Below are 57,671 nucleotides of genomic sequence, written 5' to 3'. Positions count from 1 at the left end.
ATAAATCCCTGGTCGCCCTCACCATGTACAGTTGGTGTGAGTCTTACGAGCGATGCATTGCCCCCGCGGGCTACCACAGCAGCCACCGCCTCCTCCGTAGCAATACGGGGTACTACATCGGTACTAACCAGTGGCTGATCATTTTCTGTCGTCACCGTGCCCCTTGCGATCAGCGCTGTTCCTGAAGCTACCACGATCGGTCCTTTCACCACTTCACCCATCGCTTCTATTACAGTTCTGTCCAGCTCACAATACTTTTTGAAGTTGGCAAAGTCATGAATAAAACCTGTATGTATCACGGCATCTGCCTTTGCCGCACCCCTTCTGATACTTTCCAGGTCTTCCAGTTCCCCTCTATGTACCTCCACACCTGCTGCTTCCAGTTTCTGCGCAGCAGCATCCGTACGTGCCAAACCTATAGGATGATGTCCTGCCTTCAATAATTCCTTTACAATGGCTGAGCCTATAAAGCCCGTAGCACCGGTCATAAATACGCGCATAAAGTTTTAATTTTATACTACAAAATTGACACAGGAAGGGGGCTCAAAACAAGGTCATTTGACACAATTTTATTACTTTCAGGGTATGTTTGATCGTCTGGAAGCATTATTAACCGCTCAACATCCCCTTAGTACTGCAGAGTTCCAGGAAATATGTTCGCGGGCACAGGTCAGGAAGGTGCGCAGGAAACAATTGTTGCTGCAGGAGGGAGAAGTATGTATGTATAAAATGTTCGTAGCCGAAGGGCTGCTGAAGACATATTATATTAAAGATGACGGCTCTGAACATATTCTCCGCTTTTCGCCGGAGGGGAACTGGTGCACGGATGCCAGGAGTATGGCAGACCAGACAGCGTCTAAACTGAATATCGAGGTGATGGAGGATAGTGTCGTTTTATTATGGACGCATGATGTGCTGAGTAGCCTGGTGAAAAATATCCCAGGGTTACAGGCGTATACTAACTACCTGATTAGTCAAAGCCTGTATTCCAGTTATGAGAGGATCCTCAGTAATATCAGTGCAACTTCTGAAGAGAAATACCAGGAGTTTGTAAATAACTATCCCGATTTGATCAACAGAGTCCCCTTGCATATGATTGCTTCTTATTTGGGTGTATCGAGAGAGACGCTGAGCAGGATAAGACATGCACAGGTAAAGCCATCTCACTAAGCTGGCCTCCTCCATTTGTTATAATTGGACTATATAAGTCATCCAGTCATCCATTACATTTGTCCCATGAATTTCAGTATCAAACCCACCTTAGAGAACGAGCAGATCCTGCTTACACCTTTAGAAGCCGCCGACTACGATGCCTTGTATGCCGTAGCCTCCGACCCTGCCATCTGGGCACAACACCCACAGCATGACCGCTGGAAAGAAGAGGTATTCCGTGAATTTTTTGATGCTGCTATCAGGAGCCATAGTGCATTTAAAATCATCGATAAGGTTAGTGGGGAAATTGCTGGCTCAACCAGGTATTATGATTATGATGCGAGGGAAAATAGTATTTATATTGGCTATACCTTTTACGCTACCAAATACTGGGGAACCGGCTTTAATAAAGCAGTCAAGAAATTAATGCTGGACTATATCTTTCAATATGTGACAGCTGTAGGCTTCCATGTAGGAATGAATAATGTGCGCTCACAGATAGCGATAAGCCGCCTGGGAGCTGTCAAAGTCGGTGAAATGGAAATGGATTTGGCGTTTGGGGCTAACAGGCGGAATTTCGTGTATAGCTTAGCAAAAAATGATTACTCACTTTAAGGTAAAAGTAAGTTTCCAGAATTTGCGATCATCATCTGTCACCAATACATAATTGCTGTACACACAACCTATTGTTAAATAACGTACACCTAACTTGCCATTGATCCGTCCTTTTATATGCACCGCCCCATCCACTAATTCTCCAATCTGTATATACTGTTTTTGATCCGTACCGGGATTATTCGCACATACAAAATGAATTCCATCTTCCGAAAAGATGGGTGCACTTAGTAAAGTATCTATTCCACCTGTCATCCTGTTTATCAGGTAATAATCTTCATCATTTGGTGTCAGAAATTTTACCAGGGATAATTTAGTATCCTTAATATCGCCTACATATTCATAATTATATATTTCCCCCTCATTCTTAAATACCCTCGGCGATTTTCCTTCTACTGGAATTACCAGTTTGCCGCCTTTCAATTTAAACTGTCCGGGCTTAGTCAGGTATTTAATACCTTTGCAATGAGTATATTGCGAAGCCGGGATTTCAGCATAGTTATAGGAGATCTTCTGTGGAAGCTGCAGTAGCAGCAGGACTAACAATAATTTCATAGTGCTAAATGTAGTTTTTTTTTATTTCAAATGACTAACGATATTCAAATAGCATTTTACAATCACATCAGCGCCTACCTGGAACAACTAAAAGTAGACGACAACATCGTGGACGACATCCGCCAGGACATCTTCCTCAAAGCCCACGAATCTATTGATTCACTGAAAGATCACCAGAAAATCATCTCCTGGCTGAAAGTAATCACTTACAATACCGTCGTGGATCACTATAGAAAATCCAAACGCAAAGTACCTGTAATCGCCCCCAACGACTCCCTGAACGAAGGCAACGAGCACCTGATCAAATGCATCTCTTCACTGATCCAAACCCTGCCTGAAGAACAAAAGCACGTAATGGAAGCCATCGAAGTGAGCGGCATCCCGCAGGTAGAATATGCCCGGCTCCACCATCTTCCCCTCAGCACCGTGAAATCCCGCATCCAGCGAGCTCGGAAAAAAATCAGGGAAACCGTCATGAACAGCTGTTTCCTAAGAACTGATAAATACGGCAATGTGACCGATTATACCCCGCCAAAAGAAATCCTCTAAAAACTGCGTCTTTTTTCCAGGCACCCCGTCTATCTCTATAAAATCAATGAGAAAGATGATAATCGGTGCTTTATTAGTTTTATTTGTCGCCATCGCGGCCCTGTTCCTGTACACTTACAGGTGGAATATCGGGAATCCAAACAAATCTCACAGCCTGCAAATAGATGGCTATGAACGGACATTCATTTACCATGTTCCCAAACACCTTCGCCCCAATCCTAAACTCATCATCGTCTACCACGGTTCAAAACTCAAATCCTTCATGATGCAGATGATGACCGGGCATGAATTCGATCTCCTGGCCGATCAAAACCAGGATGCAATCATAGTGTATCCACAGGGATACATGGGCAACTGGAATGACGGCAGGATCCATGCCCCATATCCTGCAAAAAAGCTGAATATGGATGACGTAACTTTTACGAAGGAGATCATCCAATATTTCAAAGCACAATACCACATCGACCCTACACAAATCTATGCTGTTGGCTTCTCCAACGGAGGGCAAATGGCCTTCAGACTTGCAGCGACCGTCCCTGACCTGTTTGCAGCCTATGCTACCATAGGTTCTACCCTGCCAGCGCCGGAGAACAATCTCTTTGCACACAGTCCCCAGCAGCCTGTTTCCATCATCCTCGTCAATGGGCAGCAGGATGGCATCGTTCCTTTTAATGGTGGTGAAATCATCCTCAAAGGTGAAAGCTATGGTATGGCAGAAAGTGCACTTTCCACCGTAGCATACTGGCAGGCAGCCGCCAGGGCGACGGAGATCTCCACCTTACAATTCGGGCATACAGCCAGTCAAACGAATTACTACAACAAAGAAAATGGTAAAAAGGTAAGTTTTGTCAATATCAAAGATGGAGGACATAATGTACCAAACAAAAATTTCCGCATTTATATTCCATTATTGGGCCACATCAACAAAGATGTAGATGTACCAGCGGTGATTTGGGATTTCTTCTTCAAAGATCCCATATCTTTGTCCAGGGGAAAATAGACCCAACTTATGGCACAAGAAATAGAACGGAAATTCCTGCTCGACCTCACCCAATGGCAAGCTGTTGAAAAGCCTGCCGGCGAGCATTTCAGGCAAGGCTACTTAGTCACCGACCCGCAGAAAACCATCCGCGTCAGGTTGACGGATACCAGTGGCTATCTTACCATCAAAGGAATTTCCACAGGCGCTACCAGACTCGAATATGAATATGAGATTCCTGCCGGAGAAGCAAAGGAACTCTTAGACAATTTCGCTATCGCTGAACTATCGAAAATCAGGTACAAAATTACCTATCATAACAAAGTCTGGGAAGTAGACGAATTCTTAGGTGCCAATGAAGGTTTATTTGTTGCCGAAATAGAGTTACAAAGTGAAGATGAACAATTTGATCTGCCAACGTGGGTCACGAAAGAAGTAACCGGAGAGGAGAAATATTATAATTCAAATCTAACTACTCATCCCTACAAAAACTGGTAAGCCAACATGATTATCTCATTTGACCTTGATGATACCCTGATACCCGGGATCAGGCAATTCGAGACTGTAGAGCGTACATTCCTGCAAAAGCTGTGGAGGGTGGAAAAGCTGCGCGTAGGTACCATCGAATTGATGAAAGCCTGCCAGGCAAGAGGGCATAAGGTATATGTATATACTACCTCTAATCGCCCTCCACGCAGAATATGGTGGATGTTTTATTTATATGGTATCAAACTGGATAAAGTGATCAATCAGCAGGTGCATAACCAGGTTGTACGGATACCAGCCAAGCCTTCAAAATATCCACCGGCATTTAAGATCGATTTGCACATTGACGATTCAAAAGGCGTAGAGATGGAAGGAGAGACCTACAATTTCCGTACGGTGATTGTGCGCGAAGATAACCCGGACTGGGCTGTTGATATACTGGCTGCTTTAGGCTAAGCCATTCATCAGAAATTCTTATAGCTATTCAAATTAATAGAAAAAACAAACCGGGCCTTCTCTGTAGAATGAGCCCGGTTTTTGCTGCCATTATTACTTAAATTCCATCAATATGATCAGACCTATTCAACGCTGTGCGACTATAGTAGCATTTACCCTTGCGTCGTGTGGCTCACCTTCCGGCGAGCATGTCAATAACCCGGGCGACAGCACTGGTACAGGCACCGATAGCCTGCTCGCACCTGTGGAAACCAAGGCACCCAATTCAGATTATAAACCCGCCTTCAAAGGCCAGACCCGTATTGGTGGCGTGAAAACCAAAACACCCTATGAATTCAAAGTACTCACTACCGGACTCGAGAATCCCTGGGGCATCACCCAATTACCTGATGGCCGCTTCCTCATCACAGAGAAAAAAGGTGACCTGCGCATCGCTACCACCAGCGGTGAACTGAGCGCACCTATCACCGGTCTGCCAGCTGTCAACTCAGCAGGACAGGGAGGTCTCCTGGGCATTCGCGTAGACCCTGATTTCAGCAAAAACAGGATGGTCTACTGGGTATTTTCTGACCCACTGTCAGAAGGTAATCTCACTGCTGTAGCCAAAGGCAAGCTCTCTGCTGATGAAAAGACAATAGAAGGCGCTACCGTTATTTATAAAGCTACTCCTGCCTACAATGGCACCCTTCATTATGGCGGCAGAATCGTTTTTGACAAAGATGGCAACCTCTTCATCAGCACTGGTGAACGTTCTGACCTTCAGACCCGGCCACAGGCTCAACAGCTGAATTCAGCACTGGGCAAGGTATTACACATTACGAAAGATGGAAAGCCAGTAGAAGGTAATCCGTTCTCCGGCCAGGCTGATAAGCGCCCTGAAATCTGGAGCTATGGACACAGAAATGTGCAGGGCCTTGCATTCCATCCTGAAACAGGGGACCTGTGGGAGACTGAATTTGGCCCAAGAGGCGGGGATGAAGTGAATCGTATTGAAGCAGGCAAGAACTATGGCTGGGCAACGATCACCTATGGTATTGAATATTCCGGTGAAAAGGTAGGTGAAGGCATTCAGCAGAAAGCTGGACTGGAACAACCTGTTTATTATTATGACCCGGTGATCAGTCCAAGTGGTATTACGTTCTATTCAGGTACTGCGATTCCTGAGTGGAAGAACAACCTGTTTATCGGTGCACTGAGTGGTATGCACATTGCCCGCCTGGTAATCAAGGATAATAAAGTGGTGGGAGAAGAAAGATTACTGGCCGATGAGCAACAGCGGTTTAGAGATATTACAGAGGGTAAGGATGGCGCCTTGTATGCCATCACTGATGGAGGCAGATTGTATACGATCCACAAGAAATAATTGATCGCAACAATAGAGGATCCGGCACCCTCGAAAAATGATTTGATTTTTGCAAAAAACCGATTGATTCCTTTAAACATCGCCCTGTCATACGCTGTTACCTTTGTTATAAATAATCAAACAATGGCAAACAAAATAGCATTGATAACCGGCGGTAGCCGCGGCATAGGTCGCGACTCAGCATTAAAATTAGCTGGCAAAGGACTCGATATCATCATCACTTACAATACCCGTGTGGAAGATGCCCGGGCAGTAGTTGCACAAATCGAAGCAAGCGGACAAAAAGCCGCTGCTTTACAACTCAATACCGGTGTGATCAGCAGTTTTGAAGACTTCGCCACACAGCTCAAAAACACCTTAAGTACCCATTTCGGTACCGACCACTTCGATTATTTAGTCAACAATGCTGGTCAGGGTGGATACAGTGCCATCAGCGATGTCACCGAAGCCTTCTTCGACGACCTGCTCAATGTACACTTCAAAGGCGTGTACTTCTTAACACAAAAACTCATCCCCTTCCTGAACGATGGCGGTGGTATTGTGAATATCTCATCCGGTCTGACCCGCGTATCATTCCCCGGATCCTCTGTATACGCCTCTCTCAAGACTGCGGTTGAAACCTTCACCCGCTACCTGGCAAAAGAGCTTGGCAGCAAAGGCATCAGGGCCAATGTAGTTGCCCCGGGTGCGACCATGACGGATTTTGGTGGTGCACACTTAAGAAGTAATGCCGATTTACAAAAGAATGTAAGCAGCATCACCGCCCTGGGCAGAGTTGGCACAGCAGAGGATATTGGTGGCACAGTCGCCTTCCTCTGTACAGACGATGCCCGCTGGGTAAACGGACAAAGAATAGAAGTATCCGGAGGGATGTTTGTATAACATAAATGAGGTTGGATCAAAGTAAGTTCCGGAACTAAATCCGGCTCCCTGATGGAGATAAATTCCCATCAATTACTTTGATTCAACCTCATTTAATTGATTCGTATCTTTATAGTATGCTTAGCAATACCTCGCTCGAAGAATTTTACAAACGTAATGCAGCTACCTTTCCGGCAGGCATTACAAAGGATACAGGGCATTTCAATGTCTTTGATCCGCAGACACTCTTCAACAAAGATAATGACAATCGCACCATGCCCTACAGCCGCCGGACGTACTATAAGATCAGCTGGCTGAATGGCAAAAGCCGGGCAGAATATGCCGATAAGGTCATTGAAGTAGAAAAGAACGCCCTGCTCTTCGCCACTCCCAAAATCCCATATCACTGGATCCCTGCAGATAGCAATCAATTTGGTATGTTCTGCATCTTCACCGCCGATTTCCTCATGCCCCGAAAATCAGGTGTGGTGCTGGAAGAACTCCCTCTCTTCCAACCCGGACATGTACCCTTATTTCACTTGAATGATGAGGAAACAGCTGAAGTAGCTTACATCTTCAAAAAGATGCAGAAAGAACTCCATGCTGATTATAAATTTAAATTCGACCTGCTGCGGAACCTGGTGATGGAACTCATTCATTATGGCCAGAAACTGCAACCAATGACCGCATTGAATACCACACAAAATGCATCGCAGCGCATCTCCATGTTGTTCCTGGAATTGCTCGAAAGACAGTTCCCCCTGGAATCGCCGGAACAAAGATTAAGTCTGCGTACCCCAAAGGAATACGCAGACCGCCTGGCTGTACATGTCAACCACCTGAATAAAGTATTGAAAGAATCCACCGGTCGTACTACTTCAGAACTCATTAGTAAACGCCTGGTAGAAGAAGCAAAGATCCTGCTCAAACAAACTACCTGGAGTGTGGCGGATATCGCTTATGCACTGGGCTTTGACGAAGTATCACATTTCTCCAATTACTTCAAGAAGCAAACGGCTGCTGCGCCGCTTAGCTTCAGGACGTAATTTTAGACAACTCTTCTCCAAAGGAAAGTTTCAATTTTTTCATCTTAGCCACCACCTTCTCAAATCCTTTTTCATCACCGGCCTTGTACATCAGCAATGCCTGCGTTTCGTAAAAAGGATACAACACGCTCTTATCTTCTATGGCAGCGATAGTCTTCATACAGGTCTTAATATGCTGTAAGCCCTCCGCGATTTCCCCTTTCTCATAGCAGTGATACGCCAGGTTATTGTGCGCAGCACGCAATGCAGCACGGATAGGATTGTGCTCCTGCAGGTATTCCCACAAAGTGACTTTACCCAATTCTTCAATCATACGACGGCATACTGCAAAGGATGCTTCCTGCTCTCCGGCTTCATACAAAGCATATCTCTGGTGATCCCATACATATGCCCATAATCGCATTTCATTACTTTGCGCCGCTGTCAGCATGTTTTCGATTTGTTGTAGTAAACTGATGGCTGCTTCGTACTGCTTATCCTGCACTAACAAAGACGCTTCCATCATCTGCTTATCAAATGCTGCCTGGTTGAATTCATATACACCCGGCACTTCAGGCAACTGGAATTCCGCATAAGGGAATTTAATCCAATCCTCTGCTTCCAGGTCCTCCTTCTTCGCAATTTCCTGCGATTTTTTCCACAACTCCTTCGCCTGCTGTATATCTCCTTTCAGATGATATGCCCATCCCAGGTAATATACAGCCTCATGCTGATAGCTCTCCTTTACCGTTTCCAGCTTCTTTTCTGCCTGTTCATAGTCTCCCTGCAGGATCAATCCAAGTCCCAGGTTCACTGTTATAAATCCTTTGTCAAGCCTGTTGGCAAAACGCTTCTCTACAATCCCGAAGGTAGCCGCATAATGCTGATGAGGGATAAACCTGCTCAACCCTGTCTTCCTGGCCACTACTGCGGCACAAAATTCAGGATCCCGGAATTCAAGCGGTACATACTTAAAATTCTCTACATCTCTTGCCACTGCTATTCCACAGATCTTAAGGGTCCGCATCGCCAATGGCACCGCATCCAATTCATAATAATCACTCTCACTAAAGACCTTTTCACATAACTCCTGTGTCAGCATTTCTTTAGGCACATACGGCAAATCATACCCGTTTTTATTCAGCGCAGTCTCAACGATCTTTGGAGTGATGTATTGAGCTGGTACATTATACAAACGTTCATCAGCCTTCAGTGCATTGATGATAAAATCCTCGTCCCAGAAACATGCCCATACCTGGTCGAAAGTAGTGTAGTCAAACTGTTTCCCTGCCAGGTATTCATTGGTAATATCCTTTCGCTGTTCCCATGCAGCCGGCAGTTCTGCCAGGTACTTTTTATAATACGCATAACTATGCTTGTTGATCTGGCGCACATCTACCTGGTCAATTGTATTGTCCAGGATATGCTTCGCCATATCCTTCACGTCACTACTTGCCCCATAGCGCCAGCGATCCCTGTTATTTCTATCTACAATAAACGGCCATTCCCGTTCCTGGCCATACTTCGCCACCGCATATTCATACACTTCCTTACTCACCAGTTTTGCGGGTATATTATTGATCACTTCTATACCCAGGTCAATCGCCTGGATGATATATTCATAGGTATAGTACTTCCCGGGCAGGTCCTTATAATGCACATCACTCAGTCCGCCACCTGCTATCAGCGCAATATTCATCCGCTCATCCATGAATGCCTCAGGTATATACTTATAGTTGTATTGATTGAAAGCGACCTGCTTAAAACACATCTCATACGTCATCTTATCCTGGGGCAGAAATTGCAGGTCCACACCATACCTGTGTTTTGCAAAGACTTCCTCAGTTAAGAACTGCTCAGGTATGTCCTGGTAACGCAACGGAGACTCCCGGTCTACAGCCTGTAACACAATGTCCTGTGTGATTAATGAAGGATCCACCAATGACACGATATGACCGGTCTCATTTTTATTCTCCAACACTTTGGAGAGCATTTCGCTGGTACGGAATGCTGCAGGCACCTGAAGGAAAGTATCAAACGATGCGGCTTTACTATAAAAGGATTCATGCCAGTAGGCCTGGTCTTTCACTATTTTAGAAGGCCCTTCTGCATCCCAGTTCACCGTCACATTATCCCCATAAAAATAATGCAGGTTGGTCTGCTGCTCATAAGGCTGTGCCTTTTTACTATAGTAACTGGCTGTATCGTAATTCTTAAGTGCTTCTTTCTTATTACCCTGCAGGTGATGTACTAATCCCAGTAACCAGTGGTTGGAGAATACAGACCTGATCCCTACTGATTTTTGCAATACAGCTTTCGCATCTTCCAGTTTGCCTTGCAGCATATAGGCCTCACCTAATACGCGCAGCGGGAAGTAATCAGTATCCCGGGCCTGTGTAGCAATCGCAATCGCCTCCTCATAATTGCCCAGTCTTACTTCACACATAGCAGCCCATCCTATACAACCATAATCATAATGTAATTTATCAGGAGACAAAGGAATACCTTGTTTAAAATACACACTGGCCTGTGCATATGCCCTGGCAGCAAACAAGACTTCCCCCGCTTTGTAATAAGCTAAATAATAAGCTGGTGCTACCGCAATCGCTGCCTTGAAACGATGATACGCTTCTGATGCTGCGCCCTGACCACGTTCATTCATTCCCTGCTCTACCAACCGGATGCCTTCCTCCGTCACACCCTCCTTCCAGATAGGCTGCTTATTCTTCAGCGCCCTGTATAATTCACGGGTATTCAATCCCAGCACATCATAATGCTCCGACTCTACCACATAGCAGTACTCAGATCGAAACACCAATGCATAGTTATGCCAGGCGAGGAAGGTATTGTTTGTTTTATAATAGTCTAATGAATCCTGGTTATACAGTGCCGTAATAACAGTATCAGGGCTAAATTCAAAACATTCCAGATCATAAAACCAGGAGATGAAATGAGGGGCATTGATTTTTCTGAATGGCATCTTATGTACTACTTCATCATCCTCTCCCCAGGCCACAGCCATATAGCGAACAGTTTCAGTACCTTTCGTATATTGTAATGCCTGCAGTTTCAGGTATTCTGTTGTCACATTGCCTGTTACATAATAAGAGACATCCAATACCCCTGCCACTGTCAGGTCACCAATTACAAGCAGTAACCCACCTGCACTATCCAGATCCTTATCCACATGTAAATCACCCTCATGTACAAAGATCTCCCCGTAATCTTCAAAGTATTCTTCCTCTGAATCGTAGCCATAATATGAGTTGTCATCCCAGTCATCGAATAACTGGTCTACGCCTAAGAGGTCTAAGACTTCACTGTAAGACATTTCTTTCAATGCATGCCGGAAGACATCTGCTGATGCTTCCTCCTGTCCATCTGCTGATGCTTCCTCCTGTTCGTCTTCGGTCTCATTTTCTGCCACAATGCGCTCCGTCATCGTATACTTTGCCGTCGCCTTTGCTGCCAGCACCGGTACTAACAAACGCATAAACTCTTCCTCACTATACTCCTGGAACTCCTTCTCATAGTAAATCTGGTACACTCCTACGGGATTTTGTACCATTACCCACTTCTCATTCCCGCTGATGATCAATCCCAACACCATAGTGGCCTGCGACAGGAAATCCCGCTCCTCATCCAATGCATTAAAATGACACCTGTGAATTTGACAATAAACAGAAAGGAAACCATACAGGTGATTCGCATTTGGACCCTGCTGGTCATAAGCATACAGGGCACAAACAAAATCATCCTTATCAAAAAAGAAAGATCCTTTTTCCAGCCAATACGCCTGGAACTCCTCATCCATAGGGAATCCTACAGCGGCTTCCATCTCTTTGATGTGTGCAGCCGATACCGGGGTGATCTCTACTTTGTCAGGGAATTGGGCCTCCAGTAGTCTGGCTACGCCAATTATATCGTTGTACAACTCTTTGGGAGGCAGGTCTTCAATTACCGGGGTATAGCCTTTCTTTGTTTTCTCGGCTATCAGTTTCTCTGCTGCTTTAATACATTCTTCTACGGTAGGAAAGAGTTTTGTCTGTGCTTGTCCCTGTGTACCGTATTTTCCGAATATTACAGTGAGGCTTGTCAGGTTAATCTCAATGTTCCAGAATTTGTGCGACTTTTCGTCCTGGTAAATGAACTTCTTCTTCATGTAGTAATGGGGGCTTAGGTTTTACGCCGCCAAATTATATAAATAATTTTAATAACCTATACCCCCATTATACAATGATTAAAACTCATTTCTTAATTACCCTTCAATCATTGACTATCAATTACAAATACCTCCCTATGAAATAAGTCCTAAATTTTATATCTCAGCCCCCCGTAAAACATTCTTCCAATCACAGGTCCCCATACCATACTGGCATCAAAACCAGCACCAAATGGCTGACCCGCATTGATCACCGGATCTTTCTGGTAGAAATTAGTCAGGTTCTCCGCCCCGATATAAATATCCAGTTTCTTTGCAAAGGTCCTGCTCACCTGCGCATTCATGGTTACATAATGCTGTGAGTATGCCTCCGGACTTACTGCGGTAACCGGTATACGCTTTGGACCATTGTAATTCACGGTATAATCAAATTTCCAGGCCTTTACACCATAGGCCAGATTCGCAAATACACGATGCTTGGCTGTCAGCGGTCTTTGTTTCAGGATACCACTATAAGTAGTCTTTACATCGAAATAACGGTAGGCGACTCTTACATCCAGTTTTGGTAAAGGCTCTGCTGAAATCTCCGCCTGCATGCTGTTGGAATAAGACTTTCCATCCAGGTTATAGAACTTCACTTCTGTAGGATTCTCCAGGTCTACTACCACCTGGTTGTTGAAATCATTCCTGAAATAGTCTACACTCACCATCGCATCTCTGCCAAATAATTGCAGCTTCTGATCTACACTAATGCCTTTATTCCAGGCCACTTCAGGATTCAGGCCATAAGCTTTTCCACCTGTAGTACCCAGGATATTGATATTCCTGGCGCTGGCCATCACACTCATATTCTCCGCCAGTATGTTTGCTGTACGCTGACCTCTACCTGCACTCACTCGTATGGTTGTACCCGGAACAGGCTCATACCGTACATGGATGCGGGGAGTGAGGAAGAAACCAAAGAGACTGTTATGATCCCCACGCAATCCGGCTACTACATTGAAGTTTTCCACGGGTGAATAAGTGTATTCAAAGAAAGCACCGGGTACTACTTCAGTTCTCTTATACTTCAGCGTATTCAGGGATTCATTATAGTTATCATTCAGGAAACTGAACCCTGTTCTGAACTTGTGGGTAGTAGTACCAATGATGGACTGGTAAATCAGGTTTGCATATACACTCTTCTGGTCACCATCGTACTTTGTCAATCCAAAATAAGAGTTTTGGGTATGACTGATGCCGGCTAACTGCAAACCGATGCTCTTATAAGGCTTGCTGGGAAATGTATAACCAATCTTTGCAAATGCTTCATACCTGTCCGTATTAATGCCCAATCCATACAGGGAAGAACCTGATTTATAGTCAATCTGGCCTCCCTTCTTTTCATCCTTCAATACCTTCACACCAAAGATGGTCATGAACCCCTTTCCATTATCATATTTCCATCTGTTCACAGCACTAAACAGGTTCCCGGTGGGTACATCCCTAAATCCATCTTTGGTGAAATCCACTTTTTTGTTAGTCAGAAAGTCATCGTGCAACAGCAAGCCTACTGACCATTTAGCATTGATCTTCTGTGCCAGGTTCACGTTGACATCCGTCTTGCCAAAGTCGTTTACATATACATTGGCATATAATTGTTCACTGTTCTCAGGCTTCTTTAATTCCACGTTGATCTGGCCGGCAATGCTCTCATAACCATTTGCCACAGAACCAATCCCTTTCGTCAATTGAATAGATTCCACCCATGGGCCGGCGATAGAATTCAGGCCCAGGGGAGTAGCCAGTCCTCTCGGACCAGGCAGGTTTTCTACGGTCAACTGCGTATAATTACCACTCAGGCCTAATAACTGGATCTGTTTAGATCCGGTTATCGCATCATTATAAGATACATCCACTGATGGATTGGTTTCGAAGCTTTCACTCAGGTTACAGCAGGCAGCTTTCAGCAATTCCTTGCTGGTAATCACCTCAGTTCTGGCAGTAGCCAGGGAAGAGATCTGGGTAGTTTTCACCCTTGAGTTCACCGTGAATTCTTTCAATTGCTGCTCATTCACACGGTAGTGACAACATTCGGGCAGTGCGTTGTATGATTTGGCACTGGCTTTTTTGTCTTCCACATCATGACCTACCTTCAGGATGCGGTCTTCAATCGTATTCAGGTTTGTTTGAGCAGCATCATATTCCAGGTGCAGTGTTTTAGTGGCTACATCCCAATGGGCCATGCTCACACCTGTACCTTTAGCAGCCGTTTCAATCCTTTGCTGGCATTGCTCACAGGCACCGGCTACGTTGATAGTAGCCTGGTGACCGGAATTATTCATGGGCATGCTGGTTTGATCCCCGGCATTGTTCCCGGGCGCATCTTCCTCTACCCTGTATTTACAGCATCCGGGCAGTGCATTGTAAGCTTTCTTACCTGCTTTTTTACCATCCACATCATGCCCAACCTTCAGAATCCTGTCTTCAATTGTATTGAGATTCGTTTGGGTAGTATCAAATTGTAAATGCAGGGTTTTAGTCGCCACATCCCAATGAGCCATGCTCACACCAGTACCTTTGGCAGCGGTTTCAATTCTTCGCTGGCATTGGTCACATTCCCCGGATACAGGTATGGAAATATTCTTCTGAGCGGATACAATCACAGAATAGCATAATAGGGAACCTATTAGCATAATAAGCTTATACATAAAAATAATGTTGCGTAATAAATGGGAAAAAAGTCAACTTATAGCCTGTAGATGGCTAATGAATGGATTGTGGGGTATCAAACTCTATAAATACAATGCAGGATATATTTGGGGACATTATTATATAGTGGTGGCCCATTTCCATAATTAAAATGGAAAGGCTGTTCCAAAACCGGTTCAATACTCCAGTTGTTCAGCTGCAGATTTGCCAGCGTAAAAAAGAAGGTAGCCGGGATATTCACATGGGTAGCGGAGAAATGGCTATCCTCCACCTTCAGGGTCTTAAAGGCTGTTTCGCAACACCCCTTATGCTCCTTGTCCATGTCACAATGATGCGCTGTAGCACTTGCCAGTCCAAGGGACACCTCTTTCAGTTTACCACAACAATAAAACTGCTTTACACCCAGACCGACAAGGGTCAGGGAGTAAAGCAGTAATAAACATATTGCGGTTACCCTTTTCATGTATAAGCAAAGGTACAACTCCCGATGTATATAATTTTAGATAAGATTTATATTATTTCAGCAGAAGCCGCTAAGTCTTACATAATCAAAAAGTTAACTGCTGTATAATGGTCGGATCCTGGATCTCCTTGTCCCTTGCCAGCAATAATACCTTCGCCATCACCTCGGCTGACTTCGGGTCATCATCCGCAAATGGCAGGAACAACCTACCTCTTTGCTGTGAATGTACCGGCAGAATGGACAGGTACCTGCCCGGCATCATATGCACAATGGCGCTGCCCAGGTGTACGCTGTACTCACCGTATTGCCCCTTGATCTTTGCATGGTTGCCCACTACACTCACATTGTCCAGTTTGAATAAGCGGGTGGTCTCCTTCAGCAATACCGCCCTCATTTCGATGGTAGAGTGACTGGCCTCAGGGTCTACACCACCTACATGCGCCACACTTACTACCAGGTCAATATCACGCATCACCTCGCTGAAAATGCGGGGATCGATATCTTTGAAAGCGACATTCCTGTACGTCTTCAGGTCATGGAAGATCACCTGCTCCAGCACCGGACTTTCCACCTCCGCAGGGGAGAACCAGTTTGCCTCCGCATACATTTTCACCACAAAACCTTCCTGGTGGAATGCCTTCTGCAAACCTTCCTCATGGTCTACTTTCCAGCCCCTGGATTTCAGCAATGCCACCGTCTTCGCAGGCTGTACCTGATGCCCTGCATAACGGCGGGAGATGGATTGTTCTTCCAGTTCCTCTGCCAGCGGGGTATACAGTTCACGGAAAATCTGTTTGAAAGGCTGTTGTAAATGCTGTTCAAAGCAATAATGCTGGTAGTCGCCCCAGGTACCACTGGCGTACAGATCTGTACAGTGCGCAATGCGGATCTGATCGTCTGCAGCTATTTTTGTGATTTGCTTAGCAGGGGAGACTAATGTGTTGTCCTGCCAGAAACCATGTCCCTTCCTTGTTACAAACACCAGTTTTTCCAGGTGCTTTGCAATCACCGGATGTGTGAATAAGGTAGCCAGTTCCGCAGCTTCAAAAGCATCGCCTCTCACCATCGCTTCTTCCAGTGACTTGCGGGAACGTCGGAATTGTTCCTTCAGTGTCTTTTTGAATTCCTGTAGTTCCAGCACCTTTTTATCTTTCCTGAATTTAGCAGGTATGGCAGCCAGTTTTTTATCGCCTTTGAATGCCACTACATCTGCTTCACCGTCTTCTTCGATAATGAGGCCGATCAATACATCATCATATTGAACCTGGGTTTCCTTAGAGAGGATGCTTTGTACCTGTTTGGTTTCCATGGCCCAGCTCAGGCGTATGGGATCTGCATACCCTGCATTCCTGGCCAGGTTCTCCATCGCAATACGGATGGCAATACCTTCGCTGGTTTGCTTTTGTGCACCGAACTGCTTGCTTTCTTTTTTAAATTGCTGGATGTACTCATATCTGGCCAGGATGTCTTTTTGCGGGTTCGCCTTGCTCAATGGAATCAGGCCATACATACGCAGGTAATCCTGGTCTCTCTTTTCTTTCACCTTTTGGGTCACCTCCTTGATTTTAAGGTCACCGGTGATGACATCAGCATACAGGCGCGCCCTGCGATGACCATTGCCGTCACTGATATATTTAGCGGCGTTATACACTTTCTGCCAGCGGTCTTTACCAATTTCTTTATATGCCTGCCGGAACCATTCCTTATCCACCGCACCATCTTTAAAGTCCTGGAGTTCGATGGAAGTATATAATGCCACGGCGCTTTCAAGGTCAGCATTCTGCGCAGCATAGGCATCGGACTTGGTATGCACATGCAACCACCAGATAGCAGTATCCAGTCCTTTCCAGTTCAGGTAAGCACTTACCAGCTTTTGCCACTGTGGCGCATATACGGCCGCTTCTATAAGGCGTTCTTCTTTGGCACTGATTGCCTGCATAGTAACATCAAATTGCGCCTGCGTATCAGCAGGAGCAGGGTAACACCGCTTCAGCAAAGAAGAGAATAACTGTTGTTTATTCCTGGAATCGGCAGCATACATGTATCCTTTGTGCAAAGTATCTTTTCCCAAACCAGCCAGTATTTGTGCAAAACGGTGGATGCCTTCCAGTCTTTCGATATCAGCAACAAAAGAAGATACAGGGGTAGCGGAGTCACCACGTTTCAGTTCAATATCCAGCAGGTGCTCTCTTACCCGAAGATACATATCCTGCAGGAAGGGATACCGGGTAAAATAGTCACGTTGTACACTGGTCCTGCGGGAGGTAGATAAGTCCCGGATCACACTACGTGAGAGGAGGCCCCTGTACATTTCACTTTCAGGAATGATGCCCAGGCTAAATGCTTTGCAAAACAGCTCCAGTGGTGCCAGGTACACTGGAATATTCTCTTTCAAGCCGCTAAACTGCCGCCAGTGGTAGATTTGCCATACAGCAGCTACTAAATGATCAGGGATCTGGGACAGGTAGATCTTTTGCAGGAACCAGTTCAGGTGTTGTTCCGACTGCCAGCCATAGTTATAATTACCTGTAGCGAGGCGTTCTTCCGGTATGCGGGCAAATAACCGCGTAGTAGCACCAATCAGGTATGCAGTCCGCTCAGCATATGGGAAGATCAGGCGCAATGCACTGAAGGCATTCGCGATCAGGTGGAGTTTTCCAGTACGCACTTCCTTTGTGATCTCTGCGGGCAGATAATCATTCAACTTTGGAATAAAGTCGAATACAAAGGGCTCTGCATTATTAAACCCGTAAAAATATTGGGGTTTCAGGGCTATTTCGTCCAGCAAAAACAGATCTATGGGCTGCAGACCGGATGCTTCAAACCATTGTTTCCAGACCTCAGGCAATGGATACGAAGCATATTTTTCTCCGGGACTCAGTCCTTCAGGCATTCTTACATATTTACTACGGAAGCCATTTCCTAAAAGTAACTTATGTTTTGCTTCATCCCAAGTTTCTACTTCATACTCATAATCCTGGTTAGCAAGAAAGAGCTCAATGAGTTTCCGGAGTTCCTGCTGGATGTATGTTGTTGGCTGTGAGAAACCAAATGGAATCTCTGCTACGCATTGACCGTAGTAATCATGCGGGTCAACAAGGGGCTTGACAGGTTCCTGTATAAGTGCAGGATTATACAAACCGTATCCATTCTCTTCATTATATACAATGGCACTATCAGTGCTGAGTTCTTTTAGTAAGATCTCTTCTTTCGGAGAGATATTCTTCCTGTCTTTAAATGCCAGTAGCAATGGTGTAAGCTCCGCGGTGAGGCGATTACGTTGTTTACACTGGCTGGCAATATCCAGGCCGGCAAGGCGCTGTTCCACATCTCCCTGCAAGAGCGCCGTGACAGCATGCAGCAACAACTCATCCTGCTGATTTAACAAAACGCCAATAGCCCTGCTTCTCATACCGCTGCTCTTGCGTTTGAGCATATCAACCAGCACTGCATTTTCATCGGCATTCAATTGTAACGTATCCAGTACATTAAAAGCCGTTTTTTGCAGGAATTCGCCTTTTTCTTTCAGAATGCGCATGGCGAAGTCGCGCTGGAAACCGGTGACGGGGGTTTCAGTCTTGTTACTATCCCAATAGTAAACCGCGAATCCAGGCAGTAATACTTTTGCCAGTTTTTCTTTTACATCCAGGGCCATCTCATCATAGTAAGAAAGCACAATATCCAGTCGTTCGCTTTTTTCTAAAACCAGGGAGAGCATGGCAGAGAGTACATTGCTCCTGCTATAGGAGATATGTAACCATGAAAAGGCGATGCCATTATAGTTCTTTTCTTTTACTTCGGAGCGCTTCAGTATCTGGTGCAGTTTATCAAAAAGGCCCGGATAATAGGTATCATAGTGCTTAGCATTGTAGTACATACGCATGATCAGCATATTCACAGCAAGCCCGTTTACAGCCAGACTTTCATCTTCAAGTCCTGCCATGATCACAGGCAGATCCAGCTGAAAGTGACTGGCTTCCATTGCGAACTTTACGGCAATTACACGTTTCTCTTCTGATGTCGACTGCATTAACTCATGCAGATAAGGCAATGTCAGTTCTAGATCGTGCACCCCCTGTGCCCACAGGGCCATATATACATCTGCGTTATTCTTACTTTGAATGCCTTCCGGTATTTTGGCAGTATCGAACATGTAAGTACATGCTTTGCCCAGGAAAGCATGGATAGCAGATTCCTTTTCTGCCTCCCAGCTTACACCGGCCCATACATCGATGGCCCTGATCACAGCAGCAAAACGAGCGAGCTTGTTGTCAGCAATCACTTTCAGCATATGTTTGAAAGCACCGATAGTACTGGTATCAATGGATTCAACGATGCTTTGTCTTAAGCCTTCCTGTCTTTGTGCCGCGATCAGGAGTTTCTCTACCAATTGCCAGCAGTCTTCCCGCTCGCTTGTCAGCAGGGCCTTGATAATATTGTGCGTAACCTTTCCGGTTTCCTCTTTATTGAATACAATATCCTCTACAAGCTTGTATACTTCCTCATTCCCCTCGTCCAATGCAGCTGCCCAGATGTAATACAGGTAGCTCATGGACTCCTGATGATCCCAGATGATCTGTTCTGTGATGCTGGTATCGTAAGCAGTATAGGTATAAATATCGCCATAATCTCTTTGATAAACCTGGAAGATCGTGTTCACCAGGAAATCGAGTTGATTGGGCAGGTACAGCTCTCTTTTGCCCGGGGAGCGGAAAGAGCGGCGGTAGTAGCCTTTCTGGTAGCTAAGCCGGGGAAATTTCTTCCAGGCAATTCTTACATATACTGCTTTCTCATCACCATAAATATAACGGAGCAGGTTATACATTTCGGGATCATCCCACTCATTGTCAGGCAGCAACTTCACCATGCCCTCGTAGCGGGGACTACCGAATTTAATATCAGTAGTATAATCGTTGCGGTCAACAGTATACCCTTCTAATTGTCCCAATAAAACCAGGCCTACTTCAGCATTGCGTGGTGTAAGCAGCTCGTGTGAGGCTTCGCCTTTGTACACAGACTGTAAAGTGTTGATCAGGTTTTTCTCAAAATCCGGGATAATCCTCGTAGCGAGGAATTCTTTTGCATTCATCTTAAAAATAAATTTAGGGTCCGGTTACCAAATGCTACCGGAAAGAAATGTTAATCGAATAAAGGTGATAACTGTATCAGGGTTAAGCTCAAAATGATCACTTAATTGTTTCAGTTCTTCCTCGTTGGCAAATATGGCATACATGCCATCTTCAAAAGCTTGTAGTGCTGTTTCCTGTGCTCTGGTCAGATCTGCTTTTTCTTCATTGTAAATGCTTCCGAAACCGATCTTTCCATTAGCAGCTTGTCCCTCCATTTGTTCACTGCTCAGGTATGGTAATGCATTTGCCCCCGGCTTTTTAGTATTGTAAGCATTTACCTGTTGTTTGACCACAGCAGTGATCAGGTCCTTTACAGTAGGATTGGGGCCAATATCATCCAGCTCTATTTGTTGTTTTTCAAGAATGGCATGTTTACGTCCCGCTTGTTTAATGTTGATTATTACGAACATCAGGGTTAAAATTTAAACAATCTGCCGGCAAGATATAAAATAAAAATGTAATTAAGCAAGTAGGTAATGGGCATTCATGCAAGAGGATGAAATCTCTATAATAGTTGCAATTAACTTATTACTGACCATATTACAGTTAATTTTAGCAAATACACCAGATTGAATGCCAATACCATAATGAATTTCGTGACAATCGTTCCATACATGCTCTTTTGTCAGGCGCTTTTTCATTTGGCACAAAAGATGATAATTATCAGTATAAAATAGAGATAACATGGCTAATCAAACTGCGATACTTGCTGGTGGTTGTTTTTGGGGAGTAGAGGAACTCATCCGTGAGCTGCCGGGCGTGATCAATACACATGTGGGTTATACGGGAGGCGATGTGAAGAATGCGACATACAGGAATCATGGCACCCATGCAGAAGGGATCAAGATAGAATTCAATGATGAGGTAATTTCTTATCGTAAATTATTGGAGTTCTTCTTTCAGATTCATAATCCGACTACGAAGAATCGTCAGGGCAATGATATAGGTACATCTTACCGCTCAGCAATCTTCTACCTGGATGCGGCGCAGAAGGAAACCGCAGAGGAGTTGATCAAAGAGCTGGATGCAGCGAAGATCTATCATAACCCTATCGTGACGGAAGTGGTGCCGGCGGGTGATTTCTGGGATGCGGAAGAAGAACACCAGGATTATCTGCAGAAGCATCCGAATGGGTATACTTGTCATTATATCAGGCCGGAGTGGGAGTTGAAGAAGTAATTTTTCTTGAAGCAATAAATTCCAATCCCTGCTGCCTTTTGGTGGTGGGGATTTTTGTTGATATTAAATCCTAAATAACTGCCCCCATTGTTTTAATGCTACTATTACCGGGATGATCTGTCTACCCACTTCCGTCAAGGCATACTCAACCCTCGGCGGCACCTCCGGGTACAGCTTCCGCTCTATCAACCCATCCTGCTCCAACTCCCGCAAATGTTGTATCAACATTTTCTCCGACACATCCTCTATCCTCCTCTTTAAATTCCCATACCGCATACATTCCTCCTGCGAAAGCAAATTCAAAATCTGCAACTTCCACTTCCCATTGATCGCATTCGATGCCAGGCCAACCGGACAATCAAACACCTTATCCCCTAATTTATATTTCTCCATCTCACAACCAATTTAAGATCAACAATTTTTACTAAAAAGTAAGTACCGAACTTTCCGGTAAGTACTTGACTAAAGGTAAATACTAAGATAGTTTTGCCCATAAAAAATTACAGAATTATGCACAAAACGATCACGATAGACAAGCTTCAAATCAGCTACCGCAGCGCCGGCTCCAACAACAAAGATGTAATTTTACTCTTGCATGGATGGCCACAAACCAGCTATTCCTGGCGATTTGTAATGCCAATACTTGCAGCAGCAGGTTTCCACGTCATCGCTCCAGACCTTCCCGGCATGGGCGATTCCGGCATCCCGGCTTCATTTGATAAAAAACATATTGCTGCCATCATTCACAACATGATGCTACAACTCAATTATGACAACATCTTCCTTGCCGGCCACGACTGGGGCGCATCTGTCGCATATAGTTATGCTGCCCAATTCCCCAATGCAGTACAACAACTCGCCCTGCTGGACGTACCTCCTGTAGGTGAATACCTGGAAAAGCTACCCTTACTACCCAGAAATAACAAAGCCCTCTGGTGGTTCGCCTTCCACCAGGTACAGGACCTACCTGAATTATTGATCGCAGGAAAAGAAAAAGAATACCTCAGCTATTTTTATAAAAACTCGGCTTTCAAAAAAGAAGTCTTCGATGACGCTACTATCAGCGAATACTGCCGCACTTACAGCCGGCAGGAAAAATTAAGCGCCAGTCTCAACTACTACCGCGCCGTACTACAGGATATAGACGATAACAAAACAATACTACCAATGCCCGTATTAACAATAGGAGGAGAACAGGGACTCGGCCACCTCGCTTACAATATCACGAAAGCACTTGCCCCCGATATCACCAATGCCATCATCCCCGATTGCGGGCATTATATCCAGGAAGAACAACCTGATCTATTATGTAATGAACTCATTCGCTTCTTTAAACAATCAACTTATACCCCGCACCCCTGATACTCATCAACTGCACGCCCGGTTCATTTTTCAGCATCTTTCGCAAATGCGACATGAACACATCCATACTACGTGCATTGTAATACGTATCATCACCCCAGATCTTCAGCAGCGGCACCTGCCGCGGTACCAGGGTATTCCTGTTCTGCAGCAACAGCTCTAACAACGCGGCCTCCTTGTAAGACAAGGTATACCTCGCGGCAGATGTCTCCAACTCCTGTGTCACCGGGTCCAGCTTACAACTGCCAAATGTATATACAGACCCGGTGTCCTGCTTCGTTCCAAACCTGCTGAGCAAAGACTCCATCCTGATCAGCAATTCCCCCATATTAAAAGGCTTCCGCAGATAATCATTTCCACCACTCTTAAAGCCCTTGATTACATCTTCCGGCAAGGACTTGGCACTCAAAAATATAATCGGCACACCCGTATCCAGTTTTCTGATATCCTCCGCCAATGTATACCCATCTTTCAAAGGCATCATCACATCCAGCACACAGATGTCCGGCGGTGTATTTTGAAACAATTCCAGGGCCTGACTGCCATCCGTAGCCAATACCACCTCATACCCGCTCTGCCGCAAACCATCACTGATGATCTGCGCCAGCGTTAGCTCATCTTCCGCATATAAAACTTTATACTTCATTATAAACAGGTAATTCTATGATAAATTCTGTTCCCTTTCCTAAATCACTCACCACACGGATCTTTCCTCCATGCTTTTCCACTATCTGCTTTACATAATTCAATCCCAACCCGGAGCCCTTCACATTATGTACATCCACATTATCCTGCACCCTGAAGAACCTTTCAAAGATCCGTGCATGATAAATCTTCGCAATTCCAGGCCCATTATCCTTAACACTGATCACAATATTATCTGCGGTACAATGACAAGTGATATTCACCTGTACATCTTTGCCGCCATACTTCAGCGCATTATCTATCAGGTTATAAAATACATTTGTGAGGTGCACCGGGTCTCCATCCAGGAAACAGGGCTCCGCTGAAGGATGATAATGTATGCCTGCTGAGGTATGCTGCAACTGCATAGACCTCACTACCTGCTCCAATCCCTGCTGCACATCATACAATTCAGATCGCAACTTCGTCTCCCCACTATCTGCTTCATCCAGGTTCAGCACCTTTTCTATCATCATATTCAGGCGGTGCAGTTCTGTCTTGCTGATATTGATATACTGCAACAATTTCTCCGGGTCATTTGTAAGCTGGTAACGTGTGATCGCATCCAGGGCTGCCTCCATTACTGCCACAGGTGTCTTCAGCTCATGCGTCATGTTGCTGGTAAAAGCAATCCTCGCCTGCGCATAAATGTTCTGGTGCTTCATCAATCTGAACACAAAATAAAACGCAGCCCCGGTTAATAACAACATAAAAAAGGAGGATAATAAATAATACCGCATCCTGTAAAATACTACCCTCTCCAATGAAGGTACCACCAACTGAAAATTGTTATACAAGCGGATATTATAGCTGTAGGATTCACTCCGGTAATCCGCATTTTTTACCTCCGCAGCCGTATGCTTATTCATAATCACACCCGTCTCCCAGTCATATTTAATGATAAAGTACTTGACGTTTATCCGGTTCTTCAGCAATTCCTGACGCACCAGACTATCCAGGCGGTAATACTCTACTGAATCCAAATGCAGCTGCTCTTCCATCGTTTCACCATGTTCAAACACACGCTGTACTTTGTGCGGCTTGCGCTCGTACGTTTTATTTGGAATCCTGATACTGATATCAACTATAGAACTATCCCCCTTCACGTCCGACTCAAAACGGCTCATTACCTTATGCCCCCGCATCCTGCTATACGCCTCCTTGAACTGAATCCACTCCGGCGACTGAAAGAAGCTCAGGAAATTTTCATTCCCCTCATTTCCCGGCAACATACTCAGGTAATTACTGCTCTTCACCACATTCGTCACCACCTGGTCCAGGTCACGCTTCACCTGCACCTGCTGCGAACTATACAACTGCCGCAGCCACACTACCTGCAACAGCACGCTGACGATCATCGCCACCACCACTAAAGGATATGCATATTTTTTTGAAAACCATTTCATGCTACAAAGATGGGTAGTTTTTCATTGTTCAAACACCCCGAAAATACGATTTAACCTTATTTAACCTAGTTTAACCGGCCTTAATATCACATCGGAGTACGTTTGCTTCATGAAACAGATCCACATACTCCTCCTGACATTACTGCCCTTATTCGCAGTTGCACAGTCCAACATCAGCGGCACTGTCACCGATGCCGAAGGTCATTTGCTCGATGGCGTAACCATTACCCTTAGCCAGCAAAATAAATATATCGCCACCGCCATTACCGACCTTGGCCATTTTACACTCAAAGGCATCGCCAAAGGCAATTATACCCTTGCCGCGATGTCCATGGGTTATCAATCGTATATGAAAGAACTTGCTGTACCGACAGATTCTATCTCCATTCTATTACAAGCCGATCATAAACAATTGCAAGGCATCACCGTCTCAGCGGCCAAACCAGTCATTGAGCGCAAAACCGACAGGGTTGTCTTCAATGTTGAAAACAGCATTATTGCCAACGGCGGTACATCCTGGGAGGCCCTGACCAAGGCCCCGGGTGTGTCAGTGAACTCAGACAACTCCATCTCCGCCTACCGCAAAGGCGTGGAAGTATATATGGATGGCAAGCCCCTCCACCTCTCCGGCGATGACCTGGTGAGCTACCTCCAGGGCCTGCCCTCTTCTATGGTCACCAGGATCGAAGTCCTCACCAATCCCCCGGCCAGTTTCGAAGCACAAGGTGGCTCCATTATTAACATCGTCACTAAAAAAGTAAAGAAACAAGGCCTCAACGTTGCCTTCAACGGTAACTATATCCAGGGCATCTACAGCTCCTACAATGGCAGCGCTACCTTCAACTATCGCCAGGATAAAGTGAACGTATATGGTAATTATGGCTATGGCCATAAACATACCTACATGGATAACAGGACTAATATCAATTTCGGTGATTCCTACTGGGAAACCAATGACCACAACGTACTGAATTCAAATAGCCATAACTATCGCCTGGGTGTAGACTACCAGTTGGCAGACAACCAGATCCTGGGTGTACTCTTCACCGGCAATAACCGCGCTGGCCACAGCGATGGCGACATCCCCACCCGCATTCTCAGTGCAGACAAGTCAAATCTCGACTCTACCTTACAAACTAACTCTACCGACAAAAAAGGCGGTAGCGGTTATACCTACAATATTAACTATAGCCTGAAACTGGATAGTGGCAAGCGTAGTGTAAACCTCGACCTGGATTACGCACCTTACGAAACCAGCAGTTATGCACATATAAACAGTACCTCCTCTTCTTCCGCCAATGATTATCGCATCTATACCCCTACTACCCAACATATCGACATCTTCTCCGGAAAGGCTGACTATACCTATAGCTTAGGTAAATGGAACATGAGCTCCGGTTTTAAATACAGCAGCATTAAGAGCGACAATTTATTCACCTTCATCCAAAGTGATGTACTGATGCCTGATAAAAGCAATCATTTTGAATATACTGAAAATACGACCGCGCTGTATACCAACATCTCCGGCACCTTCAACAAACTGACTGTACAGGGAGGACTGCGCGCAGAAAACACCAATACCCGTGGTTACTCCATCACACTCGATTCCCTGAACAAGCGCAGTTATTTCAAACTGTTCCCAACAGTATTCTTACAATACAAAATTAATGACAACAACCAGTTGCAATTAACCTACGGCTATCGTATAGACAGGCCCGAATATGCACGCATGAACCCAGCCAGGCACTATTCATCTCCTTACAATTACTATGTGGGTAATCCTTCATTGCAACCAGCCTTTGTGCACAATGTAGAAGTAGGATACACATACAAAGAAAACTATACCCTCACGGCCAACTATACCTCCACCAGCAATATATTCACCAACGTCACCGTGCAGGACAACAACACTAAAAACTACTACATCACTCACCAGAACCTGGGCCTGAGTGTCAATGCAGGCCTGCGCATCGCCGCTGCCTTCCATCCAACCAGCTGGTGGGATATCAATGTAGATGCAGGCGGCTATTATACAAAGGAGAAATCTGCTTACCTGCAAAGTCATTACAACTTTAGCACCTTCTCTTACGATGGCAGGCTGAATCAGTCTTTTACTATCAACAAAAAGAAAGGTATCGCTGCTGAGGTGACCGCACAGTATATAGGTCCCGGCATTCAAAACATTTACCGCTTCGAAAGTCTGAGTGAAATAGACTTAGGTGTGAAAGCCAATGTGCTGAAAGGCAAAGGAACGGTTCGCCTCACGGCTAATGATATCTTCAATGCATTCACCTACCGTGTCAATATCAATTACCTGGATCAGCAAAGCAGCTTCTATCATAAAAATGAATCAAGGCTAATGACGCTGAGTTTCTCTTATCGTATGGGTAAAGATATCAAAGCTGCCAGGAGCAGGAAAACTGCCAGTGAAGAAGAGAAACAGCGTGCCCAATAAGCCGTAATTTCTTAATGCTGCAGGCACTTTTTTTAATCGAACTTTAATGCCGTGCCCGCCTTTTCTCCTTTACCTTTAGCAGATGAAATGGCTGTTAGCAATATGCATATTCGTACTCCCTGGTTGTTATGTCACCACTGTACGCTGGCCGCAACCTTATCTGCTTCCTCATAAGATCCATGGAAAAGAGAGTATCGGAGAAAAGGTGGGTATCTTCAAAATCAATGACCGGAACTTCCCCGTGAGCCAGGGTAGGATCTATCTGAAAAAAGGCAGCCAGCTAACAGGCGAAACCTGGATCCGTCCATATATTACCTATGGAAAAGGGCACCACATCTGGTACGAAGCGATGGTAGAACAGGTGACCAGACCATGGTCAGAGATCGATAAAACAAATATCTATGACCGTACTGTATTCAGAATGTACTACACCGATTCGGTAGATTCCGTGACCATGCAGCTCCCACTCCCTTATCACCTGGGAGATACGACAACCTACATCAGTTATAAAGGAAACGCTTTCCTGCGGCGTGATCTGCTCAAAGGGCGGATTGCAATTTATGATCTCAGTGAAATGGATAAACATGAACTCTCCAACTATACAGATCACTTCATCATGCCCCGCTTAATGCTGCTTGTAAATGGGAATGACACCACCAGGATCTACAGTGGAGAGTTTTTAAGAGAAGCGGGCGCAAAAAGAAAGATGGTAAAATTCATTCACAAAAGGTATCATATCGAAAAGCAGGTAAGGGATTTTAAAAATACAGGAGAGATCCTGGAGTTCATTATGGAGGAAGAAAGTTCAGCCAAAAGTCATTAACTTCAGGTATCAAAATTCATAACTACATACCGTCCCTTGCTTTACAGCCTTACATCGATGGTTTCCGCATCATCGAAAGTGAGGAACTGATTGTTAACAGGGTCTTACCAGGTATTGTGCCTGTGCTGGCACTACGCTTAAAAGGAAGGATCTCTTCAGAAAATGAATCACTCCCTGGGTTCCTCGTCTCAGGACTGAGAAAAACACCCCGCCTGATCCAGTATCATGCCGGCACTGCTAACCTGCTGATCTTATTCAAAGAAGGAGGCATCAATGCATTTTTCGACATCCCTGCCCATGAGTTCTTCAATGAAAGTATCCCGCTGCACAATCTGGTAGATATTACCTGCCTGGAAGACCAATTAGGCGAAGCACAAGATTATCACCAATGCATTGCCATCGCAGAAGACTTTCTAACAGCCCGAATTAAAAACACCGCCACCGATCCACTTATTCTAACAGCCACAAAAGCTATCAAACAGCAGCAGGGACAGCTTTCTATAACCCAACTGGCCTCCTCCCTCTATATCAGCCAGGATGCTTTTGAAAAACGTTTTCGTAAAGTAATCGGCAGCAGCCCCAAGCAATTCGCCACCCTTGTACGCATGCAGGCCATTATAAAAAAACCTGGCATAACAGACCTCACCCACCTTGCCTTAGAAGCCGGTTATTTTGACCAGGCTCACTTCAACAAAGCATTCAAACAATATACAGGCTTGACTCCTTCCAGTTTCTTCAAGGCACCCCCTCAGTGGTAAGATAGCTCCCCTTGGTAAGAAGACTCCCCTAGGTGGTAAGATCAATGATTTTTTACTATTTCCCGTCTGCTCAGTATCGCAACTTTGCTCCATGAAACATTTATTCATCGCCATGCTGCTCTTTGCCGGCACCGCACAAAAATCACAACCCATGAAAGCTTTTGTCGTACTTGTAAAAGTACCTTCCACTTACACGACCGAACTCGCAAAATCAGTAAATCCCAAATGGGAGAAAGCGATTGCCGACTGGAAAGCCACCGGCCATTACATCACCAGCTTCGCCTATCCGGGAGAAAGCAGGGTGATCAATCCAACTGAAGAAAAAGGAAATATGAAACAGGTAAGCAGCATCCTGCTGCGCACGGAGAATATAGATGAGGCAACTGAACTGGCCAAAGCCTGTCCTATCTTAGCATATGGAGGTAGTGTGGAAATCAGGGAAATTCCGAAAGGAGCACCTCAGATTTTTGAGGCGACAGCTGCGCTACATCAGCAATAATCTTATCCCCCCAGGCAGTCATTGCATCCAACACAGGGATCAGTGACTCTCCCAGTTCTGTCAGAAAATATTCCACCTTTGGAGGCAATTGCGCATATACCACCTTCCGGATGATGCCATGTGCCTCCAACTCTTTTAACTGCTGGTTCAACACCTGCCGGGATGCCTTCGGATTAGCCTGCTGCAATTGCCCGGGCCGGTTCACACCCTGTCTGATACTATACAGCAAACAAGGCTTCCACTTATTGCCAATGATCTCCATCGTCATCGCCATCCCGCAATTGAGGTCCTTTGGTATTTTATGCGTGTACATACTACAAATATACATCACCTGCTTCAACCCCGTCATACGCATAATTTTATGCCTATGTCATAATCAACTGCGTACTTGACCTGGAAGACATATACCCGGAATTTTGCTATCAAAAAAAACAATGAAGCAAATTCTTTTATGCTCCTTACTACTGGCCTCGCAAATAACCAATGCGCAATCTCAGATGGATCAACCAGGTTATTACCGTATTCAACTCGGCGAATATGAACTTACCGCACTATCAGACGGTACGGTGCCGATTCACCTGCACGACATTCTTACCAATGTTTCACATCAGGAAATCGATAGCTTAACTACGCTCAGTTATCAAACACCTACCGAAGAAGCGTCTGTCAATGCCTACCTTTTAAAACTCAATGGCAAAAACATTCTTATCGATGCCGGTGCCGCTGAATTATATGGTCCCACACTCGGTCACCTGCCTGAAAGTCTCCGTAAAACAGGCATAACACCAGAACAGATCGATGCCATCCTCGTCACGCACATTCATACTGATCACACAGGCGGTTTGATGCTCAATGGTAAAATGGTCTTCCCCAATGCCACCATTTACATCAGCCAACCGGAAGTAGATTTCTGGATGAATGAGAAAAACAAAACACCCCGCCTGGCCCGTTGGTTCAAGGAAGCAGCTGACAAAGTAGGGCCTTACTTAAAAGCAGGTAAGGTGAAAACTTTTGAATATGGAGATGAGGTATTTCCCGGTATCACGGCACTCGATGCACATGGCCATACACCCGGCCATACCTTTTACGCCCTCGAAAGCAAAGGCGCAAAGATGTTATTCATAGGTGATATGGTGCACGCTGCCAGTGTACAATTACCCGATCCTGCCGTGACCATCAACTTCGATGTAGATGAAAAAACCGCTGCCATACAAAGAATAAAGACCTTCAAAGATGCGGCAGCTAAAGGTTACTGGCTCGCAGCGGATCACATATCCTTTCCCGGTATTGGCCATGTCAGGGCACAAGGCAAGGGGTATAACTGGATCCCCATCAATTATAGTACCCTGGGCAATGGCCAATAAAAGGTTTGATTTTCTTAACTTTGCGGTATGGCAACACAAACAATCTCCAGGATACCGACCTGTATGGGGGCAGACTTAAAATCAAAAGGGTTTAAAGTACAGGAAGTATCGGGTATTGTCCCGGCTGCTGAAATACACGCAAGAAGAGATTATTATAAAATCATCATGGTAACGGGGGATTTCACCCTCAAATTTGGAGACAAAAGTGTGGAAATGGATGGTACTTACCTCTTCTTCGCCAATCCGAATGTATATCATACCATTGTCCCCCGTTCCCTTGAACGCTCCGGCTATGCCTGTGTATTTACTGAAGACTTCATCGCCGGCAGGGAACTGACTGAGTTATTGCAGCATTCCCCTTTATTCCGTTCTTCTGAATTCCCGGTACTCCCCCTTAACCAGGACCAGGTAGCCTTCCTGACAGGGATCTATAAGAAAATGCTTAGCGTATATGATTCAGCATACGAACATAGAGATGACCTGTTCCGCAACTGTATTGAGCTCATCGTTCATGAAGCGCTCCAGATCCAGCCGGCCAACCTGGACCTGAGAGAACACAATGCCGCCGCCCGCATGACCCGCTCTTTTTTAGAACTTCTGGAGAAGCAGTTCCCCATCGACAACCCTGCCGAACCACTCAAACTACGTACCGCGCAGGACTTTGCCCAATCCCTGTCCGTCCACATCAACTACCTGAACCGTACAGTCAAAGCAGTTACCGGCAAACCCACATCCGTACTCATAGCCGAAAGAATCACTGCCGAAGCGAAGGCATTATTACAGCATACCAACTGGAGCGTGGCAGATATTGCGTATGGCCTGGGCTTTGAATACCCTACCTATTTTAATAATTACTTCAAAAGGGTTACAGGCACCACGCCCAATGCAATAAGGTTTGAAAATCATAAATAAGATTTTCTAAATTAGTTCACATGAAATTAGCTTACACCAAGGGCGATAGTTTTGTAGATGGTGGTAAATCCCTGCAAGTGGAAAACGTTCCTTCATCTGCTAATACAATGCCACCTGCTTAATATGCAGTGGTCCCGCATTCCCCGTTATCATCAGTCGCCACATACTCCCCGTCACCGGACTAAACGTCTGCAATCGCTTATGCCCTACAGACTCCCCCGTAGCCACTTCCTTCCAACTATCACCCACCTGCACCTGTAAACTATAAGACAGGATATTCTCACCATAATCCAGATCCTCCATGATCATCAACTGACTGACAGCCTTCCCGCTCTTATTACTGAGCTCTATGATGGATTTGGTCATATTACTACGTATCGCAAGCGGTGCTGAAAAAACATGCTTTAAACGCCTGCCAAGACTATCAAAAACCAGGGAGTCCGGTTTAGGGATCAGTCCACTGGTATCCACCACCATACCTACCAGCATATTCGTATTCCTGCCCACACTCTTATAATACTTCTCCATCAGTTCCTTTACAGAGAACAGGTATTTATCTTCCCCCGCCTTCCACAGCCATCCACCATTCCACGCAGAATTTCTACGGATAGGAAAATCAGATTCTCCCGGGCACCAATACCTGCCTTCAGGATCACCATGCAGTCCATCAATCTTCACTACACCGTCAGAAGATGTCGTTTCATTCGCCCTGCTCCATTGAGGATAAGCAGCAAAACCATCTTCATTGCCAATCCAGCGGATCGTATTTCCAGCTTTCAAAGGTCCCTGGAACAGAATAGCCTGTGGTTGCTTTTCATGAATCATTTTCAGTACCTCTGCTTCCAGTCCGTTCTGCAATCCACCATCAAACCAGATTTCAAACATAGGACCGTAGTTGCTCCAGATCTCATTCAGCTGGGCCAGAACGGCTTTATTGTATTCAGCATCATGCGCACCATAATATGTGTTTGTATTTGTGTTGTAATACAATCCCGGCTGCACACCATACTTTTTACAGGAAGCAATGAATGCCTGGAGAATATCTTTCTTAAAAGGGGTATGTGCTACATTGTATTCATTTACAGCAGAAGGCCAGAGGCAAAAACCGGTACCATGTTTTACCGTAAGCACGGCATACTTTGCACCAGCCGCTTTTGCTGTCTTTATCCATTGATCCGTATTAAGTTTTGAAGGATTGAAAACCGACAGTGGAGGCAGTGTCTCTTTCTTTTTGTAATCGAACGACGCAGGCGCATAGATATTGATATCCAGGTGGATAATCACGCCTATCTCGGCATCCGCCCATGCTATCTGGTCTTTGGAAGGAAGTACCTGTTGGGAAAAAGATGGCATGCGGGCAACAATCATGAGCATCAAAAATACTGACAACCGCTTCATAACGAATCCTAATTTCTATAAACTTAGCTAATTTTGCAGGGATATCCTATACATTTCCTGAATGTCCCGCTTTATCTAACGTGCATTTCCTGCCAACAAAGGGGAAAAATCCCCTGCGTTTTCAATGTTACCCTCTTTATCCCTCTGCAATAAAGACAAAAATTTCGAGCATGAACCACCCCAACAAACTGGTATTCTTATCTTTAGCATTCTACCTATCTTCCTGCGATGCTCCGGCTACAAAGCAAACAAATGACGCTGATCTTGTAGACACTGTAGCTTTAACAGAAGACATAGGCACTACAGTCGATTCTGTACCCACTGTAGCAGAGCTGACACACAAACATTACGAATCAGTCATGGAAATGGTCGAAGACCGGAATGACTTCTCCACTGAAGATGGTACACTGAAACTCATTTCCAAATCCCCCCTGCATATCCAGATCTCTCATCAGGAAGACAAAAATCAGGATGTAAACAGGATGAAAAGAGTAGCTATGCAATACCTGGTCTCCAATGCCTATGCAGCATTCGCCTGCACAGACGTTTCAACGGTGACTATTACTTCCGTACCAAGTGATATGGATGAATTTATCAACAATCAAAAACTCGTACTCCTGAATGCAGCCGCAGTAACTGTCACCATTACCAGGGACAAGGCCAGGCAGGTGATGCAGTCACGCGTAGGCACCAGCAATTTCGATGATATGCTGGGTATCACTGTTGGTAAAAGCTATTTTGCAGACTCCCCAAGTCCATTGCTGAATAAACTGAAAGCAGAAGATACCGTCGAAGATGTGATCAGCGAGTTGAAATCTTAAGAGACTTCGTTACCCCTATGAAAATTCCTATTTGCATTTTACCATTTATTAAGACACAGGCAGTAAATCGACTACACAGTCCCGCCTTTCGGCTACTTTTTCCCCCTGCCGATCCCCCACCTTTGTGTCATGAAAGTTACACTCATCACAGGTGCCTCAGGCGGCATCGGCGAAGCATTCGCCCGGCGACTGGCCAAAGAAGGACATAATTTATTCCTTATAGCAAGGTCCGCTCATAAACTGAAATCCCTCAGTGAACAACTGAGCCAGCAATACAAGGTCACCGTACAGTACCTGCCCATCGACCTGGCACAGGCAGGCAGTGATGCACGCATTGCCAATGAAGTACGTGATAAAAACCTGGAGGTAGATTGGCTTATCAACAACGCCGGTATTGGCAGTGGTGGCGATCTGCTGGAGTACACCATGGACGAATACCGCAACATGATGCACCTGAATATGGACGCAATGGTCGCCCTCACATATCAGTTCCTGCCCGCCATGCGTGCCCGTAAAAGCGGTACCATTATCAATGTAGGCTCAATGGCAGGTTTTAACGGTATCCCATATATGAATGTATATGCCGCCACCAAAGGTTTCGTCATGTACTTTACAGAAGCCCTGTGGGAAGAAAACAGACTCTACAATGTTCACGCGATGCTGCTATGTCCCGGGGCTACTGAAACAGGTTTCTTTGATGCTGCGAAGATAGGCAGTGACCGGAAAAGCAGTTTTTCTACCAAAAAAATGGAAACACCCGAACAGGTGGTAGCCGCTGCCATGAAAGGAATACGCAAGAAATCCATGCTGACCATCAGCGGTTTCCAAAATAAGGTGGTGAAAGTGTTAGTGAACTTCATCCCTGTAAAAGCAGGCATAAAAATGTATGGGAATATGATGCGAAAAAATCTGAACTTAGAGATAAAGTAGGTATGTTACACATCAAAAGCATTTCACAATACTACGCTGCCTGCAACCTGGGCAAGCCAAAGCATCCATTGATCGGGGTGTACCAGTTTCATGAAATGCCGAAAATAGAGGTGGATGAAAACCTGCGCTTTACCCTCAGCTATTATGTAATAACGATCAAATACAATTGCGATTGCAAGTCACAATACGGCCAGACGAATTATGACTTTGATGAAGGAGTGATGGGATTCACAGCACCCAACCAGGTACTGGGTGTGAATAAGAACTTTGCCCTGCCTAAGGAAGGATGGTGCCTGATGGTGCACCCTGACTTACTACAGGGCACCGAACTGGCAAAGAAGATCAGGCAATATGATTTCTTTCATTATGAAGTAAATGAGGCACTCATTTTATCAGCAGATGAAGAAAAGGATGTAGAAGAATTATTCAGGAAAATCCAACAGGAAATTAACAGGCCTATCGATAAATTCAGCCAGGATGTATTGATTGCACAGTTAGACCTGTTATTAACTTATAGTAATCGATTTTATGACAGGCAGTTTATAACCCGCAAACCATTAAACAATAACCTGCTTGCTGCTTTTGAAACCCTGCTGGAAGATTTCTTTGCTAATAAAAGTACACATGCAGGCCTGCCGGCGGTGAGCTACTTTGCAGACCAGTTGCACCTGTCAGCCAAATATTTCAGCGATATGCTGAAACAGTTGACAGGCTTGACAGCACAACAGCATATACATGAAAAAGTGATAGAGAAAGCGAAAGAGAAATTGTCTACAACAACATTGTCTGTAAGTGAAATTGCTTATGAGCTGGGCTTTGAACATTCACAGTCGTTTAGTAAATTCTTTAAAGCAAAGACACAGCAAAGGCCATTGGAGTTCAGACAATCTATTAATTTGTAGCTGATCCTGCTTTTTAAAAGAAACACGCAGATGCAGGTCTTCCAGGTAAAGGGTCTTATCACTCCAGGAGTAACAGGACCAGGAGAAATACTTACAAAACCTTGCGGTCCACAAACCTTGAAGGATACTAATAAAAGGTAGCGAATTATACCCATTGATTAAATTGGCAGTTTGTGTATCTTGGTTATGGTATCCGTGCTCAGCTACCAAAAAACGGATCGCCACCCACGTTCAATGAAATTCAGCTCACTGCTAACGATTTGTTGCCTATATGCCATTGCCTGCCTTGGCCAGACAGCCATTCAGGTAGACCTCAAACAGGAAAAAGGTCCCCTCAAACCCATCTGGGCCTGGTTTGGCTACGATGAGCCCAATTATACCTATATGAAAGACGGCAGGAAATTACTTTCTGAACTGGCAGCCCTTAGCCCTGTTCCGGTATACGTACGGACCCATAACCTGATGAATACAGGCGATGGCGAAGCTGCCCTGAAATGGGGCTCCACCAATATGTATACTGAAGATGCCAATGGAAATCCCGTATATAACTGGCGGATCGTAGACTCCATCTTCGATACCTATATCACCCGGAAAATGAAACCACTGGCACAAATTGGTTTCATGCCGGAAGCCCTATCCACACATCCTACTCCCTACAGGCACTACTGGCAACCCGGACATGACTACAAAGAAATTTGTACAGGCTGGGCCTATCCTCCCAAAGATTACAATAAATGGGAAGAACTGATCTATCAATGGGTAAAACATTGCGTAGCGCGCTATGGAAAAGCAGAAGTGGAAAGCTGGTACTGGGAACTGTGGAATGAGGCAGATGGTTATTACCTGATGGTAGATGATAAGATCACGACCTATTGTAAAATGTATGACTATGCAGCCGCAGGAGTCAGGAGAGCCCTGCCTTCAGCCAGGATAGGAGGTCCACATGCCACAGGTGGGGCAGGAGAGTTTATGCGCAGATTTATCACCCATTGCCTGAAAGAAAAAAACGAAGCCACCGGACAAATAGGCGCACCTATAGACTTCCTCGCCTTTCATGCCAAAGGAGCACCTGTATTTACAGAGAACAGGGTGCGGATGGGTATGAACAACCAATTGAAAGATGTAAACCGGCACCTGAAAATCATCTCTTCTTTTCCTGAACTGAAAAATATTCCTATTATCATTGGGGAATCAGATCCGGAAGGATGCGCTGCCTGCGGTATGAAAACGGATCCGCAGAATGCGTATAGAAACGGAACCATGTACTCCAGTTATACCGCAGCATCTATTGCACGCATTATTGAATTAAATGACGCTTATGGTACCAATATTATCGGTGCGGTGAACTGGTCTTTTGAGTTTGAAAACCAGCCATGGTTTTATGGCTTCAGGGAACTGGCTACGAATGGTGTGGATAAACCTGTATTAAATGTGTTTAGAATGATGGGAATGATGAGTGGACAAAGACTCCGCATAAGCGGCGACCTGGCTTATGATGCGCAGACCATCATGGCTAATGGTGTGAGAGGAGAACGTACAGATGTAAATGCCCTGGCAGCTGCATCTTCAAAAGACTTTTCTTTGTTGCTCTGGAATTACCATGATGATGATATCAGCACCGGAACATCAACAGTAGATCTGACTATTCAAAATATTCCGGCTAAGAAAGCGGTATTATATCACTACCGTATCGATCAGGAGCATAGTAATTCCTATGAAGTCTGGAAGAAAATGGGATCACCTGCGGCACCTACACCCGCTCAATATGTCACTCTGGAAAAGGCAGGACAATTAGCCATGCTGAATGCTCCAGAGAAAATTAAAATTACAAATGGTGTGTATAAATTGAAAGTGAATTTACCAGGACAGGCAGTATCCCTGATCAGGATTACTTATGAATAAATGAATGGTATCACTTTCTCTCCAGTTCAAAGCATCGCCATTATGACATAAGAGGGAATAATAAAAATCAGGTATTTTTCATATTCTACATATAAAGGAGATCATTACAGACCTCCTTTATTTTCAATCTTCCCTTGCGTCAAACCCTTTCCTGCATCCTGCCAGGCAGTATCTTCCGGATAAAATGCACTCCGCAGATAAGCCCATGTCAATTGCTGTACCGCCGCCACTCTTTCAGGATTTTCATCAGTAGTCTCTGTCACCAGGTAGCCGGAAATCCCTCCCAGTAGATGTTCGCCACCATACAGTGTAAGCAGTGATTTAGGCCCGGGACTCATCGTATAAGGGTCCGTAAACCAATCCCATCCCCGCACAGTAAGTGGTGAAATATCTTTATCACCTGCCACTACCAGTACCGGCTTTTTCATACCACTGAAATCAGGATTCATAAATGGATAATGAGCCGCTGCAAACGCACTCAAATCCTTGCCACCATTACCACCGGCGGTAAGCAGGATACCCACCTGGATCCGTGAATCAGACATATCCAGCTCTTCACCAATCACACGCATGCCTAATAACATTCCGGTTGTCTGCGCACCAAATGAATGCCCTACCGCCGCAATACGACTGGTATCAACACGTTCGGGCAATCCCGGTACGACATTGATTATATCCTGTAAATGATCCAGTACCAGCTTCATATCCGCCACACGAATCTTCCAGATCTCCGGCGTTCTGGGATCATCAGGGCTTAAACCTATTCTTTTGGAATCGAGAAAACTGGGTTGTATCACGACAAAACCACGGGCTGCCCAATAGTTCACAAGCGGGGCATAACCATCTAATGAATTACCATAACCATGTGCGAATAAAATGACGGGAAGCTGCTCTCCCCTGATTGGTGCCGAAATCCGGACTTGCAGATCTAAACCACGCCCCGGTGCAGGGAGCACGACAGGACTTACTGAAATAACTTGTTCCATGAGCTTTATTTTTATACAAAGCTCCGCTGAAATCCCTCATTCAAATAATGACAATCAAACCAATCATTAAGATATTCAAACCCTCACTTACTCTTTGCAAAATGACTCCTGATCCGTGTCAGCGTCTCCCTCGACATGCCCAGGTAAGAAGCCACCATATGCAATGGCACCCGGTTAAATATATCCGGATAGGTATCTACAAATGCCTGGTACCGGGCCTCCGGCGAAGCACTGATCTGTTTATAAATCCGCTGCTGGCTGGCATTATAACTATTCTGCTGCAACCTGTCTACCAGCATCTTCAATTGCGGCATCTGTTCCAGCATAAAATAAAAAGACTCCTTCGACACGATCATTAACTCACTATCCTCTAAAGCCTGTATATTAAACTGCGCAGGCGTACCATTACTATAACTCTCATTGTCTACAATCCACCAATCCTTAATCACGAATTTAAAAGTATGTTCATTCCCCGCCTCATCCAACCTATAAGAGCGCAGACAACCACTTACCACGAATGCACTAAACCTGCACACTTCCCCTTCCACCAACAAAAATTCCTTTTTCTTCAGCTTCCTGGGATGACAATGCATCTCTATCAACTCCAGCTCCTGCTGAGTCAAATGTATCTTATCTGTAAAATATGCCGCCAGCGCACTAAACATCTTATCAGAAAAATTTTGCGTCAAATGACTTTTTTTTCCCTTCCCCGGGGGAAGACCTTTGCATTGCAAAATTAATCAATCATGGACAAACTCAATGTAGACATCAGAAATGGAGTAGCTTTTGCCTCGATCAATAATCCCCCGCTCAATGTGCTGGATGCATCACTAATGATCTCGCTCGGGCAATTTGTAGCTTCCATGCAGGAAGACAAAACTGTAAAGGTCATCGTATTTCAAAGTGCAGATCCCGACTTCTTTATCGCCCATGGCGACACGAATTACATCGTGGATCCCACTTCTTTTGCCAGCCTGGCTAGTCCTGAAATGCTGCAGGCTCCTATCAATCCTATGCAGCACCTCCATGAACAGATCCGTCAGCTGTCCCAGGTCACCATCGCAGTTATTGACGGCTTTGTACGCGGCGGTGGTGCCGAACTTGCCCTTGCCTGCGATATGCGCTTTGCATCACTCGAAAAAGCCCGTTTTGGACAACCAGAAACCCTGATGGGAATTATACCTGGAGGCGGCGGTACCCAATACCTGACCAGGTTAATTGGCAGAGCAAGAACAATGGAAGTCATAGTAGGTGGAGAATTGTTAGATGGAGTAATGGCAGAGAAATATGGTCTCGTAAACCGTGCATTGCCACAGGCAGATCTTTATAATTATGTCAACGCCCTCGCTACCCGCATCGCTAAGCTCCCTGAAGATGTAGCTGACTATGCCGTAAAAGCCATCGATGCTGCCAGCGGAGATCTCTATGAAGGACTAACCTTAGAAAACCAGCTGTGCATGGGCCTCTTCGCAAGACCAGCTACAGTGGCAAGAGCTAAAGTTGCCCTGGCAGCCGGTGTGCAGACCAGAGAAGGAGAAAAGGACCTGGAAGGGATTTTAAATAAACTGTGATTGACTATCTTTACAGCGTTATTATTTTAAAAGCAAGAACGATACGGATGGCCGCAGGACTTATCTTGTCACTGATCAGCAGGACATGCCGGATCGTTCTTCCTCTGATACGCTCAATCCATTCACAGGAGAACTGACTTTTTAAAATGCAATTCCTCCGCAAGCACATAGAAAAAATACTCCCGCTTACAGATGAAGAATTTGCATTTGTAGCCACTCACTTCAGCACCCGGAAGTATAAGAAACACCAGTACCTTGTACAGGAAGGCGATGAAGTGAAACACTGCTACCTGGTCATTTCCGGGTTACTAAAACTCGTATACAACGACGATAACGGCAAGGATCATATCGTCTCCTTCGCGATGGAAGACTGGTGGGAGAGTGATTACTATGCATTCTATACACAATCAATAGCCACCATGTCCCTGCAGTGTATAGAAGACACAGAAGTCTATTGCTTCTCCTTTGAAAACTATAAAAAGCTCTGTGAAGAATTCCCCAAAATAGAGCACTTCTTCTTACAGAAAACCAACTTCGGTTTCCTGGCAGCACAGCGCCGTATTCTCTCCCTGCTCACCTCCAATGCAAAAGAACGTTATGAGCAGTTACTCAAACAATATCCCTCTTTACTACAGCGGGTGCCTAAAAGTCTGCTGGCTGCCTACCTGGGTGTATCCAGAGAAACCCTGAGCCGCCTGGTGTGACGTACATCACAGGATAATAGTGAGGTACATCAAGGGCCCATTCCAGCACGATTCCGGAGCTTTGTCCTCATGGAAACAAGAAGCATCAACCCCTGGACCTGGCAGGAGGAACGTAGTTATTCCCAGGCAGTAGAAGTGAAAAATGCAGGCAGCACCCTGTATTGTGCCGGACAGGCAGCAGTATTCCCCGATGGCAGTTCCAGTAAGGAGGATATGAAAACTCAGCTGATCCACGCCATCGCCAACCTGGAACAGGTGATTACCACGGCGGGCTATGACTGTAAGGGTATTGTAAGACTTAATATCTACACCACCTCTTCGGCAGAATTATGGCCCCATTTCCCCATCCTGCAGGAATGGATTGCCAGGCATGGTATCCGGCAGGCATCCACCTTATTTGAGGTAAAATCTCTTTTCGAAACATTGCAGGTAGAACTGGAGGCTACAGTAGTAAAATAATCCTAATTTTGTGCCTATGAGTTACTACATCCGTATCCTGGGCACACAAGACCCGGACATTCATCTCGACGATATTTCAGAAGAGCTGGACGCAGAAGCACTGTCAGCTCAATTTGGGGTTCCCCGGAATGAGAAGCCGGAGAAATGGACGGCTTTTGAATTGAAAAATGAGAAAGGGAAACTGCTGGCAACGGTAGAACGAAATCCTGTGAGCACCGAAGGCATAGGCAGGGAAGAGCTGGATGAATTCAAACAAAGCATTCTGGAATTCCAGCCTGCATCGGCGGCTAAGTGGCTGAACGATTTCTTTGATAAGGTGAAGGTAATATATGCCATGGAGCTAATGCCGATAGGGATGGAGGCAGAGAACTATCATATTATTACGACTACGCAGGGTGTGATCTGGGAATTGGTAAATGGTATTCTGCAGGCAGATGAAGAAGGATTTACCAACGAAGAAGGATATCATATTCTCTGGCAGTTTCCCGATGATGCAGATGGTGAGTGGAATTGTGCCGTGCTGAATGAGAAAGGAGAATGGGAGAATTTCAACATGGATCTGGCAGATGAAAAGCAAAGGGAAGAGTTTAAGGCAGGGAAGGTGCCGGCAGCGGCGAAAAGACTGAAATAAGTTTTATCATCTTCTTAACAAAGTGTAATAGGACTGACAACAGTTTTACAAACTCCTTAACATAAAGCAGGTTAATTTCATTTCATAAAACGGGTTAATCCAACTTTTAACTTTTATGAAACCATTTTACCTGCTTTCTACCCTGCTACTTGCCAGCCTGTTTTCCCATGCCCAGGCATTCACATTGACGATCCGTGTGCCCGATAGCTTCCCCTTAGAAAAACTGGTGGTCAATTACGGAGATGGCCTGAATGATACCGACATTAAATCCGAAGAACTTAGCCGCTCAATAACTGTAAATGGAGATTTACATACCCAGTTCGGCTCCCTATCCTTAGCAATTCAGGGCGAATACGGTGCCTTCAGCAAGAATAAGCTATTCTTCTTTGGACCGGGCAATAGCGAACTTGTATTAAAAGATACGAGTCTGCATACAACAAAACTCGTAAATATCGTTGATGCCGATACGAAAGGAGGAAAAGAATTTCACCAATATACGAAAGCAGCGGCGGAGCAGAACAGGTTACTATTGATAGCGTGGAACAAACTAGGCCATTTTGATGCAGCACTGGCTCAAAAGATCAGGCAATCTTCAGTAGCTTTTTACAGGAAAACACTGGATTTTATTAACACGCATCCTTCTGATTATTATTCTTCCTATACGTTTTACAGCTCCTTTACCCCTTATCAACAATTCTTTCCCGCAGATAGTCTGCTGCAGGTACTGGACCATCTACCTGCAACATTTAAGAATACAGACGCAGGGAAACATATCTATAGAAGCTTAATCAGTATAAATAATATCAGGGACAAGCACATTGCGGTCGATTTCCGTACACGTGATGTATACGGTGACAGTCTTTCCCTGGATACCTATAAAGGTAAATACGTAATCCTTGACTTTTGGGCTACCTGGTGCGTACCCTGCATGCAGGCGATGCCAAGGGTAATTGAAATTTCTAAAAAATACCCTGCGGTAAAAGTAATATCAGTATCCCTGGATAGAGACACGACATCACACCTGAAAGCTATACAAAAACTACCTGCAACCTGGGCACATATTTACAACGATGAGAATATTATAGACAGCTATGGTGTAGTAGGTATACCTGCGATTTTCCTGATAGATCCGGAAGGGAAAGTACTTGTACCCACTCAAAAAGAAGGCATCTCCGATCTCGATGAAATAGAAACGATCTTAAAAAATGCAGCTATTAGCCACATCTGATAAGAAGAGCTGACAATACCCGTTGCATGCCTACGCCCACATTTACAGCAAAATCTTCCACAAGCAGGCAGAACAGTCAGGGAATTGACCAGCCATCTTCTTAGTAAATTGTTAGCCAGGTCCCGCCTGGTTATGGCGTGGCTTTCCCTTTATGATCCCAGTGGCTCTTAACAATCTTCCCTTCTTCATTACGAACAATTCGGCGTGCATATCTTTCCCCCCGAATTTTCCCTTCCTTATCTTTCGTCCCCAGAAAGAGCAGGATCGGCAGTCCTTCTTCGTCCGTCTTAAAGGCAAGATCAAATTTTTGATAAGTAGTTTCAACCAGTTGAGAAGGCGCATAAGATTTGTCTAATAATTTCAACAATGCTTCATTCATAACACTCATTTTAATGGTATGTCTGTTGTAGTATTCCTCTTATGAAAAGGAAGACCATTGATATCCGTTTATTTGAAAAGGCCCGTGCCCTCGAACAAAATGATGAGCCCGGGCAGGCGCTAACCATCTACCAGCGACTGCATGACCAGGTGCCTGATGACAGGCGTGTGATCGGCAGAATGCTGGTGCTTTACAGAAAACTGAAAAATTATAAAAAAGAACTCCAGCTAATTGACAATACTATCAAACAAAACAAAGAAACCATACTGGCTAATCGTAATGCCTGGGTTAAAGCCAATAGGAAAATTGCAAAGATCAATTTAGCATTAGGTCGCTCACTTAAAATCCTTGATGTAAAGGGACTGCCTTTGTTGGAAGAGCCTTTTATCACTTCTCTTAAAAAGAGAAAAACAGTAGTAAGAAAGCGTCTTAAAATATTGTAAAAATTATGCCGGGGCCATAAGCATGTTGTAAGCACTATTAAATGTTCCTTAAATCCACTCAATGGCTACAATAATCATCAATCAGGCGTGGCATTAACAGCCATAGTAGCCATGGCACGAAGTTTCCTGCAATAATAGTATGAGAAAGTTAACCATGGTATTATGCTGCATGCTCAGTATGCCCGCATATTCCTGCCCTTTGTGCAACAGGCAAATCAGGGAAGGCATTTACAATAGTCAGTTCTACCCCAATTTATTCACCATGCTACTGGCATTTGTAGTTTTGACGATCATTGTTATTGTACTGACCGCCATTTCAACTGCCAGGCATCGGCACAAAATGCAGGCCCATCCACAGCTAATTTTACTTTCTCCTGTTCCACTCACCACAGCGGGCACCGTGCTGGGAATAGGCATAGGAGGGTTTATAGATGGAATCATATTACACCAGATCCTGCAGATGCATGAAATGCTTTCAAATAAAATCCCGGCTACAGATTATATCGGTAAGAGCATTAACATGTTCTGGGATGGCATTTTTCATGCGTTCTGCCTGATCGTAACGATCATAGGGATCATATTGTTGTGGCAAGTAAGTAAACGTAGCAATGCAGACCACTCCGGCCGACTGCTCACTGCCGGTCTGTTCCTTGGCTGGGGTATCTTTAACCTGGTAGAAGGCATCATAGATCACCAGATTCTACAATTGCACAATGTGATTGAGTATGCACACAATCATCAGCCCGCTAATTACCTCTTCCTGGGAATATCAGTGGTAATGATCCTGTTCGGTTATATGATTATCAGATCTCATCACCGGTCTCACCATTGGCCCCAGGTTTGATATATATTTTTTATAACTAACAGTAAGATGAAAATGGGAAACGATAGTTTGTACCCTTACCAGGAACGTGACCTCAATATACTATTTGATAAACTCACACATGCTACCAAAGGCTACAGAGTCCTTTATCAATTACCAACAGGAGGCGGCAAGACCAGGATCTTCTCGGAGATAGCGAAGTGGTACGTAGAAAACTTTCACAAACAGGTGATGGTGCTGACACACCGAATCGAACTATGCAAGCAGACAGCTGCTACGCTGACAAAAATAGGCATCAAAAACAAGGTGATCAATAGTACGGTGAAGCAATTACGCAAACGGGAAGAACATGCCTGTTATGTAGCGATGGTAGAAACGCTAAGGAACCGTTTAAAACAGGGACTCATCAATCCTTCTTCAATTGGATTAGTGATCATTGACGAAGCGCATCACAATGCATTTCAAAAACTGTTGAATAAATTTCCCCGTGCGATAGTAGTAGGTGTCACGGCAACACCATTGAGTTCAAATGCCGACCTGCCGATGAACAAAACTTACCAGGAATTGATAGTGGGAGAAAGCATCAGTGGCCTGATCAAACAAGGATATCTGGCAAAGCCGGTGAGCTGGCGTTATGATGTGGAATTAAATTCACTGAAGACAGGTATATACGGTGATTTTACCATCAGCACTTCCGATGAATTGTATTCATCCAAAGCGATGTTGGAATTGCTATTGCATGCATATGAAACGCATGCTAAGCATAAAAAAACGCTGATCTTTAATAATGGGATCTTTACCTCCAGGAATGTGTGTAAAATGTTTCAGGATGCAGGCTATCCAATCAGGCATTTAGATAACCGTCATTCCCCGGCAGAACGTGAGGAGATCTTGAAATGGTTCAAAAAGACGAAAGGAGCGATCCTGACATCCGTCTCGATCCTTACCACGGGCTTTGATGAACCAACGATACAAACGGTGATCCTCAATCGTGCTACCACATCACTGACATTGTATCACCAGATGATCGGGCGGGGATCTCGTAGTTTACCTAAGAAGAAGAATTTTACTATCATCGACCTGGGCAACAATATGGACCGGTTTGGAGAATGGCAGGCACCGATGGATTGGCAACTGATCTTCGAAAGACCGGAGGCGTATATAGAAAGTATGCACTCCTTATCTTCAACGGAAGCCCGTGTCATTCCTTCTGATCTCCGTTCTAAATTCCCCAATACATTACAGTTATCCTTTGATATCCAGGAGGCACATCAGCGGGCAGTAGATGCGGGGGTGAAGCCATTGACAGTGATCAGGGATGCGATCAGACAACATGCATTGATGTGTATAGAAAATAGTGACTCTATCTCCCAGGCATTGGAATTGTCCGATTTATTGGACCAGGAAATACAGTGGCGGGTAAAGCAGTATGGAAAATGCCTTGGCAAGGTGACCAGGAATTATACAGATTGGTTAGTAGCGGATTATAAAGAACGCCTGAGGACATTGATCCAGAAAATTATGCAGAAAGGTAAACCCAAAGCTGCCTAAAAGCTGGCACAGTTTACTTATGACAAAAATCCGGTTCTTGCGGAATACGAAGTTTTTGTACCTTTCGTACATGTTAATCAGGAACCTATCCATGAACCCATCCCTATACCAGCATAAAAAACCCATTACTGCATTAGCTACATTCTTAGGTGTTTTATTTGGAATCAGTTTGCTTATCAGTATTCCACTGATCTTCTGGACGCTTACACTCTATTGGAATACGTTGATTGATGGTTACAGGCTATTGCTACTGGCAGTTGGTATTGGCTTTTCCGTTACAATCATTTTCAGGAAAAAGATAGATCTTTCTTCAGAAAAACATGATCTGCCTGATAGGGTCAAGTTACTCTTATTTTGTGTATGCAATAGCTTTTCGCTGGGTACGATTATAATCTTCTTTATACTGTGGAGCAATCAGGCGTTTGGAGGGCGTTCACAGGTGAGTATGAAATTGCCGGCAGTATCATTCGGGTATACAAGGGGACATCGGAATAGTGCGCCGGTGCCTTATGTAGATGTGGTGTATAAGCATAAAACAGTAAGCAAGTTGTATCCAAGGTATGCGGATGTTGAGCATGTGGATAGTATGAGTGTGAGGGTGATTGATGGGTGGCTGGGGTTTGAGGTGGTGCAGGTAGAGTAAAAAAAAGACCCATAGCAAAAGCTATGAGTCTTTTCACATATCAGCCAGCTTTCAAAGAAAGCCCCTGACAAATTACTCTACAGTAACAGTCACTTCATTCACCTTTGTCAGACCACTCACGCCTTCACCCTGATACACCACTTTATAAGTACCAGGTGCATCCATCTTGTACCCCATCAGCAAATCGATTTCAGCAGACACACTACCTTTTGCAGCTACTTTAATATAAGCATCCGCAGGCGGTGGCGTTACTCTCTTCGCCATGGCACCTTTGTACTGAACTGCCTCACCTTTGCTGTTAGTCACTTCAAAGTAAGCATTCAAAAACCTTTGCTCGAATGGCGTATGCCATTTACAAAACGCCTGCTCACTGGCAGAAGGATTGTTAACAGTAAATTTCACCAGAATAGGTTTACCTGCTTTTACGGTTGCAGGAGCAGACATTACGGTTTCCAGTACAGAAGCGCTGCTGCTATCAGCAGCTACAGGTTCAGCTACGGCAGCAGTTGTATCCTGCGCCTGTTGGGTCGTGTCATTGTGCGCACTTTGTGCATTTTGAGACTGCTGACATGCAGTGAAAGAAAAAACGGACAGCATTACTGCCGTTGCGATGAACTGGTTTCTCATTTAGATCAATTATGCCGGAAAATTAATTCTTTTTAAACACAAGAATATATTTCCTGAAGAAATACTTCCATGGCATCGCCACAATAGGCAATGGTACCAGTGCAAATACCATAACCATGCCAGTAGCCGGAGAATCCATCAGGTGGCCTGCCTGCCATAACGGCAACGCCACTATGATCAGCCAAATAGACTTATACAAGATCTCAAGCATGACAATCGCCAGCATCCTAAGTGGTTGAAAAATACCGAAAAAAGACAGTAAAGAATAAGATGCCCAGATAGAAAAATTCATGGCCTCAGCAGGATCCCAGGCCCCCTTGTGAGTAAAAATAAAAGTCCATGCATCCTTGCCAAGAAATACGAACATCAGGACATACAGGATCCTTAACAGGTAAATTTTGTACATGGGAACGCCTTCCCAACGCTGGTTAGTCATACTAAAAGTATAGGGTGGTGAATAAAACTATAATGACTGCTGAAATACAATGCAAACCGTAGTAGGATCCAATACTGCAAACTCTTTCAATCCCCAGGGCTGCAGCTTGATATGATTCAGGTTCGGATGCAGAATAGAAGGCTTCCTGGCCTTAATGTCCGCATACACCGCTTCAATATCATCAGTTGCAATTCTAATCTCGGGCCTGCTATCCGTCTCTGCAAGTTCAGGATCTACCATTAGCTGGAAAGTGGCATTATCCCTGTTTACGATATACAATACTTCGTCATGGTAACCCAGCTCAAACCCCAGACCATCAATAAAAAAATCAAGTGCCTGCTGAATATCAGCATAGAATATTTTGGGTAATACGGCAATCAGGCTCATATAGTTAACACATTTAGATCTTGCCTACAATATAATACATTATTTTTTTCGCGGGCCTACACTCGCCTGCCTGAAGATTATTTTAAAGTAATCAACTTCTCCAATTCTGTATTAAACGCCGCTTTATTCTTCAGCCTTGAAAAGAACTCCCGGTCAAAATTCTCAACTGTCACCACCGCCTGTTTAATAATATCAATACCTTTTTTAGTCAGCTCAATCAACTTCGCCCTTGTATCTGTCTTATGCTCAGTACGTTTAATATACCCCTTATTCCCCAGTGTTCTCAATACTGTAGAAGTAGTCATAGGATCTATTTTGGTATGCGCTGATAATACAACCTGTGTCACCTCCTGCTGTTGCAACGAAAGCCAATGAATACTTGCCATCAGTACATACTGCGAGTGAGTCAGGTCATATTGCTCCAATGCTTTCCTGATCTCTCTTTGCCAAAGATTGGTTACCTGCCAGAGCAGAAACCCTGAACTCTCCTCCGCCTTATTTACGCTGAAAGTATTATTGCTTGTCTTCATAGACTTTTAGCTGCTTGTATTTGTTTTTCTATGTCCTTCGGTAAAGCATTGACAATGTTCTGCGCCACCAGTTTTACCCATACAAAGCTAAGCAATCCTTTCACAGTAATTGTATTAGTGATTTTCAGTCCCTCGGCAGTTTCTTCAAACGAGTGATTGTCGTACATTTTAGCGAGGGGAAAGTGGGTAACATCCAGGAACAGGCTATTCTCAATGGTCTTTAATAATGAAACTTTTAATTTCGGCCCACCTTTAGGTTGTAGCATAAAATGATTGCCCTCTTCAAATGGGCCAGTAATAGATGCCTGTTCAATTCCCTCGTCCCAGGTATGCCAGTTATTCACATCGGTAAATAGGTTCCACATTTGTTCTTTAGTAACTTCCCGTGTAGTTACAGAATAGGATCGTGTCCACATGACTATTAGTTTAATAATTGCAAATATAATAAGTACACTTATAATAATCACAATTATTTTTCAGCACCATGCAGGTACTATGACGGATGCAATATTATATGATAAGTTATATCAGGCTAATCATAGTCTGGAAGTAGGAGTGATATATCTTAAATAGAAAGATGATTAGCCCTTTCCCAGGGTTTCAGAAGTAGGGGTGCTATATCTTAAATAAAAAATGATTAACCCTTTCCGGGGTTTCATTGGCAAAGGATGGCAGCAAGGCATTATCTGGCAGGCAACTCCGCTTCTACCGGACGTTCAAATTTCTCTGCATTAAAAATCCTTTCCCTATGCTGTAGCCCCCAATCCGCCAGGCTATCCGTCAGCTCCTTCAGCCTCTTCCCATACTGTGATAACTTATAAGTCACCGTCACCGGCTGCCCCTCAGACACCTCTCTGATCACCAGACCATTCAACTCCAGGTCCTTCAGCTCCCGGCTCAACACCTTTCCGGCGATCCCATTCAGATCCTTTAATAACTCTGAATAACGCATCGGTTTAAAACAAAGATGCGCAATGATAATCACCTTCCATTTTCCTCCTAATATGTAAAGCGTATCTTCAATTGCACGCACTCTTTTCATACACTCACTGAATGTCGGATATGCTGAATGCTCGTTTGCCATATGCTAATAATTTGGTTACTTTTTTGTCACCTGGTGCTCCTAATGTCACCACCAATAAGCCCCCTAAAGTTACTTAATTACCTCAAGTGAATTTAAATTTGTTAAAAATTGGACTAATATGAGTTTACTTGAAGATTTAAAGTGGCGCTATGCTACCAAAAAGATGAATGGTGCGAAAGTACCTCAGGAAAAATTAGATTACATCCTGGAAGCGGCCCGACTGGCACCATCCTCTTCCGGCTTACAGCAATATAAAATCATCGTTATTTCCGACAAGGCATTACTTGAGAAAATAAAAGGTATCGCTTACAGTCAGAGCCAGATTACCGATTGCTCCCACCTGCTGGTATGGGTAGCCTGGGATGGATATAGCGATACAAGAATCAGCACTGTATTCAATGCTATGATGGATGAGCGTGGATTACCACACAACACTATGGATAGCTATAAGAGCCTGATCCTGAACCTGTATGAAACCAAAGGAAAGGAATGGCAGGCTCATCACGCAGCTAAACAGAGCTACATCTCTTTTGCCATGGCAATTGCGGCCGCAGCAGAGCAAAAGGTAGATGCCACACCTATGGAAGGTTTCGTACCTGAGCAATTGGATGAACTCCTGAAATTAAAAGGTACAGGTTACAAAAGCACAGTGATCCTTCCTTTGGGGTATAGAGAAGAAGCAAACGACTGGCTGGTGAATATGAAAAAAGTTCGTACGCCTAAAGAGGCTTTCATCACTGAAATGACAATTGCTGATGCTGCAGAGACAGATGGTACTCCAGTAACATTAAATCTGGAAGATATCATTACGAAATAGATAAAATGAGGTTGAATCAACAGTAATATGATGGCATTTAAAATTCAATAAAAGAAAATTCTCTCCATCAGAAATCCGGATTAAATCCCGGAAATATTACTTTTGATTCAACCTCATTCTAATTATTCTCTCAACATTATCTCACCAGTTCATACACCGGCAATCTATCCAACGGTACTGTCTGCGTAATTGTCTTCGGCCCTTTCACAATCTCTCCCTTATCACTTTTCCATGTTCCTTTCGGCAGCACCACAGTTTGCGTACCATCCTTCGCCATTACAGGGGCTACAAGGTATTTATCTCCCAGCATAAACTGGCTCTTTACATCTACAAAACCCTGGCCGGGAAATTCATATTCCATGCTTCGCACAATCGGTGCCCCGCTAGTCGCAGACGCTTTAGCAAGCTGCAGGATATAAGGGGTATATTTTTCCCTGATCGCTACAGTCTGCTTCACAATCGCGAAATGCTCTTTACTCAACACGCGCCATGGCGCTACTGAAAACTGCATCATCGGCATCAAAGCAGAACACTGCGCTGATCGCACTACTAACTCCTCATCCAATTTATCCCTCCCTATAAAAGAACCATATTCCCCGCCACCAATCATATCAGGACAAGTGAAATTATATCCCAGCAAACCAGCCAGCGTAATATGAGGAATCAGTTTTTGCAGATCTACCCAGGTATGCTGCTTATCTCTCAAACGCTGCACAAGCGGTTCACCTGCCATCTTCCACATTGCACGATATTCATTCAACGCATAGTGCAAGCCAATCTCACCCCATAAGCGACTATGATCATTGGGAGTCGCCTTTGCATAAGAGATCGCATCAGCAGGATAAAAATCAGCATCACCGGCATCCAGTTTAAAACCATCCAGGTGATAGGTGTGCACCATATAGTCAAGTCTGCCGGTGAACCACTCCTTTGCTGCAGGATTTGTAAAATCCATCACCGCACTATATCCATTCCACCAGGTTAAGATAGCAGGATTAATACTATCCTTCATTAGCAGGAGTTTCTTGCTCAACAGGTCTCTGAACACTTCCGTATCAGGAGATATAAAAGGACTTATCCACAGCATTACTTTAAAACCCATCTTATGCAGACTATCTACCATCGCGGTCGCATTTTCAAACCTGTCTTTTCTAAAATCGAATCTGCCGTAATAATCTGCCCAGTTATCATCAATCATCAGCACACCGGCTGGGAAACCATTGCTAAGAATAGCATTTGCATATTTAAGGATGTCTGTCTGGTTTTGATTGTATACCAGTTCAATCCAGGTATTATACTGGGGTTTGGCAATGAGTAAGGTATCCGGCAATTTTCCCTTTGCGGGAAAATGTTTCTTTGCTGCATTGGTAAAAGCATCTTTTAAATTATGCCCGAGGGAATCCAGCTCAACAGGCGCAGTGGCATTTGAAATTTCCAGTGCATCGCCATGAACGGAGAATTTGAAAGGTTCATCACTCCAGATATACCTGCCACTGGTAGAAAGTAAGAGCGGAGCCGCCTGGTTGCCACCAGTATTGGCAAAGAGATTAAATGAATACCCGTCTTTGAGCGGCATCTGCTGCCCTTCGGTCACAGCACCACCGTACCAGCTTTCTCCTTTTTTAATTTGAATAGTTTTCGTTTGTGCGTACGAGCAATTACAGATGGTAGCGATTAGAATGGTTGAAATAACTTTTCCCAAGGGCATGATTTGGTTGTTTTACTTTCTAAAATAACCTTAATTGGGGAGAGTGTTACTACGCAACCGGTTGTGTAATTTTAGGCAAAATTGCCATATTGCTCCAATAGCAGGTTTACTTTACCTTATGTTCCTCAATAAACACCTTCAACGCCTGCGACATCAAAGCATCTTCCCGGTAAATCAACAAAGTAACCATCGTTGCTAACTCTTTGTTCAAAGGAAAATAATGGATTGCCCGTTTACTATAATACCGGTCAATCACATCTTTAGGAAGAATACTTATGCCCAATCCCGCCTCCACGAAATTGATAATGCCTTCAATAGAATTCAGCGTTGTACTTTGGTATTGTACAATTCCCTTTCCTGACAACCATGCTTCCAACCTTGCCCTGAATATGCATCCCTGATCAAATACAATCAACCTGATCTGTTCCATCGTCAGGATATCATTCAGCTGTTTCACATCAGAAGATGCGATTAAGACCAATTGTTCTTCTTTCAGCTTCACCTGCTTCAATCCATTTACACTTACCGGCCCCGATACAAAAGCCGCATCAAGCCGCTGCTCCACGACATCGGCAATCAGCGCATTGACCATAGCTGATTTAAATACAAGGTCAATCTTTGGATACAAAGCAGAGAACCGCTTTATAATAGACGGCGCACTCAATGCCATCGTCGTCTCGATACAACCTATCTCCAGATGTCCTGTAACATCTCCATCCGGATCCAGTGCCTCCCTGGCTTTATCCAACAACTTCCCGATCTGCCGGCTATAGGTCAGGAAAGTTTCTCCTGCAGGTGTAAGCTCCACTTTCCGGGAAGTACGGGTAAACAGGGTATTCCCAAACTCCTCTTCCAGGTTCCTGATCCGTGCTGTCACGTTGGATTGCACTGTAAACATAGCTTCAGCGGCTTTGGTAAAGCTGCCATACTGCGCTACAGCCTCAAATAATTTAAGGTCATTAAGGTTTATCATCTATCACTATTAATGATTATTAAAATCACTATTATTCGTTTTTAGAGATTAAAGCTACGCTGTAGTTTTGAGATCACAAAAGAATAAGCACATGACTTACTATCAAAAAATAAAGGTAAAAGAGCTGAACATTTTTTACCGCGAGGCAGGTCCTAAAGATGCACCTGTCATTCTCCTGCTCCATGGTTACCCCACCTCCTCTCACATGTTCAGGAACCTCATTCCTATGCTCAGTACAAAGTTCCATGTAATAGCACCGGACCTGCCTGGATTTGGATATTCTGATGCACCAGATCACAAGGCGTTTGCTTATACATTCGATCACCTGGCAGCCGTGATGCAGGATTTTATCGATCACTTGAATTTAAAGCGCTTTGCCTTGTATGTATTTGACTATGGTGCGCCTACGGGATTCCGGCTGGCATTGGCTAACCCTGAAAAAATCACCGGCATCATTTCCCAGAATGGAAATGCATATGAAGAGGGATTGAGTAAGGAATGGGATCCTATCCGCAGGTACTGGGAAGATAGTTCCGAGGCTAACAGAACAGCATTGAAAGGTTTTGTTTCCCAGCAGGCGACCTGGTTCCAGTATCATGAAGGTGTAGCAGATCCAACCTTGATAGCACCGGAAACCTATACACTGGATCAGTATTTCCTGGACAGGCCAGGTAATATAGAAATACAGCTTGACCTGGTAAAAGACTATAAGAACAATGTATTGCGCTATCCACAATTCCAGGCGTATTTTAGACAATTCCAGCCACCCATGCTGGCAGTATGGGGCAATAGAGATCCTTATTTCCTGCCACCAGGAGCAGAGGCCTATAAACGGGATAATCCAAATGCAACAGTAAAATTCTATGACACAGGACACTTTGCCCTGGAGACACATGCGCTGGAGATAGGGAAGGATATTTTTGAATTCCTGGAAGGCTTGCCATCTTAATAATAAAAGAGGTGGTATAAAAAGTAATTTGAGGGCCTGAGAATTCATTAAAAAAAAATTCCCATCATCATGTCTCCGGATTAATTCCGGGAAATGTTACTTTTGATACAACCTCTTTCTATAAACATTTCAATCATATAAAGTATCATACCAATCATCACTCACGCCACTCCGCTCTTTAATAATAAAAGGTTTCAGATTGATGCGGTAATATCTCGCCAGTACCATAAGCGCTAATTCAGATACCAATTCCTGCGCTTCTTTTAAAGGCATTGCATCCTCATACTCCCTGCTTTTACGGGCGGCGACAGTCTGCGAAAAACGCTCCAATATTGTTGTTGAAAAACCCGACAAGATCAAATCATCTCCCTTTTCAGTCAGAAATGCAGTGATATGATGATAGGCCTTTTGCAAACTTTTATAGTCCATTCCCTGACTAAGTGCTAATAAAAGGTCTTTTATAAACACATCTCCAGGTACCAGCTTCAGCAAATGTGCCGCCGGATGTTCATCTTCCTCAATAAGTGGCCGGTAGACAGAAAAATCAATCTCAGCCTGGACATCCCCGGCCCGCTGCACAGTGGCCATTCTAAATGTATTCACATCAATCACCGCCGTTAAAGTAATTTTGTTGACCTTGTCTTTATCTTCAAACAACAGGTACGACACGCCATCAATAAACTTCACTAACTGACGGGCCTGTTCATACGCCTGAGAATCCGGTGTGGCCGACAAATACGCAGAACTAAATACATACAGGGGTTGACCGTCATTGTAGAAACACCAGATTCTAAACCCTTTATCTACCAGTGTCTCTGTTAACCCAACAATGAAATTGTCAGCTATATCTATTTCGAATGCCCAATTTGCCATTGCATTGAATTAATTAGTATGTATCAAATTTAACGAAATCGGGTGAATTGACGGGCAGCATTATCAGGCCTCCCTCTCCAAAAACCGCATCATCATTTCTGCCACCTCCACCGGTTTTTCGGCAAGGATAAAATGTCCGCTATCATCCACCTTTTCCATGCTTACATGCTTTGCTGATTTTGTCAGAGCAGCTTTCAGCATTTCATAACTGCCGGCACCCGCAATGCCCAACACAGGAAGATGGATCTGTTCGTATAATTTCATATCCTGTATATCCTGTGTAAATGACTGGTACCAGGCATTAGATGCACGGATACCATCTGCACTGTCATAAGCCTGACTATATACAGTTCTATCAAATTCGCTAACGCTATCAGGATTCTTCAGCAGTGATTTAAAAATCCAGTCAATCACCAGGTGCATTCTTCCCCCTAATAATACCTCCGGCAGCGCTTTGACCTGGTTAAATGCCAGCCACCAGGGATAAGTATAATCCAAACCAGGAATCGGCAACATAGGTAACTGGTACATGCTTTCATCCGGATGAGGCGTATCCAGCATGATCAATTTTTCAGTCAGTTCAGGATAATTCGCAGCAAAGCTAAATGCAACATGCGCACCGATATCATGCCCACAGATTTTTACTTTACCAAGGTTCAAGTTTTGCACTAAACCATAAAGATCCTTTGCCATGTTTTTCTTATCATAACCACCTGATGGCTTCTCTGAATTACCCATTCCACGTATATCCACAGCGATTACCCTATATTGCGATGACAGCAGCGGCATCACTTTATGATAGGCCCACCAGGTTTCAGGCCATCCTGGAATCAGGATGAATGGCTCACCCTGTCCGCCTGCGATATAATGTAAACGAATCCCGTTAGTATGAATATAATTGCTCGTAAATCCTGGTAAATTTTCTACTAAATCCATATCATCCGTTTTGATAATTCTCTTTATAAGCCAAACTTAAATATTACATTTGGCATTGAAAAGTATGAAGTATACTACATACTTTATATATTTATTTTCATAATGAAACTGATCAATCAACTTTCAAAAGAGACAGGCATACCGATAGCTACGATACGTTTTTATGAGAAGTCAGGCCTTATAAAAGGGGAGAAGAAGCCGGGAGTAACTACTAATAACTATCTGTATTATGGAGATGATGTGGTAGAAAAACTGAGATTTATCCAGATGGCGAAAGCAGTTGGATTTACGTTGAGTGAAATCAAGGAGGTAATAGATGCCTGGTATTTAAAGAAGATTAGCAGGAAGGCACAGATGGATGTATTAGAGCTAAAATTGGTGCAGATAGAGGAAAAGATCCAGGAGCTGAAGGCCATGAAGCGACAGATTATGACTTGTATTAAGAATATAGCCGCGAGGTAATAACAATACAATGCAATTATTCAGTATGCGAATTACATTTCTCCTGGGTATACTGTTATTGAGCAAGACGCTATATGCACAGCTGGCAGATACAGTCCATGTTTCGCCCACGTTTTTTGTTTCCATGGATAAATTCTACCTGGATAGTATTGAAATCGATATGTCGAAGACATACCTTGCATCAGACAATATTCTTGAGATAAAAGCCGTCAAAAGCAGGGATGCAGAAATATACAGTACAAACAAATCAGCGATCCTTATCACCAGAAAAGCCCATCATCCACTGACTTCGTTAGGAGCAATCAGGACAAAGCTAAGTGCCGGGGATACTGTTCGCTATATGATCAATGATAATTACATCACTGACACAACGAATGTACGGATTGAGGTGAATGGTATTGACTCGATAAACATTGTAAAGCAGGCGGAGGGAAGTGTGGAGAGAGAGCCGATGCCGGCAATAATTGTTATAAAATTAAAGCAGGGGATGATAGATCCCACAAAAAAGTAAACCAGTAGATTTAAAAAAGGAGATCAATAACCTGATCTCCTTTTTGTCAAAATAAACCAACAAATTTATAAATGTAACG

General features: G+C 44.4%; 59 protein-coding genes (1 of these 59 only partly in view). 34 read left to right on the top strand and 25 right to left on the bottom strand.

Annotation, left to right across the window (positions count from 1 at the left end):
- Positions 1–500 carry the 5' portion of an SDR family oxidoreductase gene (locus tag DXN04_RS32460; protein ID WP_116857590.1) on the bottom strand. Its footprint begins 382 nt before the window's first position, so the window shows 500 of its 882 coding nt (coding positions 1–500); the start codon lies at positions 498–500; its stop codon lies off the left edge, out of view.
- 85 nt (positions 501–585) lie between these two features.
- Here DXN04_RS32460 and DXN04_RS32455 point away from each other — a divergent pair, with 85 nt between their 5' ends.
- A complete protein-coding gene (locus tag DXN04_RS32455; protein WP_116857599.1) occupies positions 586–1,170 on the top strand; it encodes a Crp/Fnr family transcriptional regulator in 585 nt (194 codons plus the stop codon).
- 66 nt (positions 1,171–1,236) lie between these two features.
- Complete coding sequence (locus DXN04_RS32450) at positions 1,237–1,767, top strand: GNAT family N-acetyltransferase (protein ID WP_116857589.1); 531 nt, start codon at positions 1,237–1,239, stop codon at positions 1,765–1,767.
- Here DXN04_RS32450 and DXN04_RS32445 read toward each other — a convergent pair.
- Positions 1,759–2,322 carry a hypothetical protein gene (locus DXN04_RS32445; RefSeq protein ID WP_116857588.1) on the bottom strand — a complete coding sequence of 188 codons (564 nt, stop codon included), beginning with the start codon at positions 2,320–2,322 and terminating at the stop codon, positions 1,759–1,761. The genes DXN04_RS32450 and DXN04_RS32445 overlap by 9 nt on opposite strands.
- 30 nt (positions 2,323–2,352) lie before the next feature.
- Here DXN04_RS32445 and DXN04_RS32440 point away from each other — a divergent pair, with 30 nt between their 5' ends.
- The 7 genes from DXN04_RS32440 to DXN04_RS32410 all read left to right on the top strand — a co-directional run bounded on the left by DXN04_RS32440 (position 2,353) and on the right by DXN04_RS32410 (position 8,062).
- On the top strand, positions 2,353–2,871 hold the full coding sequence (locus DXN04_RS32440) for a sigma-70 family RNA polymerase sigma factor (RefSeq protein WP_116857587.1): 519 nt from the start codon (positions 2,353–2,355) through the stop codon (positions 2,869–2,871).
- Between the two features lie 46 nt (positions 2,872–2,917).
- Complete coding sequence (locus DXN04_RS32435; protein WP_116857586.1) at positions 2,918–3,871, top strand: alpha/beta hydrolase family esterase; 954 nt, start codon at positions 2,918–2,920, stop codon at positions 3,869–3,871.
- Positions 3,872–3,880: 9 nt separating this feature from the next.
- Complete coding sequence (locus tag DXN04_RS32430) at positions 3,881–4,348, top strand: CYTH domain-containing protein (RefSeq protein ID WP_116857585.1); 468 nt, start codon at positions 3,881–3,883, stop codon at positions 4,346–4,348.
- A 6-nt stretch (positions 4,349–4,354) separates the two neighbouring features.
- Entirely contained in the window at positions 4,355–4,792 is a 438-nt protein-coding gene (locus tag DXN04_RS32425; protein WP_116857584.1) for an HAD family hydrolase, read from the top strand.
- 112 nt (positions 4,793–4,904) lie between these two features.
- The gene (locus DXN04_RS32420) at positions 4,905–6,155 is read left to right on the top strand and encodes a PQQ-dependent sugar dehydrogenase (RefSeq protein ID WP_116857583.1); all 1,251 of its coding nucleotides are present in this window, start codon (positions 4,905–4,907) and stop codon (positions 6,153–6,155) included.
- Between the two features lie 123 nt (positions 6,156–6,278).
- Positions 6,279–7,037 carry an SDR family NAD(P)-dependent oxidoreductase gene (locus tag DXN04_RS32415; RefSeq protein ID WP_116857582.1) on the top strand — a complete coding sequence of 253 codons (759 nt, stop codon included), beginning with the start codon at positions 6,279–6,281 and terminating at the stop codon, positions 7,035–7,037.
- Between the two features lie 116 nt (positions 7,038–7,153).
- Positions 7,154–8,062, top strand: a complete 909-nt coding sequence (locus DXN04_RS32410) for a helix-turn-helix domain-containing protein (protein WP_116857581.1) — start codon at positions 7,154–7,156, stop codon at positions 8,060–8,062.
- Here DXN04_RS32410 and DXN04_RS32405 read toward each other — a convergent pair.
- From DXN04_RS32405 to DXN04_RS32385, 5 genes are all read right to left on the bottom strand, one after another.
- A complete protein-coding gene (locus tag DXN04_RS32405; protein ID WP_116857580.1) occupies positions 8,052–12,203 on the bottom strand; it encodes a WGR domain-containing protein in 4,152 nt (1,383 codons plus the stop codon). The two genes, DXN04_RS32410 and DXN04_RS32405, sit on opposite strands and share 11 nt — an antisense overlap.
- 149 nt (positions 12,204–12,352) lie before the next feature.
- Positions 12,353–14,893, bottom strand: a complete 2,541-nt coding sequence (locus tag DXN04_RS32400; protein ID WP_116857579.1) for a TonB-dependent receptor domain-containing protein — start codon at positions 14,891–14,893, stop codon at positions 12,353–12,355.
- A 77-nt stretch (positions 14,894–14,970) separates the two neighbouring features.
- Positions 14,971–15,357, bottom strand: coding sequence for an HYC_CC_PP family protein (locus DXN04_RS32395; protein ID WP_116857578.1), 387 nt, complete (start codon positions 15,355–15,357; stop codon positions 14,971–14,973).
- 85 nt (positions 15,358–15,442) lie between these two features.
- The gene (locus DXN04_RS32390; protein ID WP_116857577.1) at positions 15,443–20,446 is read right to left on the bottom strand and encodes a DUF4132 domain-containing protein; all 5,004 of its coding nucleotides are present in this window, start codon (positions 20,444–20,446) and stop codon (positions 15,443–15,445) included.
- Positions 20,447–20,470: 24 nt separating this feature from the next.
- Positions 20,471–20,896: a hypothetical protein gene (locus tag DXN04_RS32385; protein WP_116857576.1), complete on the bottom strand. Its 426-nt coding sequence runs from the start codon at positions 20,894–20,896 to the stop codon at positions 20,471–20,473.
- Between the two features lie 274 nt (positions 20,897–21,170).
- Between DXN04_RS32385 and msrA the strand changes: the two genes are divergently transcribed.
- Complete coding sequence (msrA, locus tag DXN04_RS32380; protein WP_116857575.1) at positions 21,171–21,665, top strand: peptide-methionine (S)-S-oxide reductase MsrA; 495 nt, start codon at positions 21,171–21,173, stop codon at positions 21,663–21,665.
- 63 nt (positions 21,666–21,728) lie between these two features.
- Here the strand turns inward: msrA and DXN04_RS32375 are convergent, their stop codons facing one another.
- Entirely contained in the window at positions 21,729–22,058 is a 330-nt protein-coding gene (locus tag DXN04_RS32375) for a winged helix-turn-helix transcriptional regulator (RefSeq protein WP_116857574.1), read from the bottom strand.
- A gap of 117 nt (positions 22,059–22,175) precedes the next feature.
- On the opposite strand from DXN04_RS32375, the gene DXN04_RS32370 reads away from it, so the two are divergent.
- A complete protein-coding gene (locus DXN04_RS32370) occupies positions 22,176–23,027 on the top strand; it encodes an alpha/beta fold hydrolase (RefSeq protein WP_116857573.1) in 852 nt (283 codons plus the stop codon).
- Here the strand turns inward: DXN04_RS32370 and DXN04_RS32365 are convergent.
- Both DXN04_RS32365 and DXN04_RS32360 read right to left on the bottom strand, forming a co-directional pair.
- Entirely contained in the window at positions 22,996–23,673 is a 678-nt protein-coding gene (locus DXN04_RS32365; RefSeq protein WP_116857572.1) for a response regulator transcription factor, read from the bottom strand. The genes DXN04_RS32370 and DXN04_RS32365 overlap by 32 nt on opposite strands.
- On the bottom strand, positions 23,663–25,117 hold the full coding sequence (locus tag DXN04_RS32360) for a sensor histidine kinase (RefSeq protein ID WP_116857571.1): 1,455 nt from the start codon (positions 25,115–25,117) through the stop codon (positions 23,663–23,665). Before DXN04_RS32360 ends, DXN04_RS32365 begins: the two co-directional genes overlap by 11 nt.
- Positions 25,118–25,226: 109 nt before the next feature.
- Between DXN04_RS32360 and DXN04_RS32355 the strand changes: the two genes are divergently transcribed.
- The 4 genes from DXN04_RS32355 to DXN04_RS32340 all read left to right on the top strand — a co-directional run bounded on the left by DXN04_RS32355 (position 25,227) and on the right by DXN04_RS32340 (position 29,652).
- The gene (locus tag DXN04_RS32355) at positions 25,227–27,572 is read left to right on the top strand and encodes a TonB-dependent receptor domain-containing protein (protein ID WP_116857570.1); all 2,346 of its coding nucleotides are present in this window, start codon (positions 25,227–25,229) and stop codon (positions 27,570–27,572) included.
- Positions 27,573–27,654: 82 nt separating this feature from the next.
- Positions 27,655–28,395, top strand: a complete 741-nt coding sequence (locus DXN04_RS32350; protein WP_116857569.1) for a hypothetical protein — start codon at positions 27,655–27,657, stop codon at positions 28,393–28,395.
- A gap of 8 nt (positions 28,396–28,403) precedes the next feature.
- Entirely contained in the window at positions 28,404–29,153 is a 750-nt protein-coding gene (locus tag DXN04_RS32345) for a helix-turn-helix transcriptional regulator (RefSeq protein ID WP_116857568.1), read from the top strand.
- Between the two features lie 91 nt (positions 29,154–29,244).
- Positions 29,245–29,652, top strand: coding sequence for a YciI family protein (locus tag DXN04_RS32340; RefSeq protein ID WP_116857567.1), 408 nt, complete (start codon positions 29,245–29,247; stop codon positions 29,650–29,652).
- On the opposite strand, the gene DXN04_RS32335 is transcribed toward DXN04_RS32340, so the two are convergent.
- On the bottom strand, positions 29,588–30,001 hold the full coding sequence (locus DXN04_RS32335; protein WP_233525739.1) for a winged helix-turn-helix transcriptional regulator: 414 nt from the start codon (positions 29,999–30,001) through the stop codon (positions 29,588–29,590). The two genes, DXN04_RS32340 and DXN04_RS32335, sit on opposite strands and share 65 nt — an antisense overlap.
- Positions 30,002–30,086: 85 nt before the next feature.
- Between DXN04_RS32335 and DXN04_RS32330 the strand changes: the two genes are divergently transcribed.
- Positions 30,087–31,016 carry an MBL fold metallo-hydrolase gene (locus DXN04_RS32330; RefSeq protein ID WP_116857565.1) on the top strand — a complete coding sequence of 310 codons (930 nt, stop codon included), beginning with the start codon at positions 30,087–30,089 and terminating at the stop codon, positions 31,014–31,016.
- Positions 31,017–31,043: 27 nt separating this feature from the next.
- A complete protein-coding gene (locus tag DXN04_RS32325; RefSeq protein ID WP_116857564.1) occupies positions 31,044–31,928 on the top strand; it encodes a helix-turn-helix domain-containing protein in 885 nt (294 codons plus the stop codon).
- Between the two features lie 99 nt (positions 31,929–32,027).
- Here the strand turns inward: DXN04_RS32325 and DXN04_RS32320 are convergent, their stop codons facing one another.
- Entirely contained in the window at positions 32,028–33,326 is a 1,299-nt protein-coding gene (locus tag DXN04_RS32320; protein WP_116857563.1) for an alpha-L-fucosidase, read from the bottom strand.
- Positions 33,327–33,496: 170 nt separating this feature from the next.
- Here DXN04_RS32320 and DXN04_RS32315 point away from each other — a divergent pair, with 170 nt between their 5' ends.
- From DXN04_RS32315 to DXN04_RS32300, 4 genes are all read left to right on the top strand, one after another.
- Positions 33,497–34,147, top strand: coding sequence for a hypothetical protein (locus DXN04_RS32315; RefSeq protein WP_116857562.1), 651 nt, complete (start codon positions 33,497–33,499; stop codon positions 34,145–34,147).
- Positions 34,148–34,276: 129 nt separating this feature from the next.
- On the top strand, positions 34,277–35,077 hold the full coding sequence (locus DXN04_RS32310) for an SDR family NAD(P)-dependent oxidoreductase (RefSeq protein ID WP_116857561.1): 801 nt from the start codon (positions 34,277–34,279) through the stop codon (positions 35,075–35,077).
- Positions 35,078–35,079: 2 nt separating this feature from the next.
- Positions 35,080–35,979, top strand: coding sequence for a helix-turn-helix domain-containing protein (locus DXN04_RS32305; RefSeq protein WP_116857560.1), 900 nt, complete (start codon positions 35,080–35,082; stop codon positions 35,977–35,979).
- Positions 35,980–36,213: 234 nt separating this feature from the next.
- A complete protein-coding gene (locus DXN04_RS32300) occupies positions 36,214–37,881 on the top strand; it encodes a GH39 family glycosyl hydrolase (protein ID WP_116857598.1) in 1,668 nt (555 codons plus the stop codon).
- 104 nt (positions 37,882–37,985) lie between these two features.
- Here the strand turns inward: DXN04_RS32300 and DXN04_RS32295 are convergent, their stop codons facing one another.
- Both DXN04_RS32295 and DXN04_RS32290 read right to left on the bottom strand, forming a co-directional pair.
- Positions 37,986–38,867, bottom strand: a complete 882-nt coding sequence (locus tag DXN04_RS32295; protein ID WP_116857559.1) for an alpha/beta hydrolase family protein — start codon at positions 38,865–38,867, stop codon at positions 37,986–37,988.
- A gap of 83 nt (positions 38,868–38,950) precedes the next feature.
- Positions 38,951–39,556, bottom strand: a complete 606-nt coding sequence (locus tag DXN04_RS32290) for a Crp/Fnr family transcriptional regulator (RefSeq protein WP_233525738.1) — start codon at positions 39,554–39,556, stop codon at positions 38,951–38,953.
- Between the two features lie 57 nt (positions 39,557–39,613).
- Here DXN04_RS32290 and DXN04_RS32285 point away from each other — a divergent pair, with 57 nt between their 5' ends.
- The 5 genes from DXN04_RS32285 (at position 39,614) to DXN04_RS32265 (ending at position 43,460) form a co-directional block, all read left to right on the top strand.
- Positions 39,614–40,438 (top strand): enoyl-CoA hydratase/isomerase family protein, encoded by an 825-nt coding sequence (locus tag DXN04_RS32285; protein WP_116857557.1) that lies wholly within the window; start codon positions 39,614–39,616, stop codon positions 40,436–40,438.
- A gap of 146 nt (positions 40,439–40,584) precedes the next feature.
- Complete coding sequence (locus DXN04_RS32280; protein ID WP_116857556.1) at positions 40,585–41,142, top strand: Crp/Fnr family transcriptional regulator; 558 nt, start codon at positions 40,585–40,587, stop codon at positions 41,140–41,142.
- A 69-nt stretch (positions 41,143–41,211) separates the two neighbouring features.
- Positions 41,212–41,601, top strand: coding sequence for a RidA family protein (locus DXN04_RS32275; protein ID WP_116857555.1), 390 nt, complete (start codon positions 41,212–41,214; stop codon positions 41,599–41,601).
- Positions 41,602–41,617: 16 nt separating this feature from the next.
- Positions 41,618–42,232, top strand: a complete 615-nt coding sequence (locus DXN04_RS32270; RefSeq protein ID WP_116857554.1) for a hypothetical protein — start codon at positions 41,618–41,620, stop codon at positions 42,230–42,232.
- A gap of 115 nt (positions 42,233–42,347) precedes the next feature.
- Positions 42,348–43,460, top strand: coding sequence for a TlpA family protein disulfide reductase (locus DXN04_RS32265; RefSeq protein ID WP_116857553.1), 1,113 nt, complete (start codon positions 42,348–42,350; stop codon positions 43,458–43,460).
- A 130-nt stretch (positions 43,461–43,590) separates the two neighbouring features.
- On the opposite strand, the gene DXN04_RS32260 is transcribed toward DXN04_RS32265, so the two are convergent.
- Positions 43,591–43,839, bottom strand: coding sequence for a hypothetical protein (locus tag DXN04_RS32260; protein WP_199415190.1), 249 nt, complete (start codon positions 43,837–43,839; stop codon positions 43,591–43,593).
- Positions 43,840–43,880: 41 nt separating this feature from the next.
- Here DXN04_RS32260 and DXN04_RS32255 point away from each other — a divergent pair, with 41 nt between their 5' ends.
- The 4 genes from DXN04_RS32255 to DXN04_RS32240 all read left to right on the top strand — a co-directional run bounded on the left by DXN04_RS32255 (position 43,881) and on the right by DXN04_RS32240 (position 47,299).
- Positions 43,881–44,282, top strand: a complete 402-nt coding sequence (locus tag DXN04_RS32255; protein ID WP_116857551.1) for a hypothetical protein — start codon at positions 43,881–43,883, stop codon at positions 44,280–44,282.
- Positions 44,283–44,421: 139 nt separating this feature from the next.
- A complete protein-coding gene (locus DXN04_RS32250; RefSeq protein WP_199415189.1) occupies positions 44,422–45,126 on the top strand; it encodes a DUF2243 domain-containing protein in 705 nt (234 codons plus the stop codon).
- 27 nt (positions 45,127–45,153) lie between these two features.
- On the top strand, positions 45,154–46,656 hold the full coding sequence (locus DXN04_RS32245; RefSeq protein WP_116857550.1) for a DEAD/DEAH box helicase: 1,503 nt from the start codon (positions 45,154–45,156) through the stop codon (positions 46,654–46,656).
- 91 nt (positions 46,657–46,747) lie between these two features.
- Positions 46,748–47,299 carry a hypothetical protein gene (locus DXN04_RS32240; protein ID WP_116857549.1) on the top strand — a complete coding sequence of 184 codons (552 nt, stop codon included), beginning with the start codon at positions 46,748–46,750 and terminating at the stop codon, positions 47,297–47,299.
- Positions 47,300–47,371: 72 nt separating this feature from the next.
- Here the strand turns inward: DXN04_RS32240 and DXN04_RS32235 are convergent, their stop codons facing one another.
- The 6 genes from DXN04_RS32235 to DXN04_RS32210 form a co-directional block, all read right to left on the bottom strand.
- Positions 47,372–47,926 carry a protease gene (locus DXN04_RS32235; RefSeq protein WP_116857548.1) on the bottom strand — a complete coding sequence of 185 codons (555 nt, stop codon included), beginning with the start codon at positions 47,924–47,926 and terminating at the stop codon, positions 47,372–47,374.
- A 22-nt stretch (positions 47,927–47,948) separates the two neighbouring features.
- Entirely contained in the window at positions 47,949–48,362 is a 414-nt protein-coding gene (locus tag DXN04_RS32230) for a hypothetical protein (RefSeq protein ID WP_116857547.1), read from the bottom strand.
- Positions 48,363–48,389: 27 nt separating this feature from the next.
- Entirely contained in the window at positions 48,390–48,749 is a 360-nt protein-coding gene (locus DXN04_RS32225) for a VOC family protein (protein WP_116857546.1), read from the bottom strand.
- Between the two features lie 77 nt (positions 48,750–48,826).
- Positions 48,827–49,279 carry a MarR family winged helix-turn-helix transcriptional regulator gene (locus DXN04_RS32220; RefSeq protein ID WP_116857545.1) on the bottom strand — a complete coding sequence of 151 codons (453 nt, stop codon included), beginning with the start codon at positions 49,277–49,279 and terminating at the stop codon, positions 48,827–48,829.
- Positions 49,276–49,695: an SRPBCC family protein gene (locus DXN04_RS32215; protein WP_116857544.1), complete on the bottom strand. Its 420-nt coding sequence runs from the start codon at positions 49,693–49,695 to the stop codon at positions 49,276–49,278. The genes DXN04_RS32220 and DXN04_RS32215 overlap by 4 nt, the downstream gene beginning before the upstream one ends.
- Before the next feature lie 266 nt (positions 49,696–49,961).
- Positions 49,962–50,363 carry a winged helix-turn-helix transcriptional regulator gene (locus DXN04_RS32210; protein ID WP_116857543.1) on the bottom strand — a complete coding sequence of 134 codons (402 nt, stop codon included), beginning with the start codon at positions 50,361–50,363 and terminating at the stop codon, positions 49,962–49,964.
- A 118-nt stretch (positions 50,364–50,481) separates the two neighbouring features.
- Between DXN04_RS32210 and DXN04_RS32205 the strand changes: the two genes are divergently transcribed.
- Positions 50,482–51,180 carry a nitroreductase family protein gene (locus DXN04_RS32205; RefSeq protein WP_116857542.1) on the top strand — a complete coding sequence of 233 codons (699 nt, stop codon included), beginning with the start codon at positions 50,482–50,484 and terminating at the stop codon, positions 51,178–51,180.
- A gap of 136 nt (positions 51,181–51,316) precedes the next feature.
- On the opposite strand, the gene DXN04_RS32200 is transcribed toward DXN04_RS32205, so the two are convergent.
- Together DXN04_RS32200 and DXN04_RS32195 are read right to left on the bottom strand one after the other, a co-directional pair.
- The gene (locus tag DXN04_RS32200) at positions 51,317–52,888 is read right to left on the bottom strand and encodes a glycoside hydrolase family 31 protein (RefSeq protein WP_116857541.1); all 1,572 of its coding nucleotides are present in this window, start codon (positions 52,886–52,888) and stop codon (positions 51,317–51,319) included.
- A gap of 106 nt (positions 52,889–52,994) precedes the next feature.
- Positions 52,995–53,861: a LysR family transcriptional regulator gene (locus DXN04_RS32195; RefSeq protein WP_199415188.1), complete on the bottom strand. Its 867-nt coding sequence runs from the start codon at positions 53,859–53,861 to the stop codon at positions 52,995–52,997.
- Between the two features lie 91 nt (positions 53,862–53,952).
- Between DXN04_RS32195 and DXN04_RS32190 the strand changes: the two genes are divergently transcribed.
- Positions 53,953–54,810, top strand: a complete 858-nt coding sequence (locus DXN04_RS32190; protein WP_116857540.1) for an alpha/beta fold hydrolase — start codon at positions 53,953–53,955, stop codon at positions 54,808–54,810.
- Positions 54,811–54,939: 129 nt separating this feature from the next.
- Here DXN04_RS32190 and DXN04_RS32185 read toward each other — a convergent pair whose 3' ends face one another.
- Both DXN04_RS32185 and DXN04_RS32180 read right to left on the bottom strand, forming a co-directional pair.
- Positions 54,940–55,683, bottom strand: coding sequence for a hypothetical protein (locus DXN04_RS32185; RefSeq protein WP_116857539.1), 744 nt, complete (start codon positions 55,681–55,683; stop codon positions 54,940–54,942).
- Between the two features lie 63 nt (positions 55,684–55,746).
- On the bottom strand, positions 55,747–56,619 hold the full coding sequence (locus tag DXN04_RS32180; RefSeq protein ID WP_116857538.1) for an alpha/beta fold hydrolase: 873 nt from the start codon (positions 56,617–56,619) through the stop codon (positions 55,747–55,749).
- Between the two features lie 102 nt (positions 56,620–56,721).
- On the opposite strand from DXN04_RS32180, the gene DXN04_RS32175 reads away from it, so the two are divergent.
- Together DXN04_RS32175 and DXN04_RS32170 are read left to right on the top strand one after the other, a co-directional pair.
- Positions 56,722–57,081, top strand: coding sequence for a MerR family transcriptional regulator (locus DXN04_RS32175; RefSeq protein ID WP_116857537.1), 360 nt, complete (start codon positions 56,722–56,724; stop codon positions 57,079–57,081).
- Positions 57,082–57,106: 25 nt separating this feature from the next.
- Positions 57,107–57,592 carry a hypothetical protein gene (locus DXN04_RS32170; protein WP_116857536.1) on the top strand — a complete coding sequence of 162 codons (486 nt, stop codon included), beginning with the start codon at positions 57,107–57,109 and terminating at the stop codon, positions 57,590–57,592.
- The last annotated feature ends 79 nt before the right edge of the window (positions 57,593–57,671 follow it).

The sequence above is a fragment of the Chitinophaga silvisoli genome (assembly GCF_003412465.1).
In the GTDB taxonomy this organism is placed as follows: Bacteria; Bacteroidota; Bacteroidia; order Chitinophagales; family Chitinophagaceae; genus Chitinophaga; species Chitinophaga silvisoli.
Note: the sequence above shows the minus strand (reverse complement) of the source record. Positions and strands in the feature narration are given on the sequence as shown.

Coding starts and splice junctions, on each gene's coding strand:
- DXN04_RS32455 (WP_116857599.1), top strand. CDS start 586: ATGTTTGATCGTCTGGAAGCATTATTAACCGCTCAACATCCCCTTAGT.
- DXN04_RS32450 (WP_116857589.1), top strand. CDS start 1,237: ATGAATTTCAGTATCAAACCCACCTTAGAGAACGAGCAGATCCTGCTT.
- DXN04_RS32445 (WP_116857588.1), bottom strand. CDS start 2,322: ATGAAATTATTGTTAGTCCTGCTGCTACTGCAGCTTCCACAGAAGATC.
- DXN04_RS32440 (WP_116857587.1), top strand. CDS start 2,353: ATGACTAACGATATTCAAATAGCATTTTACAATCACATCAGCGCCTAC.
- DXN04_RS32435 (WP_116857586.1), top strand. CDS start 2,918: ATGAGAAAGATGATAATCGGTGCTTTATTAGTTTTATTTGTCGCCATC.
- DXN04_RS32430 (WP_116857585.1), top strand. CDS start 3,881: ATGGCACAAGAAATAGAACGGAAATTCCTGCTCGACCTCACCCAATGG.
- DXN04_RS32425 (WP_116857584.1), top strand. CDS start 4,355: ATGATTATCTCATTTGACCTTGATGATACCCTGATACCCGGGATCAGG.
- DXN04_RS32420 (WP_116857583.1), top strand. CDS start 4,905: ATGATCAGACCTATTCAACGCTGTGCGACTATAGTAGCATTTACCCTT.
- DXN04_RS32415 (WP_116857582.1), top strand. CDS start 6,279: ATGGCAAACAAAATAGCATTGATAACCGGCGGTAGCCGCGGCATAGGT.
- DXN04_RS32410 (WP_116857581.1), top strand. CDS start 7,154: ATGCTTAGCAATACCTCGCTCGAAGAATTTTACAAACGTAATGCAGCT.
- DXN04_RS32405 (WP_116857580.1), bottom strand. CDS start 12,203: ATGAAGAAGAAGTTCATTTACCAGGACGAAAAGTCGCACAAATTCTGG.
- DXN04_RS32400 (WP_116857579.1), bottom strand. CDS start 14,893: ATGTATAAGCTTATTATGCTAATAGGTTCCCTATTATGCTATTCTGTG.
- DXN04_RS32395 (WP_116857578.1), bottom strand. CDS start 15,357: ATGAAAAGGGTAACCGCAATATGTTTATTACTGCTTTACTCCCTGACC.
- DXN04_RS32390 (WP_116857577.1), bottom strand. CDS start 20,446: ATGAATGCAAAAGAATTCCTCGCTACGAGGATTATCCCGGATTTTGAG.
- DXN04_RS32385 (WP_116857576.1), bottom strand. CDS start 20,896: ATGTTCGTAATAATCAACATTAAACAAGCGGGACGTAAACATGCCATT.
- msrA (WP_116857575.1), top strand. CDS start 21,171: ATGGCTAATCAAACTGCGATACTTGCTGGTGGTTGTTTTTGGGGAGTA.
- DXN04_RS32375 (WP_116857574.1), bottom strand. CDS start 22,058: ATGGAGAAATATAAATTAGGGGATAAGGTGTTTGATTGTCCGGTTGGC.
- DXN04_RS32370 (WP_116857573.1), top strand. CDS start 22,176: ATGCACAAAACGATCACGATAGACAAGCTTCAAATCAGCTACCGCAGC.
- DXN04_RS32365 (WP_116857572.1), bottom strand. CDS start 23,673: ATGAAGTATAAAGTTTTATATGCGGAAGATGAGCTAACGCTGGCGCAG.
- DXN04_RS32360 (WP_116857571.1), bottom strand. CDS start 25,117: ATGAAATGGTTTTCAAAAAAATATGCATATCCTTTAGTGGTGGTGGCG.
- DXN04_RS32355 (WP_116857570.1), top strand. CDS start 25,227: ATGAAACAGATCCACATACTCCTCCTGACATTACTGCCCTTATTCGCA.
- DXN04_RS32350 (WP_116857569.1), top strand. CDS start 27,655: ATGAAATGGCTGTTAGCAATATGCATATTCGTACTCCCTGGTTGTTAT.
- DXN04_RS32340 (WP_116857567.1), top strand. CDS start 29,245: ATGAAACATTTATTCATCGCCATGCTGCTCTTTGCCGGCACCGCACAA.
- DXN04_RS32335 (WP_233525739.1), bottom strand. CDS start 30,001: ATGACGGGGTTGAAGCAGGTGATGTATATTTGTAGTATGTACACGCAT.
- DXN04_RS32330 (WP_116857565.1), top strand. CDS start 30,087: ATGAAGCAAATTCTTTTATGCTCCTTACTACTGGCCTCGCAAATAACC.
- DXN04_RS32325 (WP_116857564.1), top strand. CDS start 31,044: ATGGCAACACAAACAATCTCCAGGATACCGACCTGTATGGGGGCAGAC.
- DXN04_RS32320 (WP_116857563.1), bottom strand. CDS start 33,326: ATGAAGCGGTTGTCAGTATTTTTGATGCTCATGATTGTTGCCCGCATG.
- DXN04_RS32315 (WP_116857562.1), top strand. CDS start 33,497: ATGAACCACCCCAACAAACTGGTATTCTTATCTTTAGCATTCTACCTA.
- DXN04_RS32310 (WP_116857561.1), top strand. CDS start 34,277: ATGAAAGTTACACTCATCACAGGTGCCTCAGGCGGCATCGGCGAAGCA.
- DXN04_RS32305 (WP_116857560.1), top strand. CDS start 35,080: ATGTTACACATCAAAAGCATTTCACAATACTACGCTGCCTGCAACCTG.
- DXN04_RS32300 (WP_116857598.1), top strand. CDS start 36,214: ATGAAATTCAGCTCACTGCTAACGATTTGTTGCCTATATGCCATTGCC.
- DXN04_RS32295 (WP_116857559.1), bottom strand. CDS start 38,867: ATGGAACAAGTTATTTCAGTAAGTCCTGTCGTGCTCCCTGCACCGGGG.
- DXN04_RS32285 (WP_116857557.1), top strand. CDS start 39,614: ATGGACAAACTCAATGTAGACATCAGAAATGGAGTAGCTTTTGCCTCG.
- DXN04_RS32280 (WP_116857556.1), top strand. CDS start 40,585: ATGCAATTCCTCCGCAAGCACATAGAAAAAATACTCCCGCTTACAGAT.
- DXN04_RS32275 (WP_116857555.1), top strand. CDS start 41,212: ATGGAAACAAGAAGCATCAACCCCTGGACCTGGCAGGAGGAACGTAGT.
- DXN04_RS32270 (WP_116857554.1), top strand. CDS start 41,618: ATGAGTTACTACATCCGTATCCTGGGCACACAAGACCCGGACATTCAT.
- DXN04_RS32265 (WP_116857553.1), top strand. CDS start 42,348: ATGAAACCATTTTACCTGCTTTCTACCCTGCTACTTGCCAGCCTGTTT.
- DXN04_RS32260 (WP_199415190.1), bottom strand. CDS start 43,839: ATGAATGAAGCATTGTTGAAATTATTAGACAAATCTTATGCGCCTTCT.
- DXN04_RS32255 (WP_116857551.1), top strand. CDS start 43,881: ATGAAAAGGAAGACCATTGATATCCGTTTATTTGAAAAGGCCCGTGCC.
- DXN04_RS32250 (WP_199415189.1), top strand. CDS start 44,422: ATGAGAAAGTTAACCATGGTATTATGCTGCATGCTCAGTATGCCCGCA.
- DXN04_RS32245 (WP_116857550.1), top strand. CDS start 45,154: ATGAAAATGGGAAACGATAGTTTGTACCCTTACCAGGAACGTGACCTC.
- DXN04_RS32240 (WP_116857549.1), top strand. CDS start 46,748: ATGAACCCATCCCTATACCAGCATAAAAAACCCATTACTGCATTAGCT.
- DXN04_RS32235 (WP_116857548.1), bottom strand. CDS start 47,926: ATGAGAAACCAGTTCATCGCAACGGCAGTAATGCTGTCCGTTTTTTCT.
- DXN04_RS32230 (WP_116857547.1), bottom strand. CDS start 48,362: ATGACTAACCAGCGTTGGGAAGGCGTTCCCATGTACAAAATTTACCTG.
- DXN04_RS32225 (WP_116857546.1), bottom strand. CDS start 48,749: ATGAGCCTGATTGCCGTATTACCCAAAATATTCTATGCTGATATTCAG.
- DXN04_RS32220 (WP_116857545.1), bottom strand. CDS start 49,279: ATGAAGACAAGCAATAATACTTTCAGCGTAAATAAGGCGGAGGAGAGT.
- DXN04_RS32215 (WP_116857544.1), bottom strand. CDS start 49,695: ATGTGGACACGATCCTATTCTGTAACTACACGGGAAGTTACTAAAGAA.
- DXN04_RS32210 (WP_116857543.1), bottom strand. CDS start 50,363: ATGGCAAACGAGCATTCAGCATATCCGACATTCAGTGAGTGTATGAAA.
- DXN04_RS32205 (WP_116857542.1), top strand. CDS start 50,482: ATGAGTTTACTTGAAGATTTAAAGTGGCGCTATGCTACCAAAAAGATG.
- DXN04_RS32200 (WP_116857541.1), bottom strand. CDS start 52,888: ATGCCCTTGGGAAAAGTTATTTCAACCATTCTAATCGCTACCATCTGT.
- DXN04_RS32195 (WP_199415188.1), bottom strand. CDS start 53,861: ATGATAAACCTTAATGACCTTAAATTATTTGAGGCTGTAGCGCAGTAT.
- DXN04_RS32190 (WP_116857540.1), top strand. CDS start 53,953: ATGACTTACTATCAAAAAATAAAGGTAAAAGAGCTGAACATTTTTTAC.
- DXN04_RS32185 (WP_116857539.1), bottom strand. CDS start 55,683: ATGGCAAATTGGGCATTCGAAATAGATATAGCTGACAATTTCATTGTT.
- DXN04_RS32180 (WP_116857538.1), bottom strand. CDS start 56,619: ATGGATTTAGTAGAAAATTTACCAGGATTTACGAGCAATTATATTCAT.
- DXN04_RS32175 (WP_116857537.1), top strand. CDS start 56,722: ATGAAACTGATCAATCAACTTTCAAAAGAGACAGGCATACCGATAGCT.
- DXN04_RS32170 (WP_116857536.1), top strand. CDS start 57,107: ATGCGAATTACATTTCTCCTGGGTATACTGTTATTGAGCAAGACGCTA.